49 protein-coding genes and 1 tRNA gene (2 of these 50 cut by a window edge) are annotated in these 57,671 nt (G+C 30.6%); 24 read left to right on the forward strand and 26 right to left on the reverse strand.

Annotated elements, in window-relative coordinates; translation table 11 throughout:
• From D1817_14060 to D1817_14075, 4 genes are all read right to left on the reverse strand, one after another.
• Positions 1-1,741, reverse strand: the 5' portion of a protein-coding gene (locus D1817_14060; protein ID AXT20950.1) for a hypothetical protein. The gene continues 149 nt to the left of window position 1, outside the view; only the first 1,741 of its 1,890 coding nucleotides appear in the window; its start codon is at positions 1,739-1,741; the stop codon falls past the left edge of the window.
• Between the two features lie 134 nt (positions 1,742-1,875).
• Positions 1,876-2,718: a hypothetical protein gene (locus D1817_14065; GenBank protein ID AXT20951.1), complete on the reverse strand. Its 843-nt coding sequence runs from the start codon at positions 2,716-2,718 to the stop codon at positions 1,876-1,878.
• A gap of 23 nt (positions 2,719-2,741) precedes the next feature.
• Positions 2,742-4,196 carry a RagB/SusD family nutrient uptake outer membrane protein gene (locus D1817_14070; GenBank protein AXT20952.1) on the reverse strand — a complete coding sequence of 485 codons (1,455 nt, stop codon included), beginning with the start codon at positions 4,194-4,196 and terminating at the stop codon, positions 2,742-2,744.
• A 27-nt stretch (positions 4,197-4,223) separates the two neighbouring features.
• Positions 4,224-7,208, reverse strand: a complete 2,985-nt coding sequence (locus D1817_14075) for a SusC/RagA family TonB-linked outer membrane protein (GenBank protein AXT20953.1) — start codon at positions 7,206-7,208, stop codon at positions 4,224-4,226.
• Positions 7,209-7,365: 157 nt separating this feature from the next.
• On the opposite strand from D1817_14075, the gene D1817_14080 reads away from it, so the two are divergent.
• The 3 genes from D1817_14080 to D1817_14090 all read left to right on the forward strand — a co-directional run bounded on the left by D1817_14080 (position 7,366) and on the right by D1817_14090 (position 11,679).
• Positions 7,366-7,965 (forward strand): ribonuclease HII, encoded by a 600-nt coding sequence (locus D1817_14080; GenBank protein AXT20954.1) that lies wholly within the window; start codon positions 7,366-7,368, stop codon positions 7,963-7,965.
• A gap of 38 nt (positions 7,966-8,003) precedes the next feature.
• Positions 8,004-10,361 (forward strand): ribonuclease HII, encoded by a 2,358-nt coding sequence (locus tag D1817_14085; protein AXT20955.1) that lies wholly within the window; start codon positions 8,004-8,006, stop codon positions 10,359-10,361.
• A gap of 268 nt (positions 10,362-10,629) precedes the next feature.
• Positions 10,630-11,679, forward strand: a complete 1,050-nt coding sequence (locus tag D1817_14090; protein AXT20956.1) for a nucleoid-associated protein — start codon at positions 10,630-10,632, stop codon at positions 11,677-11,679.
• On the opposite strand, the gene lipB is transcribed toward D1817_14090, so the two are convergent.
• The gene (gene lipB, locus D1817_14095; GenBank protein ID AXT20957.1) at positions 11,663-12,376 is read right to left on the reverse strand and encodes a lipoyl(octanoyl) transferase LipB; all 714 of its coding nucleotides are present in this window, start codon (positions 12,374-12,376) and stop codon (positions 11,663-11,665) included. The genes D1817_14090 and lipB overlap by 17 nt on opposite strands.
• Before the next feature lie 19 nt (positions 12,377-12,395).
• Positions 12,396-12,554, reverse strand: a complete 159-nt coding sequence (locus D1817_14100; protein ID AXT20958.1) for a YqaE/Pmp3 family membrane protein — start codon at positions 12,552-12,554, stop codon at positions 12,396-12,398.
• A 166-nt stretch (positions 12,555-12,720) separates the two neighbouring features.
• On the opposite strand from D1817_14100, the gene lysS reads away from it, so the two are divergent.
• Complete coding sequence (gene lysS / locus D1817_14105; protein ID AXT20959.1) at positions 12,721-14,415, forward strand: lysine--tRNA ligase; 1,695 nt, start codon at positions 12,721-12,723, stop codon at positions 14,413-14,415.
• 80 nt (positions 14,416-14,495) lie between these two features.
• Here the strand turns inward: lysS and D1817_14110 are convergent, their stop codons facing one another.
• On the reverse strand, positions 14,496-14,969 hold the full coding sequence (locus D1817_14110) for a hypothetical protein (GenBank protein ID AXT20960.1): 474 nt from the start codon (positions 14,967-14,969) through the stop codon (positions 14,496-14,498).
• Positions 14,970-15,101: 132 nt separating this feature from the next.
• Here D1817_14110 and D1817_14115 point away from each other — a divergent pair, with 132 nt between their 5' ends.
• Positions 15,102-16,634, forward strand: coding sequence for an amidase (locus tag D1817_14115; GenBank protein ID AXT20961.1), 1,533 nt, complete (start codon positions 15,102-15,104; stop codon positions 16,632-16,634).
• A 67-nt stretch (positions 16,635-16,701) separates the two neighbouring features.
• Here the strand turns inward: D1817_14115 and D1817_14120 are convergent, their stop codons facing one another.
• Together D1817_14120 and D1817_14125 are read right to left on the reverse strand one after the other, a co-directional pair.
• Positions 16,702-17,145, reverse strand: a complete 444-nt coding sequence (locus D1817_14120) for a hypothetical protein (protein AXT20962.1) — start codon at positions 17,143-17,145, stop codon at positions 16,702-16,704.
• A 163-nt stretch (positions 17,146-17,308) separates the two neighbouring features.
• Positions 17,309-18,265 carry an alpha/beta hydrolase gene (locus D1817_14125; protein ID AXT20963.1) on the reverse strand — a complete coding sequence of 319 codons (957 nt, stop codon included), beginning with the start codon at positions 18,263-18,265 and terminating at the stop codon, positions 17,309-17,311.
• A gap of 208 nt (positions 18,266-18,473) precedes the next feature.
• Here D1817_14125 and D1817_14130 point away from each other — a divergent pair, with 208 nt between their 5' ends.
• Together D1817_14130 and D1817_14135 are read left to right on the forward strand one after the other, a co-directional pair.
• A complete protein-coding gene (locus D1817_14130) occupies positions 18,474-20,948 on the forward strand; it encodes a DUF5117 domain-containing protein (protein ID AXT21300.1) in 2,475 nt (824 codons plus the stop codon).
• A 170-nt stretch (positions 20,949-21,118) separates the two neighbouring features.
• On the forward strand, positions 21,119-21,583 hold the full coding sequence (locus tag D1817_14135) for a hypothetical protein (protein AXT20964.1): 465 nt from the start codon (positions 21,119-21,121) through the stop codon (positions 21,581-21,583).
• 196 nt (positions 21,584-21,779) lie between these two features.
• Here the strand turns inward: D1817_14135 and hemL are convergent, their stop codons facing one another.
• The 3 genes from hemL to D1817_14150 are packed head-to-tail and all read right to left on the reverse strand — an operon-like array spanning position 21,780 to position 24,803.
• Positions 21,780-23,066 carry a glutamate-1-semialdehyde-2,1-aminomutase gene (gene hemL, locus D1817_14140; protein AXT20965.1) on the reverse strand — a complete coding sequence of 429 codons (1,287 nt, stop codon included), beginning with the start codon at positions 23,064-23,066 and terminating at the stop codon, positions 21,780-21,782.
• A 22-nt stretch (positions 23,067-23,088) separates the two neighbouring features.
• Positions 23,089-23,886 carry a LysM peptidoglycan-binding domain-containing protein gene (locus D1817_14145; GenBank protein ID AXT20966.1) on the reverse strand — a complete coding sequence of 266 codons (798 nt, stop codon included), beginning with the start codon at positions 23,884-23,886 and terminating at the stop codon, positions 23,089-23,091.
• Positions 23,883-24,803: a 1-aminocyclopropane-1-carboxylate deaminase/D-cysteine desulfhydrase gene (locus tag D1817_14150; protein ID AXT20967.1), complete on the reverse strand. Its 921-nt coding sequence runs from the start codon at positions 24,801-24,803 to the stop codon at positions 23,883-23,885. The genes D1817_14145 and D1817_14150 overlap by 4 nt, the downstream gene beginning before the upstream one ends.
• 393 nt (positions 24,804-25,196) lie before the next feature.
• On the opposite strand from D1817_14150, the gene D1817_14155 reads away from it, so the two are divergent.
• Positions 25,197-25,772 (forward strand): DUF4136 domain-containing protein, encoded by a 576-nt coding sequence (locus D1817_14155; protein ID AXT20968.1) that lies wholly within the window; start codon positions 25,197-25,199, stop codon positions 25,770-25,772.
• A 56-nt stretch (positions 25,773-25,828) separates the two neighbouring features.
• Here the strand turns inward: D1817_14155 and D1817_14160 are convergent, their stop codons facing one another.
• The 3 genes from D1817_14160 to D1817_14170 are packed head-to-tail and all read right to left on the reverse strand — an operon-like array spanning position 25,829 to position 29,863.
• Positions 25,829-26,638, reverse strand: coding sequence for a DNA/RNA non-specific endonuclease (locus D1817_14160; protein ID AXT20969.1), 810 nt, complete (start codon positions 26,636-26,638; stop codon positions 25,829-25,831).
• A gap of 3 nt (positions 26,639-26,641) precedes the next feature.
• Positions 26,642-27,733 carry an ABC transporter permease gene (locus tag D1817_14165; GenBank protein ID AXT20970.1) on the reverse strand — a complete coding sequence of 364 codons (1,092 nt, stop codon included), beginning with the start codon at positions 27,731-27,733 and terminating at the stop codon, positions 26,642-26,644.
• 3 nt (positions 27,734-27,736) lie between these two features.
• Positions 27,737-29,863: a tail-specific protease gene (locus D1817_14170; GenBank protein ID AXT20971.1), complete on the reverse strand. Its 2,127-nt coding sequence runs from the start codon at positions 29,861-29,863 to the stop codon at positions 27,737-27,739.
• Positions 29,864-30,024: 161 nt separating this feature from the next.
• On the opposite strand from D1817_14170, the gene surE reads away from it, so the two are divergent.
• From surE to D1817_14195, 5 genes are read left to right on the forward strand one after another with little or no spacing between them, the layout of a single operon-like run.
• Entirely contained in the window at positions 30,025-30,798 is a 774-nt protein-coding gene (gene surE, locus D1817_14175; GenBank protein ID AXT20972.1) for a 5'/3'-nucleotidase SurE, read from the forward strand.
• Positions 30,791-31,072, forward strand: coding sequence for a hypothetical protein (locus D1817_14180; protein ID AXT20973.1), 282 nt, complete (start codon positions 30,791-30,793; stop codon positions 31,070-31,072). Before surE ends, D1817_14180 begins: the two co-directional genes overlap by 8 nt.
• Before the next feature lie 8 nt (positions 31,073-31,080).
• A complete protein-coding gene (locus D1817_14185) occupies positions 31,081-32,196 on the forward strand; it encodes a lipid-A-disaccharide synthase (GenBank protein AXT20974.1) in 1,116 nt (371 codons plus the stop codon).
• A gap of 3 nt (positions 32,197-32,199) precedes the next feature.
• Positions 32,200-32,706, forward strand: coding sequence for an NlpC/P60 family protein (locus D1817_14190; GenBank protein AXT20975.1), 507 nt, complete (start codon positions 32,200-32,202; stop codon positions 32,704-32,706).
• A gap of 21 nt (positions 32,707-32,727) precedes the next feature.
• Positions 32,728-34,776, forward strand: coding sequence for a ComEC family competence protein (locus D1817_14195; protein AXT20976.1), 2,049 nt, complete (start codon positions 32,728-32,730; stop codon positions 34,774-34,776).
• Here the strand turns inward: D1817_14195 and D1817_14200 are convergent.
• From D1817_14200 to D1817_14215, 4 genes are all read right to left on the reverse strand, one after another.
• The gene (locus D1817_14200) at positions 34,773-35,324 is read right to left on the reverse strand and encodes a DUF255 domain-containing protein (GenBank protein AXT20977.1); all 552 of its coding nucleotides are present in this window, start codon (positions 35,322-35,324) and stop codon (positions 34,773-34,775) included. The genes D1817_14195 and D1817_14200 overlap by 4 nt on opposite strands.
• A gap of 83 nt (positions 35,325-35,407) precedes the next feature.
• Positions 35,408-37,156: an MFS transporter gene (locus tag D1817_14205; GenBank protein AXT20978.1), complete on the reverse strand. Its 1,749-nt coding sequence runs from the start codon at positions 37,154-37,156 to the stop codon at positions 35,408-35,410.
• A gap of 18 nt (positions 37,157-37,174) precedes the next feature.
• Positions 37,175-38,707 carry an MFS transporter gene (locus D1817_14210; GenBank protein AXT20979.1) on the reverse strand — a complete coding sequence of 511 codons (1,533 nt, stop codon included), beginning with the start codon at positions 38,705-38,707 and terminating at the stop codon, positions 37,175-37,177.
• Positions 38,708-38,736: 29 nt separating this feature from the next.
• Positions 38,737-40,968 (reverse strand): S9 family peptidase, encoded by a 2,232-nt coding sequence (locus D1817_14215; protein ID AXT20980.1) that lies wholly within the window; start codon positions 40,966-40,968, stop codon positions 38,737-38,739.
• A 149-nt stretch (positions 40,969-41,117) separates the two neighbouring features.
• On the opposite strand from D1817_14215, the gene D1817_14220 reads away from it, so the two are divergent.
• Positions 41,118-42,440, forward strand: a complete 1,323-nt coding sequence (locus D1817_14220; protein ID AXT20981.1) for a hydroxymethylglutaryl-CoA reductase, degradative — start codon at positions 41,118-41,120, stop codon at positions 42,438-42,440.
• Positions 42,441-42,443: 3 nt separating this feature from the next.
• Positions 42,444-43,337 carry a GHMP kinase gene (locus D1817_14225; protein ID AXT20982.1) on the forward strand — a complete coding sequence of 298 codons (894 nt, stop codon included), beginning with the start codon at positions 42,444-42,446 and terminating at the stop codon, positions 43,335-43,337.
• A gap of 52 nt (positions 43,338-43,389) precedes the next feature.
• On the opposite strand, the gene D1817_14230 is transcribed toward D1817_14225, so the two are convergent.
• The 7 genes from D1817_14230 to D1817_14260 all read right to left on the reverse strand — a co-directional run bounded on the left by D1817_14230 (position 43,390) and on the right by D1817_14260 (position 51,162).
• On the reverse strand, positions 43,390-45,516 hold the full coding sequence (locus D1817_14230; GenBank protein ID AXT20983.1) for a peptidylprolyl isomerase: 2,127 nt from the start codon (positions 45,514-45,516) through the stop codon (positions 43,390-43,392).
• Positions 45,517-45,617: 101 nt separating this feature from the next.
• Positions 45,618-46,907 (reverse strand): HlyC/CorC family transporter, encoded by a 1,290-nt coding sequence (locus D1817_14235; protein AXT20984.1) that lies wholly within the window; start codon positions 46,905-46,907, stop codon positions 45,618-45,620.
• 2 nt (positions 46,908-46,909) lie between these two features.
• Positions 46,910-47,101 (reverse strand): hypothetical protein, encoded by a 192-nt coding sequence (locus tag D1817_14240; GenBank protein ID AXT20985.1) that lies wholly within the window; start codon positions 47,099-47,101, stop codon positions 46,910-46,912.
• Positions 47,102-47,132: 31 nt separating this feature from the next.
• On the reverse strand, positions 47,133-47,687 hold the full coding sequence (gene lptC / locus D1817_14245) for an LPS export ABC transporter periplasmic protein LptC (GenBank protein ID AXT20986.1): 555 nt from the start codon (positions 47,685-47,687) through the stop codon (positions 47,133-47,135).
• Positions 47,688-49,094: a hypothetical protein gene (locus D1817_14250; GenBank protein AXT20987.1), complete on the reverse strand. Its 1,407-nt coding sequence runs from the start codon at positions 49,092-49,094 to the stop codon at positions 47,688-47,690. It lies immediately after the preceding gene.
• A gap of 32 nt (positions 49,095-49,126) precedes the next feature.
• Entirely contained in the window at positions 49,127-50,434 is a 1,308-nt protein-coding gene (locus D1817_14255; protein AXT20988.1) for a hypothetical protein, read from the reverse strand.
• Positions 50,431-51,162, reverse strand: coding sequence for a type III pantothenate kinase (locus tag D1817_14260; protein AXT20989.1), 732 nt, complete (start codon positions 51,160-51,162; stop codon positions 50,431-50,433). Before D1817_14260 ends, D1817_14255 begins: the two co-directional genes overlap by 4 nt.
• A 97-nt stretch (positions 51,163-51,259) precedes the next feature.
• On the opposite strand from D1817_14260, the gene D1817_14265 reads away from it, so the two are divergent.
• The 9 genes from D1817_14265 to D1817_14305 form a co-directional block, all read left to right on the forward strand.
• Positions 51,260-51,332 (forward strand) — tRNA-Phe (locus D1817_14265).
• A 509-nt stretch (positions 51,333-51,841) separates the two neighbouring features.
• The gene (locus D1817_14270; protein AXT20990.1) at positions 51,842-52,522 is read left to right on the forward strand and encodes a hypothetical protein; all 681 of its coding nucleotides are present in this window, start codon (positions 51,842-51,844) and stop codon (positions 52,520-52,522) included.
• Positions 52,500-52,913: a hypothetical protein gene (locus tag D1817_14275; GenBank protein AXT20991.1), complete on the forward strand. Its 414-nt coding sequence runs from the start codon at positions 52,500-52,502 to the stop codon at positions 52,911-52,913. Before D1817_14270 ends, D1817_14275 begins: the two co-directional genes overlap by 23 nt.
• A 43-nt stretch (positions 52,914-52,956) precedes the next feature.
• Complete coding sequence (locus D1817_14280) at positions 52,957-53,373, forward strand: hypothetical protein (GenBank protein ID AXT20992.1); 417 nt, start codon at positions 52,957-52,959, stop codon at positions 53,371-53,373.
• A gap of 293 nt (positions 53,374-53,666) precedes the next feature.
• Complete coding sequence (locus D1817_14285; GenBank protein ID AXT20993.1) at positions 53,667-54,323, forward strand: hypothetical protein; 657 nt, start codon at positions 53,667-53,669, stop codon at positions 54,321-54,323.
• Entirely contained in the window at positions 54,324-55,166 is an 843-nt protein-coding gene (locus D1817_14290) for a GIY-YIG nuclease family protein (protein ID AXT20994.1), read from the forward strand.
• A gap of 144 nt (positions 55,167-55,310) precedes the next feature.
• Entirely contained in the window at positions 55,311-55,511 is a 201-nt protein-coding gene (locus D1817_14295; GenBank protein ID AXT20995.1) for an XRE family transcriptional regulator, read from the forward strand.
• Positions 55,508-57,547 (forward strand): SAM-dependent DNA methyltransferase, encoded by a 2,040-nt coding sequence (locus tag D1817_14300; GenBank protein ID AXT20996.1) that lies wholly within the window; start codon positions 55,508-55,510, stop codon positions 57,545-57,547. The genes D1817_14295 and D1817_14300 overlap by 4 nt, the downstream gene beginning before the upstream one ends.
• A protein-coding gene (locus D1817_14305; protein ID AXT20997.1) for a restriction endonuclease crosses the window boundary here: on the forward strand, positions 57,496-57,671 show its 5' end (the start). 1,012 nt of this gene lie beyond the right edge of the window; the window shows 176 of its 1,188 coding nt (coding positions 1-176); it begins with the start codon at positions 57,496-57,498; the stop codon falls past the right edge of the window. The genes D1817_14300 and D1817_14305 overlap by 52 nt, the downstream gene beginning before the upstream one ends.

Consider the following 57,671-nt stretch of genomic DNA (forward strand, 5'->3'; position numbering starts at 1 on the left):
TAAAGAAATCCAATCTTGGAAAATCTCCTATTTCAACATCATTTTGCGTATAAAATTCTGCCAAAAGTGGGTCGTAAGCATCTGCATTATATTTAGTAAAATAGTTTAATGTGATTCCCGTTTGTATAAACAACGCTTTTTTAAATAATTTATCTGTAAAATACAAAGTACTACGAACATTAAAATCTGGCACATTTAATATTCCTTCTCCATCTAATACATTTTGATAACGCACTGTATTATTTAGAGCAAATTTTTTGTATTTAAACTCTCTAGCAAGTTTTACTCTAAAATAGTTAATGGTTTCGTTAGTTTGACTTGGGCTAACTAAATTATTTGCTCCTTGTCTTTCAAAATAAGCATAATTATTAATTGTAGTATAATCTAATTCTAAATTGACAAGTTTATTAGAATTAAGGTTAAATGCAAACTGTTTTGTTTCGACATTATCAAAATTGTTTTGCCAATTGTAGTTTATATAATCACTTTGATAAAGCAATAGGTTATAATTGGCACTATTAGAATTAATATTAATTCCAGCTGATACTGATGTATCTTCGTTTAAATTATATCCTGCATTTGCATTCAGGAAATTTCCATCTAAATCTCCTGCCACATTAATTCCAAATTTACCATCAAGCAAAAAGCCTCCTATTTTGTTTTTATATGCGCCTCCAACAGATGTTACATTTCCCTCTAAACGATTAGTAATACTACTACCATTTATATTTACTAAAGCATCATACCCATAATTAAATGTAGCATATCCTAAATTAAATTTTAAATCTCCTAGTGTAGTATTAGAATAATTAACATTTGCTTCTGCATAAAAATCTTCATTAGTAACTCTGTCACTAAGATTTGAGTTGATAAATGCATCTCCAAAAAAATCGTTTTGTGATGTTTGATCAAACTCATATGATTTTTCTTCAAAAGAAATTATATTACCGATACTCAATCTGTTATTATTTAAAGAATCTTGTAGCTTATAAAAGTGTTCAAAATGAATTCGAGTTCCTTCTAAATCATTTTCAGCATCTTCAAATCTAGGGCTAAAAACAGATCTATCTAAAAACTCTTCAACTCCTGATTCAAAATTAGGGATATCCTCATCCCTTAAACCACCATTTTCTTGACTAGACAACCCTTGAGATGTTATATGTATACGTGCATAATATTTATCGTTACTAGTTTTATAATTGGTTGTAAATCTAAAATTACGTGTACTGGTTCTTATATTTTGATATTTCCCTAAAGATCGTAAACCTTTAAATGCTATTGAGAAATTTAAATTAGGAGATGTATTTACTGTAAAAAAAGAATCGAGTAACTGTCCTTGCTCAAAAGCAGTTTTAAACATTAATTCTGTTAGAGGTGTGGCTACATTATAATAGTTAATATCTTCTATTTCTATATAATTAAAATGTCGTCCTCGAGCTCCAAAAAGAGGTCGTAAATTATTACTATAAAAATTATGACTAAGAGAATTATATGCTTGCCCTATGTTTGAAAATTCTATTAAATCAAAATTATCTTTTCTTAAATAATTGAATTTATATTCTTTATAAATACTAAGAGTAGTATCTACAAATGTTGTATCGTTAATATGAGAAATAATTTTATAATCTTCATTTTTTGCTTTTTGTTGTTTTACTTCTACACCTACTTCATCTTCTTCTTGAGCTAATAAACTCATTGGGCAGTAAAAAGTAATCAAAAATAACAACCAGTAATATTTCATTCAAAATTTATTTGATAACAAAAGTATGTTTTTTGAACGAAAAAAATTACTATTAATTGTTAAACAAAAAACGCTGCTCATTGAGCAGCGTTTTTATATTAATATTATAATATAATTTATATTTCTAATATTATTTATGGGAATACAATAGTCATTGCATTTGAATTAAATGGTGCTGCAAAAAATGTATTATTTAGTACAATATCTATTGTATTTATACATGTTAATGCTAAACCTGTTACGCTTGAATGATTAACTGGTCCTCCATTAAAAATTACTAGTACAGCATCAGCTGGACCACCATAACTCACTGCTCCTGAATCTGGGTCTACATTTATAATTACATCTTCAGAAGCACGTCCTGCAACATTTACACCTCCAACAATAGTAAGTTGATTTTCTCCAGGTCCAGCAAGAACATCTACTGGATCACCAGTTGTAGGAGCTCCAAAGGCAGCTGCCAATACATTTAATGTATAAGTACCTGTACCTGTAACATTTGCTAAATCAACACTTGGGCATTGAACTTGAAAACCAACATCAACTGTAAGTGTACTACTTGGAAGCAATGCAGCTCCTTCAAACGAATCTAACGTAAATGTTACTGAGCTTCCGGCATTAGGAAAAGTAGTTGTAGCAAAAGTAGTTAGAGTAATACTTCCTTCAAACTCTCCAGCTGGAACTACACCTGTTAGAGATGGTATGTTATAAAATGAAGCATCTAAAGTACTCGTTGGATCTACTGACAAAGTAAAAGCTCTATCAACATTAGAAAGAGTAGAAACGCCAACTGTGATATTATTATTTGTATCAGCTGTAGGGTCTATCAATATCAAATTAGTAGTTTGTACTTGTGCAATTGCATTAGCAGGATCATTTACATCCAACAATATCCTATCACTATCATCTGATTCACATGAGTAAATACTAACCATTAAACCTACTAATGCTAGTATTAATATTTTATGTTTTTTCATAATAAATTATTTTTTTTAAAAAATTAGTATCCAGGATTCTGATCTGCATCAGATATTCCATCATTAGCAAAAATTTCTGCGGTTGGTATTGGTAATGTATATCTAAAGCTTCCTGCTGGTAAAGACTCTGTTGTTGCAGCTCTACCTACTCCTGCAAAATCATTAGTAGTTCTAGTTATTCCCAATCCAAAACGCTTTAAATCGTACGCTCTATGGCCTTCAAAAGCTAATTCTATTCTACGTTCGAAAAGAATATCTGTTAAAGCTGTATCTAAATCACCATACGTTGGTGTTGCAGATCCACTATTTCTAATGGTTCTTATTGCTTCGATATCAGCTTGAGCCGCAGGTAAATCACCTAATCTAGCATTTGCTTCTGCTCTAATTAATAGCATTTCACTTGATCTAAAAATAGGAATATTATTTAAACTAGGTAAGTTTGGAACTCCAATATACTTCCCAACGACAACATCTCCAGTTGGTCCAAAGTTAGTTGTTTGAGTAGTTGTTATTTCCGTTTCTAAATCAATTAAAACATCATTTCTAGCGTCTGTTGGAGCAAATTGACCAAGAAGTCCTAACGACATTGAAAATCCTACTTGACCATTATTATCATTAAATACTTGTCCAACTCTTCCGTCTCCATTATCTCTATCAACTACAAAAATATATTCTGATGGATCAGCAGAAAAATTATCTCTAAATTGAGTAAGATAATTTGCTGCATTTACTAACGGTGTTGCAGCAATTACATTTGTTGCTAAATCTCTAGAAGTAGCTAATCTAGTTGGAGTATTCAAATACAATCCTATTCTAGCTTCTAAAGCGTCTAAACTGGTTAATGTAAAACGTGTATTAGCAACACCAGAGTTAGCTGGGATTAAAAGTCTTGCAGCTGCAAGATCTTGATCTATTTGTGCGATAACTTCTCCTACATTATTTCTCGGAAAGCTTGTTCCTGCTTCTGGAAACCTTAATACTTGAGTAATTAAAGGAACTGCTGGTGAGTTTGCATCGAAAGAAGGTGCAAAAGCTCTTAATAATTCGAAATAATTGTATGCTCTCATTACCAATGCTTCTCCTCTTACTTGGTCCGCTAATGCCTGATCATCTATTTCAAAAGTATCTAATCTTTCAATAACTCTGTTTGCTTGGTCAATTACATTATAATATCCAAAATAAAGTCCATTTGCTATTCCAGCTCCTGGGACAATTTGAAATGAATGTGTTTGTAAACCTTGTCCTCTATTTCCTCCTCCAATTCTTACTTCATCAGAGTGATACGCATTAAAAGTTATTACATTAACTTGCTGACCTTGACTATCATAAGCTCCTAATAATGTACGCTCTATGTCTGCTACCGTTGTTAATGACTCCTCTGGTATAAGGAAGTCTGGGTCTATGTCTATTGATCCCTCACAAGAAAACATAAGGGCAATCAATAAGATTTGTGTTATTCTATAAAAATGTTTTTTCATAACTTATATATCTAAGTTTATTTATTATTAAAAGTTAAATTCTACACCTGCTGTGAATTGTACAGGGTTAGGGAACTCAAACTGTGCGATGTTATTACCATCTTCAGGATCAAGTCCTCTAAATCTTGTGAAAGTAGCTAAGTTGATTCCTCTTACATATATTCTTGCACCACTTATACCTGAATTACCCAAAAACGTATCAGGAATATTATAAGCTACAGTAACATTTCTTAACCTTAAGAATGCTGCATCTTCAATATCTTGAGATGAGAATTGTCTCTGGAAATTTGGAGCTGCAATATCTGTAATGTCACCAGGGTTTTGGAATACATCTAAAACTCTAACATCTTGATTTAATGCTGGGAAGAAATTAAAGTTTTCTGTAAAGAACGATACATTATTGAATCTTGAGAAACCTCCAGCTATATAATTAAATAAACTTGATATTTCTAATCCTTTCCAGTTAAAATTAAATCCAAATCCTCCAGTCCATCTTGGTTCTGAACTACCAAATCCAGTTCTAGAATCTGCTCCATCATTAAATACATTTGTAATATTACCATTTATATCTCTATATAATGGTTCACCATTACTTGGATTAACTCCAGCAAATTCAACTACAAATTGAGATCCTAAACGTTCTCCAACTCTAATAATACTAGTTCCTTGCTCAAACTCATTTACCTGACCTAAATCTGTAACTTCATTATCATTATACGCAGCATTAGCAAAAATGTTTAACGTAACATCGTTATTTCTTACTACATCCACAGAGAATGAACCTTCAAAACCTTTATTAGTTAACTCTCCTGTATTTACATTTACAGCACCATCACCAAAAGCAGCTGCTAAAGTAAAAGGTATAATTAGATCTGATGTATCTCTCTGATATATTTCTGCACTACCAGTAATTCTATTATTAAAGAATCCAAAATCAAGTCCTAAATTAACTTGTTCTGTAAATTCAAAATCTATCGCTGGATTTGCAATCCCTCCTTGGAATAATACGCGATTCCCTTCAAAATTAGTTAATCCTAATTGATTTATGAACGCAAATTGACCTGAAGATGTATCATTACCTGTTGTTCCATAATTAGCTCTTAATTTTAAAGAACTAATCCAACTTACATCTTGTAACCATTTCTCTTGGTCAAGATTCCATCTACCAGCAACAGAGTAAAATACTGCATCATTGTTACCTTGCAATAATCTTGATGATTCATCTCTTCTTACAGAAACATCAACACCATATTTGTTATCATAATCATAACTAGCAGATGCAAATAATGAGAATAATGCATTTTGAGCAACTGCCCCACCAACTGTTGGAATTAATCCATTTCCATTTCCGTTAGCGCCACCAACATTTGTTCCTGGTGTAACTGAACCTGCAAATCCAAATAAAGTTGGTTCTATACCAAATCCTGTAAAATTACTAGATCTAAAATTTCTGTTTGTAAATTCCACAAAACCAGAAACAGATAGACTATGTTTTTCTGCAAATGTATTTTGATATCTTAATTGTGTCGTGTTTGTAAATCTTACATCTCTATCACTACTTTCAAATTGTGATCCAGCGCCTCCAATTGCCTGAACCAAACCAACTTGTGATGTAGGGTCTACTGAACGTACAAAAAAGTTGTCAATAAAATCAACTCCTATACGCTCTATAAGAGATATATTATCAGTAAATGCATATTCTGCAGTTCCTGAAATATTAAGTCTAAACCCTTCATTCTCTTCTATTGATGTTCTTTGTGCTTCAAGTGACCTTGGAGCAACATTCGCAAGCGCACCTCCTGTATTTAAAGTTCCATCAGGATTTGTTAATGGTACTGTTGGATTTCCTAAAAATGGAATTAAGATTGGGTTATTTAAGTTAACCGCCCCTTCTACTAATGAAGTATTTGTTCTTGTAAACGTCAATAATGTATTAATACCAAATTTAAGTTTATCTGTTGCTTTAACATCTAAATTTAAACGAGATGAAAGTCTTTGTAAATCTGTATTATCAAGAATACCTTCTTGATCAAAGTAGTTTAAAGATGTGAAAAAGTTAATATTTTCACTTCCACCACTAGCACTTAACTCATGAGTTTGAGAATTAGCAGTTCTAAAAGCAGCATCTCTTAAATCACCAGGATTCTCTGCAAAAGCAGCAGCTTGAGTTGCTATTTCTTCATCTGTTAAGTTATTACCTCCTATTGTTCTGTTTAATCCTAAAAATTGTGCTGCATTTAACACCTCAAAATTTTGATCAGGAGCTTCAGAAAAACCTACTTGAGATCTATATGTAAAACGTGCTTTTCCTTCTTTACCTCTTTTACTTGTAATTACAATAACTCCCGCAGCAGCTCTAGATCCATATAATGATGATGCTTGAGCATCTTTTAAAACAGAAACGCTATCAAAGTCATTTGCGTTAAGACTAGAAAGGTCAAAGTTATCAATTGGAATTCCATCAAGTACTACTAAAGGTTGATTATTACCATTAATTGATACTGTACCTCTAATACGAATTCTAGCTTGAGATCCAGGTTGTCCACTTCCTGAACGAATTTCTAAACCTGGTGCTCTACCTTGAAGTATTTGTTCAAAAGATGCTAAAGGTACTTGCTCTAAATCTTTTGATTGCACTGTAGCAACTGACCCGGACACTTTTGCTATTGATTTAGATGCATATCCTGTAACCACTACTTCATCTAAAGCTGCAGCATCTGGTTCCATAACAATATCAATAACATTAGAAGCTCCTACTACAGATCTAACAGTTTTATTTCCTAAATAAGAAAATACTATTGTTTCTCCTGCATTAGCTCTAAGCGAATATTTACCATCAAAATCTGTTTGAACACCTCTTGTTGTTCCTTCAATAATAACACTAGCTCCTGGCACAGGTAACCCATCTTCTGAAGATGTTACTGTTCCAGTAATTGTCTTCTCTTGTGCGAAAGAGAATTGGATCATCAACGCCATAAAAAGCGTCAACAACCAAGATAATTTTAATTTCATAAAATAATTATTTGAATTAGTCTGTCACAAACATCTTAATAATAAATTAAATTAGCAAAATATTAACTAAAAAAAATACGTTAAAGTGCCGTTTTATGTACGAACGGATTAAAATAACGTTAAAGAACATAAATAATGTGAAAGAAAAAACTTACTTATGCTTAAATTAAAATATTCTCATTATAAATTAGAATGTGGGACTGATGAAGCTGGAAGAGGGTGCTTAGCTGGTCCAGTTACTGCGGCAGCTGTAATCTTACCTATAGGTTTTACAAGTGATGTATTAAATGACTCAAAACGACTTACTCACAATAAACGTAATTTTTTGCGATCTATAATTGAAAATGAAGCAGTAACTTACTGTGTATCTCATATTTTTGAAAAAGAAATTGATGTTATTAATATATTGAATGCATCTATTCTGGCTATGCATAAAGCAATAGAAGGTTTAGATATTTCTCCAAATTTTATTAGCGTTGATGGCAATAAATTTAAGCCCTATAAAAATATACTTCATCAAACCATTATAAAAGGGGATGGAAAATATTTAAATATAGCTGCAGCTTCTGTTTTGGCTAAAACTTATCGCGATACTTATATGAATGAACTACACAATGAATTCCCGATGTACAATTGGAAACAAAATAAAGGGTACCCAACTGTAGAACATAGAGAAGCTATTAAAAAGTATGGGGTTACTAAATATCATCGCAAATCTTTTAAACTACTTCCAGAACAACTGTCTTTAGAATTATAAATATATCTTTGTTTAATATTTGTACATATCACCCTCAGATGAAACATATTCTTTTCTTCTTTATTTTATTCTCCTTAATATATAGTTGTAATACCTCAAATAAAAATAAAATCAATGCCGAATATCTAATTCCTGAAACTTCGCAATTAATTTTAAAAGTAAATGATTTTGAAAACTTTAAGAGTGATATAAAAAATAGCAGTTTTGTGACAACTTTGTCTAATTCTGAATTTAATAATAATTTAAATCGAGTAATAAATAATATAGATTCGCTAAGCATAAATTCTGAATTATTTATTTGTTTTGAAAACATTGATAATGAGGTAAATTATTCAATAGTTGGGGTGCTAAAAGATTCTATAAACAGTTTGAAAATAGATGATAGTTTACACCTTAATATAAAGGACAGTGTTTTTATTGCTTCAACTTCAAAAACAATCATTGATAATTTAAAACCTAATAAATCTATTTTAAATCGTTTTAACATTGTTTCAAATGAAGATGTTTCTTTTTCTATTTTTTTAACTGATGAAAAATCAAGGCTATTTGGAGAATCTTTAATTAAAAAAGATATCACTACATTTTCTAATTGGATAGCTTTAGATGTTGAATTATCTCCTGATCAAATGCTACTTAGTGGTGTAACTTTTAATAATGATTCTCTTCCTAAACTATTAAGTGTTTTTAAGCAAACAATTCCACAAGAAAACACCATACATAAAATTACCCCAATAGAGAGTGATGGCTTTTTAAGTATAACGTTTGAAAATTTTAAAACGCTTCAACAAAATTTAATAGCATATAATACAACTTCAACAGATTCAATTATAAATAATGATCTATTTTTAACTATAGATGAAATTGGCGAAGTTTATATTAATAATCAAACAGCAATTATATTAAGATCGATAGATGCAGAAACTACAAAAGATGCTCTTTTAGAATATCAAAATATAATCTCGACTTATAGAAACGTGCCTATCTTAGAGTTTAGAGATTCAGAATTATTACATTCAACATTTCGTCCGTTAATTTCTAATACTTCTCCATCAAAATATATTATGTTAGATAACTTTTTTGCATTTTCAGATTCTGAAAAAGTGCTTCAGCAATTAATTTCTAATTATCAAAATGGAACAGTACTATCTAAATCTAATAGATTTAAAGAGGTAATGTTTTCATTAAGCGATGAAGCTTCATTATTGATTTTCGCAAATTCTAAACGATTAGAGCAAATTTCAGAAACTATTTTTAATGAGGATTTTAAATCTTCCGTTTTTAAAGATTATGGATTTAATGCTTTTCAGTTTATAAACGACGATGGGTTTATTCATATAAATGCTAATATTAAAAAAGAAAAGATAAGGTCAACTCGAAAAGGTATTACAGAAGAGTTTAATATTTTTATAGATAATGATATTTTAATGCATCCTCATTTTGTTATTAATCATCGCACAAAACAAAAAGAAATAGTTGTACAGGATATAAATAACAATTTATATTTAATCTCTAACAAAGGGAACGTGCTTTGGAAAAAACAACTTAACGGCAATATTCTTGGGAAAATACAACAAGTAGATTTATACAAAAATGGACGATTGCAGTTAGCTTTTGCAACTCCTAATCGCATTTATATTTTAGATAGAAATGGTAAAGATGTATCTCCATTTCCTTTACGATTTAATAGTAAAATCACACAACCTTTATCTGTTTTTGATTATGATAACAAAAGAGAATATCGTTTTCTCGTTACACAAAGTAATTCTCTTTTAATGTATAATAAAAATGGTAAACTTATAAATGGTTTTAAACACAGGCCTTCTGGAGTTATAAAAACTCAACCTCAACATTTCAGGATAAGCAATAAAGATTACATTGTTTTTGCTGCAAATAATACCATGAAAATTTTAAATCGACAGGGCAATGATAGAATTGTTGTTAGAGATGCAATTAACTTTTCTGGAAACCCTATTTTCAAATACAATAATAGATTTACTACGACCTCCACAAATGGTGAGCTTATTCAAGTAAATACAAAAGGATCAGTGAGTAAGCAATCTTTAAATCTCGAAAACAATCATTTTTTAGAGACTACCAATAAAACTCTAGCCACTTTATCAGAAAATATTTTAACTATCAAACAAAAATCTGTTGAGCTCGATTTCGGTAATTATACTTCTCCAAAAATATTTTACCTCAACGATAAAATTTACATTACCGTTACGGATTTACAATCCAAAAAAATCTTTTTATTTGATAGTCAAGCAAAATTACTCAGCAATTTTCCTGTATATGGAAATTCTAAAATAGATTTTGATAATATTGACAATGATGGTGCTCTTGAATTTGTTGTTAAAGGTGATTCCAATTCCATAATTCTTTACAAGAAAAACTAAATATAGTTTTTTAATTTAAAATTAATTAGTACTTTTAAATGTGCTATTAATCAATTTATTACAATATCAATTTCCTTATTTAAATCACACATTTGTATATACAACAAATCCATTGATTACATTTTGTTGCAAAAAAATTAAAACATAAAGATAACCAAATCTGGCCCCAATCTTTTCCGAAACGTCAAAGTTTACTTTGGCGTTTCTTTATTTTATTCTGTCAATTTTATTACTATTGCAACATATAAATTCATATTAAATTTTATAAATGATTAATCGTAATAAAGCTTCCATTTCTAAATTTATAATTCATAAAGTCGGCAATAAATTTAATGATACTAAAAATGCATTTTCTGAACAATTGGTGAATTTTGACGAAGCTAGTTATGAGCTCATGCTACCGTTTTTACTACGCCCATTTACAAGCGTGACCCAAAGCTATCGTTTTAATCATCATTCAGATGCCAATTTAAACGAAATAAACAATTACAGTTCTCAATTATTTAATGATGACGATGTTTTTATAGAGGTTTCCAAACATATTGTCACTCATTTATTCGAACAATCAAATTCTTCGCAAATAAAGACTGGAGATGTTTTAATTGTACAATTTGAAAGTGTTGAATTTAATGAAATAACTACTAATGCCATTGGCATTTTTAAGATTGAAAATCGCTCAAATTTCTTTCAAACTTATTTAGAGAATAAAAGTTACGATATTCTGGTTCAAAAAGGAATTAGCTCAAAAAAAGTTGATAAAGGGTGTTTAATTTTAAATCAATCTGACGCTGAAGGAAATATCATTTTAAGCGTCGATAATAATAGTTATGATGCACAGTATTGGATTAATCATTTTTTAAATATTAAATATGCTGATGATGCTAACCAGCACACTCAAAATTATATCGAACTCTGCAAAGAGTTTTCTACTGAAATTATAAAAACTACTTATGGTGAACAAGAACGCAATACATTTTTAGCCAAAACGGTAGACTATTTTAAAGAAAACGAAATCGTAAATATAGAGCGTTTTAAAGAAGATGTTTTTGAAGAAGACAAACACAAAAGTTTATTTGATGATTATAAAAAAGAATTTGAAGGTGAAAAAAATGTTTTAATTCGCAATCAATTTGATGTTTCTGAACGTGTTGTTAACAAAGAAAAGCGAAAAATTAAAACTGAAATAAAATTAGATACCAACATTCAAATAAAATTAGATATTGATACTCCAGAAGCTTCAAGTGAATATTTAGAGCGTGGTTATGATAATGAAAAGAAAATGCACTATTATAAAGTATTCTTTAATGCTGAAGGGTAGTTAGCAAATCAGCTTCAAAAAGGATTTTAAAATGTTTTAATAATTTTTCTTTTACCTCAGCTTGATCTATTGTTTTTTTACCCAGTTCAACATTTAAAGATGTTACTGCTTTACCACGAATTCCACAAGGAATGATATTATCGAAATAACCCAAATCTGCATTCACATTTAATGCAAATCCATGCATCGTAACCCATCTACTTGCTCTTACTCCCATAGCACAAATTTTACGAGCAAAAGGCGTTCCCACATCTAACCATACACCTGTTTCTCCATCACTACGTTCAGCTTTTAATCCATATTCGGCTAACGTAAGGATAATCATTTCTTCTAGTAGGCGAAGGTATTTATGTATATCTGTGAAAAAGTTTTCTAAATCTAAAATAGGGTAACCTACAATTTGCCCTGGACCATGATAAGTAATATCTCCTCCTCTATTTATTTTATAAAATGTAGCTCCTTTTTTTTCTAATTGAGTTTCATTTAAAAGTAAGTTGGACAAATCTCCACTCTTCCCTAAAGTATAGACATGAGGGTGCTCAACAAATAAAAAATGATTAGGAGTTTGCAAATTTAATTCTTCTCTTCTATTTTTTATTTTAAGGTCCAAAATTGTTTTAAAAAGCTCTTCTTGATAATCCCAAGTCGCTTTATAATCTTTTAATCCTAAATCTTGAATGTATATGGCTTTATTCATAAAGCGCAAAGATACGTTTTTATCGCTCTGGATTATTTAAAATAACAAGTGCAGCAATAACTCCTGGTACCCAACCACAAAGCCATAATAAAAACACAATAACTATAGATCCACATCCTTTATCTAAGACGGCTAAGGGTGGACACAAAATAGAAAGTAATACTCTCCAGAAACTCATTGTAATTATTTTTTAATTGATGAATACATCTATTTGACGTGTACATACTTTTTTTGTTACACTTTTTATTTTTCATTTTTCGGTGATTTAAAATCATCTACTCACATTTTATATTTGATGGTTTAATGGTATCTTTGTACGCTTAAATTCTCATATAGATTATACTATGTCGCAATTATCGGAGCAAGAACTTGTAAGGCGTGAAAAATTAAACAGCCTTAGGGCATTAGGAATCAATCCTTATCCAGCTGATTTATATCCTGTAAATCATAATTCAAAACAAATTAAATCTGATTTCGAAGAAAACAAAAAAGTTATTATTGCTGGGCGTTTAATGTCTCGTCGTATTCAAGGCAAAGCATCATTTGCAGAGTTACAAGATGCTGAAGGTAGAATACAAGTATATTTTAATCGTGACGAAATCTGTACTGGAGAAGATAAAACACTTTATAACGAAGTTTATAAAAAATTACTTGACATTGGAGATTTTATAGGTATCGAAGGAATTTTATTTACTACTAAAGTAGGTGAAAAAAGCATTAGAGTGGAGAAATTTACATTATTAAGTAAAGCTTTAAAACCTTTACCATTACCTAAAACTGATTCTGAAGGTAATACATTTGATGAATTTAATGACCCTGAAACACGTTACCGACAACGCTATGCTGATTTAGCAGTTAATTCGCATGTAAAAGAAGTTTTTGTTAAGCGCACTAAACTTTTTAATGCCATGCGTGATTTTTTTAATACTGCTGGATATTTTGAAGTAGAAACACCAATTTTACAACCAATTCCTGGTGGAGCTGCCGCTAGACCTTTTATAACACATCACAACTCTTTAGATATCCCATTATACATGAGAATTGCTAACGAGTTATATTTAAAACGACTCATAGTAGGTGGTTTTGATGGTGTTTACGAGTTTTCTAAAAACTTTCGTAATGAAGGTATGGACAGAACTCATAATCCTGAGTTTACAGCAATGGAGATTTATGTAGCTTATAAAGATTATAATTGGATGATGGAATTTTGTGAGCAATTGCTTGAACATTGTGCTACTGCTGTTAACGGAACGACAAAAGCTACTTTTGGAGATCATAATATTGATTTTAAAGCACCTTATGCTCGTGTAACTATGGCTGATGCAATAAAAGAGTTTACTGGGTTTGATATTGTTGGTAAAACCGAAGATGAAATTCGTGCAGCTGCTACTAAATTAGGTATAGAGGTTGACGAAACTATGGGTAAAGGAAAGTTGATCGATGAAATTTTTGGTGAAAAATGTGAAGGTAATTATATACAACCAACTTTTATAATAGATTACCCAAAGGAGATGAGTCCTTTATGTAAAGAACATAGAGAAAACCCTGAATTAACAGAGCGTTTTGAATTAATGGTTTGTGGTAAAGAAATTGCTAATGCTTACTCAGAATTAAATGACCCAATAGATCAACGTGAACGTTTCGAGCATCAATTAAAGTTGGCTGAAAAAGGAGACGACGAAGCTACTGAGTTTATAGATTATGATTTTTTACGTGCTTTAGAATATGGAATGCCGCCTACAGCTGGAATGGGCATTGGTATGGATCGATTAATTATGTTTTTAACTAACAATCCATCTATACAAGAAGTATTGTTTTTCCCACAAATGAAACCTGAACGAAAGCAAGTAGAACTAAATGATAATGAAAAAGCAATTTTCGACATTTTAAAAACTCAAAAGAATATGAATCTTAATGATTTAAAAGCACAAACTGGATTGAGTAACAAAGGTTGGGATAAAGGTATTAAAGGGCTTACTAAACACGGACTTACTAAAGTTACAAAAACAAACGATTCTTTAATAGTTGAGCTTAAATAACTCGAAGGATCATTTTTAAAATATAAAAAAAAGCATTGTGAAATTTCACAATGCTTTTTTTTATATTAATAAATCTATAATTATTTTTTCTTCTTTTTCGCTCCTATAAAAATATCGTTCTCCCATTTACCTTCTTTAACAAGTTTACCTTCTTTGTCATAAACTTTTCCTTTTCCATGTCTTTTATTATTTTTCCATTTACCATGATGCTTTGTTCCATCAGAATAATACATTACACCCCAACCATGCCTTTTATTTTCTCTAAAAGATCCTTCATAACGTCTTCCGTCAACCCAAATATATGTGCCTTTTCCAGAGATATCATGTCCAGAAAATGACCCTGAATATTTAGTTTGATCAAACCAAGTAACATTGCCTTGGACTAAATTCCCTCCTAATACTTCAACATCAAAAGCAGCTCCTTGCTCTATAAACTTAAACCATCCATTAGGGTATTCTGTTCCAGCACTAGGTGGTATTCTTTTTAAATCTTGTGCATTACTAGAAAAACTTATTGTAATTAAAAACAATAATGATAGATTAATTATTTTCATTTTTACTTTTCTTTATTTGTTTTAAAATATGTCGTTACAATAATACTTTTACTTACAATAGCATATCAAACTTCATCATTAACTAACTATTTTTAATGTACTTTTATAAGATAATTAAATGCAAATCACATTATGACAAAAATCAAACATATTACTCTCTATTTAATTTTAGGCTTTATAATGCATAGCTGTCAAAAGCAAAATCTAACAATAGATCTTAATGAGTTAACTATATCTGATATTCATGAAGCTTATAAAAATGGTAATTATACAAGTGAGCAATTAACTAATGCATATTTAACTCGTATTACCAAGTACGATGATTCAATTAATGCAATTACTATCATTAATCATAATGCAATAAAAATAGCTCAAGCTTTAGACAAAGAATATAAAAAAACAGGAGTATTAAAGCCTCTACATGGAATTCCTTTAATTGTAAAAGACAATTTTAACACCAAAGGATTATTAACAACGGGAGGTTCTTTAGCCTTAAAAGATTTTATTCCTAAAGATAACGCTTTTATGATTTCCAAATTAGTTGATGCTGGTGCTATTATTATAGCTAAATCTAATATGGCTGAATGGGCATTTAGCCCTATGCATAGTGAAAGTTCAACTTTTGGTACAACTCGAAATCCATATAATTTAAATTATGTTCCAGCTGGGTCTAGTGGTGGAACTGGAGCTTCAATTGCTTCAAATTTTGGAACTATCGGTTTAGGAACTGATACAGGAAACTCTATTAGAGGACCATCTTCTCATAATGCTTTAGTGGGGTTTCGATCTACATTAGGGCTTACTAGTAGAAGCGGAATAATACCTCTTTATTTAAGAAATGATGTTGCTGGGCCAATGTGTCGTACTGTTGAGGATGCTACTAAAGTTTTAGAAGTCATCGCCGGTTATGATTCTAGTGATCCAGTAACAAAATATTCTAAAGGAAAGATCCCAAAAAATTACACTCAATTTCTTCAAAAAGATGGGCTAAAAGGATCTAGAATAGGTGTTTTACGAATTTTAAGTAACAACAATCCTGATTCAGAAATTACTACGTTATTTAATACAGCTATTAACGATTTACAAAAATTAGGTGCTACTATAGTTGATACTTTAGATATTCCTAATTTCTCAATGTTAAGGCAAAATCAATGGTGTTCTGACTTTAGAAAAGACATAGAAGCTTATTTAGCTACTTATGTAAAAAATGATACTATAAAAACTCTAGAAGATATAGCTAGAATAGGAAGTAAATCACAATATGCTATAGATGGCGTTACAAACTTTTTAGAAAATAGTAGTCATCCAGAACATCCTGAAATTGAATGTACCGATCCTTATAATGATTTAAGACGAATTGCTTATAGAGAAGCTATTGAACAACAAATGGATTCTTTAAACTTGGATGCAATTATTTATCCATCTTGGAATAATAGGCCTGCAAAGATCTATTTGTTTTCAGAAGAATATAAAGGAGATAATAGTCAGGTTATTGCTCCTCATACTGGGCAACCAGCATTTACTGTTCCTATGGGTTTTACTGATGGCAATTTACCTGCTGGACTTCAGTTTTTAGGGAGAATGTATAGCGAACCAACTCTAATAAAATTAACTTATGCGTATGAACAAGGAACAAAACACAGATCTCCTCCTTCATTGCATTAATGTCGTTATTAATAAAAAACCCAGTGATTATATAATCACTGGGTTTTATTTTTCTTTTCTTGAAATTTTAAATATGTACATAAGTATTATATTTTTCACATTTTTTCACTTTACTATTTAATCTCCCATAATTCATAGGTATTTCTTCTTCAATTTCATAAATAATAATGTCATTTACATCTACACTTTCATCTTCAAAAGTTTTAAAATTTCCAAATAATTTTTCTTCAATTTCATATTTTTCAACATCAAGGGATGCATATTCCATATTAGGATTTGAATATTGAATGAAATTCAATTCTTCTTCAATTTCATAAACCACTACATCGCTTACTTTTACTGGTTCTCCTTTAAATCCTTTAAAATTGCCAAATAAAAGTTTTTCTAATTCACGTTTTTCAGTGTCGAGATCTGTATATTCAATATTGGAAATTGAATATTCGTTGAGATTTGTTTTGTTAGCAATACTCAAAGTAAAGAATATGCTAAATACTAAAGCTAATTGATACATAATAATTTTCGTTTTTTGATTTAATTGATTTGATGTTTATATAATAGACTTCTAAATGTCAATACTGTTACAACATTTAGAACTATTTAACATAAAATATTTTCTATTAACACTATTTTAAATAGAGATCTAATAGAGTATAAAAGTTATTATGAACAAAGTATTAGTTATTGAAACGCTCAATAAATGCACTAAAAGCTTTAATAAATTGTGGTCTAGGTGTCTCCATAAAAGCAGCGTGATCACCACCAGAAATTACAGTCCAGGTTTTATCTGCCGTTTTCAAACGTGTAAATAGTTTAGTTTGTCGCTCTGTAGGAGCTATTGGATCTAATTCTCCTTGTATAATAAGTACTGGAATTTCAATTTTTAAAGGATCTATTTGTTTAAAATCGTTCATGTTTCTCCAATCTACACGAATAGGATCTGCTTTTAATGCTGCTTTCACATAAGTATCAATAGCATTCTGACTAATAGTTCCAGGAACAATAAAATCACTAGCAGCTGCAGCTACCGTATTAATTGTTTTATCTAAAGATTTATCTATTGGGTCTTCTGGAATATTAGCATCTAAATCCATCCAAAATCCAAATAAGTTTAGACTAGCAATATGAGAACTTTCTTGTTGTGATGCCAAAAGTGAGACTGTAGACCCCATAGACCAACCAAATAAATGTATTTTTTGATTATCATTTTGTTCTGAAACCCATTTTAAAACGTTTAGCACATCTTTAGCTGCTTTATTTGGTGTAAGCCACTCTGTCTCATCTCTTGGAGTGTCTCCATAGCCTCTCAAATCTACTGCATAAGTAGTATAACCTTCTTCGATCATTCCATCCATAAGTGATAAATTTTCACCTTCCACTTGTAAATCAAAATCTGGAACACTACTCCAAGTACGCCCATGTACAAAAAGTATAACCCCTTTAGCATTGTCTATTTTCTTTTCCCAAACAGCCATAGGGTGTTCATCAGATAACACAACATTCTTTTTAAGTTCTATTTTATTTGAAAAAGGACTAGTATTAATAGTAACTTCTTCTTTTTCATTAGTTTTACAGGATATATTTATTAAAAATAGTATAAAGAATAGTAGTTGTGTTCTAAAAAGATATTTCATAATATTATTTTTATTAATAGTTAGATAAAAACCTTATCGCTTATCTTTTCAAAGATATTAGAAAAACACAATACATGATTTACAATAGTAAGTTAATTAGTTAAAATAATATTAAAATACTCTTTTAAAACTCGCTTAAATAGAGGTTATTATTACTTTCGGGCGATAAACCAAAAAATCAAGTACATTGAAACATTTTTCCATCAAGATTTTACTATTTGCTTTAGCTTTAATAGTAACATCATGCAACACAGCTCAAAAAGCTGCTAAAACTAAAGCAACTGCTACTGCTAAGCCAAAACCAAAGGCGCCAAAAAAAGGAGCGATTCAACCTTATGATAAGGTAATTACCAAAGAAGCTAAAAGTGATAAAGGGCTTTTTACAGTTCATAAAATAGATGATAAATTCTTTTATGAAATTCCAGATTCTCTTTTTGAAAGAGAAATGTTAATGGTAACTCGTATTGCTAAAACCGCAAATGGCATTGGATTTGGAGGAGGCAAACAAAATGAGCAAATGTTACGCTGGCAAAAAAGAGATAAAAAAGTATTACTACGTGTAGTATCTAGCTCTGTTGTAGCTGCAGATTCTCTTCCTGTGCATGAAGCTGTTGTAAATTCTAATTTTGAGCCAATACTATATAGTTTTCCTATTAAAACAATTAGTAAAGATTCGTTAAATACCGTAATTGATGTTACAGATTTATTTAATAAAGATGTAAAAGCATTAGGATTACCTCAGAGAAGCAGAACTCAATATAGAGTAACGCGATTAGATGCTGCAAAATCTTTTATAGAAAGTGTAAAGAGTTATCCTGAAAATATAGAAGCTAGACATGTAAAAACTTATGCTGCTGGTAATGCTCCATCTAATGGAAGTTTAGGAACAATTTCTTTAGAGATTAATAATTCTATGATTTTACTTCCTAAAGTACCAATGAAGCGTCGTAACTTTGATCAACGTGTTGGTTGGTTTGCTCGAGGGCAGGTAGATTATGGTTTAGATGCTCAAGAAAGTAAAACTGTTCGTTATTTAGATCGTTGGAGATTAGAAGTAAAAGATGAAGACATAGCTAAATTCAAACGCGGAGAATTAGTAGAACCTAAAAAACAAATTGTTTATTATATTGATAGAGCAACTCCAAAACAATGGGTGAAATATATAAAACAAGGTATTGAAGATTGGCAAGTTGCTTTTGAAGCAGCAGGATTTAAAAATGCTATCATTGCAAAAATACCTCCAACTCCTGAAGAAGATCCTGAATGGAGTGCTGAAGATGCACGTTATTCTGTAGTACGTTATTTAGCATCTCCAATTCCTAATGCTAATGGTCCTCACGTAAGTGATCCACGTTCTGGAGAAATTTTAGAAAGTGATATTAACTGGTATCACAATGTAATGACATTATTACGTAATTGGTTCTTTGTACAAACAGCAGCTATTAATCCTGATGCTAGAGGGGTTGCTTTTAAAGATGAAGTCATGGGACGTTTAATACGTTTTGTATCTGCTCACGAAGTAGGGCACACTTTAGGCTTACCTCATAATATGGGTAGTAGTGTTGCTTATCCAGTTGAAAAATTACGCGACCCTGAATTTACTAAGAAAAATGGAACGGCTCCATCTATAATGGATTATGCACGTTTTAACTATGTTGCACAACCTGGAGATGGAGATGTAGCATTAATGCCTAATATTGGTATTTACGATAAGCATTCTATTAGATGGGGATATCGTCCAATTTTAGATGCTAAAACTGCTGAAGATGAAAAGAAAACTTTAGATAGTTGGATTTTAGAGCATGCCGGAGATCCTTATTATCGTTTTGGAGCACAACAAGGTGGAGGTGCTGGGATTATAGATCCTACTTCTCAAACTGAAGATTTAGGAGATGATTCTATGTTAGCAAGCCATTATGGTATTTTAAACCTTAAACGTATTGTTCCAAATTTAATTGAATGGACTGCTGAAGATGGTAAAAACTATAGTGATTTACAAACTTTATATGGTCAAGTTTTAGGGCAGTATAATAGATATATGGGGCACGTAGCACCAAATATTGGTGGTGTTATTCAAATCAATAAAACGTTTGATCAAGAAGGAGCTGTATTTACACATGTTGATAAAGCAACACAAAAAAGGGCTATGGATTTCCTTCAAAAAGAATTATTTACTACTCCTGAGTGGTTATTAGATAATAATATTTTCAACAAAGTAGAAAGTGCTGGTGTTGTTGATCGTGTAAGAGGATTTCAATCTAGAACTCTTAATACACTTCTTGATTTTGGAAGAATGCAACGTATGATTGAAAATGAAACTGTAAATGGTAAAGATGCATATAGCTTCTTAAACATGATGCAAGATTTAAGAAAAGGTATTTTTAGTGAGTTAGCTAGAGGTCGTTCAATAGATACTTATAGAAGAAACTTACAACGTGTCTATATTGATAGAATGTCGTTTTTAATGACAGGTAATCAAGCGGTAATTCCAGCAAGGTTCAGAGCATTTGTTAGACGTACTAATGTAAATGTAAACCAGTCTGATATTAGAGCAGTTGTAAGAGCTGAATTAAAGACGTTACAACGTTCTGTTAGAAGTGCTATTGGGCGTTCTAATGGATTAACTAGAATACACTTACAAGATGCTTTAGAGCGTATTAATGATATTTTAGATCCTAAATAGTCTAAATAAATTACAACTTATTTTTTAAAAGAGCTTCAATTAAATTTTGAAGCTCTTTTTTTTATATGAACTTTAAAAGAAAAACAGTTAATAACTAGTTAAAGCCTATTTTCAAATTAAACCTTTTTAATTTTCGTTGGTCTTAAAATAGAATCATAAAAAGAAAGTTAATGAAAAAATTAGTATTTATTGCTCTAGCTTTTATAACATTACAAGTTACTGCTCAAGAGCACAGAAGAGGGCACAGAGATGGGCAAAGAAGAGGTGTACAAAAAGCACGTGCTTTACAACAACTATCACCTGAACAAATTGCTGAAGTACAAGCAAAACGAATGACGTTACATTTAGATTTAACAGAAGTACAGCAAAAAGAAATTCAAGAATTACTATTACAACAAACTAAAGCCCGAAAAGAAAAAATAGAAGCATTTAAAAAATCTAGAGCTGATAAAAATATCGAACGCCCTTCTAAAGAAAAACGTTTAGATTTATTAAATGAACGTTTAGATAATCAGATTGCAATGAAACAAAAAATGAAAAACATTCTAAACGAAGAACAATATCAAAAGTGGCAAAAAAGTAATGGGTTACGAAAAAGGCATATCGCAAAAACACGTCGCTCAAAAAGGCATTAAATTGTGGTTAGTTATAAATAAATTGGTTAGTTATAAGTAGCTTTATTAAGAGTATTGTTAAAATTAACAATACTCTTTTCTTTTTATAAGATAAATTTTACTACATTAGTAATACCTTATTTAAAAAAATAAAAACTTATTACTAACCAACCACTTATAAAAAGGGTATTTAATATATTAATACCCTTTTTGTTTTTCACATCGTTTCACATACTAACTTACAGGCAGCAATAGTTTTATCCAAGTCTTTATAAGTTAAAGCATCTGTTATAAACCAAGTTTCAAAAGCACTTGGTGCTATATAAATACCTTGCTTAAGCATCCCGTGAAAGAACTTTTTAAATTTATCATTATTTCCATTTGTAGAAGTCTCAAAATCTATAACAGCTTCTTTTGCAAAATGTACAGAAACCATTGATCCAACTCTATTTATCGTATATTCGAATTTTAAATTTGTTAGCACTTCATCCAAACCATTATGCAAATATTTTGTTTTTGCTTCCAGACGCTCAAACAATGTTTCATCTTCATTTATAAACTTTAACATAGCTAACCCTGCAGCCATTGCTAGAGGGTTCCCACTTAATGTTCCAGCTTGATAAACAGGTCCAAGTGGAGCTAAACAATTCATTATTTCATTACGAGCAGCAAAAGCACCAACTGGCAGACCTCCTCCTATAACTTTACCAAAACAAACAATATCTGCTTTTATATTTAAAAGCTCTTGTGCACCCCCTCTGGCCAAACGAAACCCTGTCATTACCTCATCAAAAATTAACAATATCTGATGTTGATCGCAAAGTGCTCTTAAGGCTTCTAAAAATCCTTTTTGAGGAGGAATACATCCCATGTTTCCTGCAACAGGTTCTATAATAATACATGCAATTTCTTCTGTATTTGCTTTTATAAGTGCTTTTACACTTTCAATATCGTTATAGCGAGCTAAAAGTGTATCCTGAGCCGTTCCTTTTGTTACCCCTGGACTATTTGGTGTCCCAAATGTAATAGCACCACTTCCTGCTTGTATCAAAAACGAGTCACTATGTCCATGATAACATCCAGCGAATTTTATAATCTTGTCTTTACCTGTAAACCCTCTCGCTAACCTAATTGCGCTCATACAAGCTTCTGTTCCGGAATTCACAAAACGGATTTTATCAATATTTGGTACCATTGATACTGCTAATTCTGCAATTTTAGTTTCAATTTCTGTAGGCATTCCAAATGATGTTCCTTTTTTTGCTTTATCTACAACTGCATTAACTACTGGTTCAAAAGCATGCCCTAATAACATTGGTCCCCATGAGTTAATATAATCAATAAGTTGATTATTATCTTCATCATATAAATACGCTCCTTTAGCTTTTTTTACAAAAATAGGAGTTCCTCCTACAGCTTTAAACGCTCTTACTGGTGAATTTACACCTCCTGGAATTACGCTCTCTGCTTGCGCAAAAAGTGCGCTACTTCGCTTATAAATCATAAAACTATATCTATCTTATTTTTTACTTTAAATTAAGTATTTGTCCAATACTAATTTCTGTTCCTTTAATACTATTTATTCGTTGTAATTCTTTTACCGTCAAATTATAGCGTTTAGATATGGAGTATAGTGTATCTCCTTTCACAACTATATGCTTAACTATCTCTTCTGCTACTTTTTCTTTTTTGTTTTTTCTTTTCTTTCCTATAACAATTTCATCATATTGAGTTAAATTATAGCGTTCAACTAAAGCAATTAATTTTTGAGGATATCTTTTATCCGTAGCATATCCTGCTCTTCTTAACTCTCTTGCCCACCCTTTATAATCATCTATCTCTAATTTAAATAAATTCGCATATCGCTTGCGTTTTAAAAATTCAGAATGATCTCTAAATGAATATTTAGCATTATCATACTTTCTAAAACACTCTTGTCTTGCATCATCATCATGATAGATTTTTGCTCCTGTCCACCCATGACATTTGATTCCAAAGTGATTATTTGCTTTAACAGCCAACCTCCCTTTTCCCGAACCTGACTCTAAAATTCCTTGCGCAAGTGTTATGCTTGCTGGTATATTATAAGTACGCATTTCATGAATTGCGATATCTTTAAAAACATCAATATAATCTGTTGTGCTATTAATTATTCTGGAGGTGTTTGTAGTTTTAATTGGCTTTGCTTTTACAGAGTTAGAATCTTTTATCTCAACAACACGTTCCTTTATATTTTCTGCTTTTTTTCTAGTTATAGTTCTTTTTCTAGAACCACAGCTTAAAAAAATTATACCAATCAACACTATCAAAAAAATCTTCTTCATACTTTATAATTAATTAACGGTAATTTCTTTTGTTTTAATTTAAAATTCATCCCTTCTATACCCTGTAATCCTCCTGTATGAATTGCTAAAATTCTCGAGCCTTTAGGAAATTTTTTATTTTTAATCATATCTAAAATTCCAAACATCATTTTACCCGTATATATTGGGTCTAAAGGAATATTAAAATCAATTTTAAAACTGTTTAAAAACTGAATTAACTCTATATTTATTTTTGCATAACCTCCAAAATGATAATCTGTTATTAATTCCCAATTTTCGCTCCTTGCAAATTTACTAATATTGTCTTTTAAAAAATCACCTTTTAAAGCCGAAAACCCTAAAACTTTCTGATTTGAATTTATAGAATTTATTAATCCTGTAACAGTCCCACCTGTTCCTACTGGAGAACATATAATATCAAAATCTTCATCGGCTTTCTTTAAAATTTCCTCACAACCTTTTATAGCTAAATTATTGGTTCCCCCTTCTGGAATCATGTAAAATTCTCCAAATTCATTTTTTAATGATTGTAAAAAAGAACTTGTAGTTTTCTTTCGATAATCTTCTCTAGATATAAATTTAAATTTCATCCCTTCTTTGTAAGCAAAGTTTAAAGTAGCATTATCCTTAATTTTATCAAACAACTCCTCTCCTCTTATAACTCCTATTGCCTTGTATCCCTTTAGTTTTCCTATTGCAGCCACAGCAGCAATATGATTAGAAAACGCACCACCAAAGGTTAATAGTGTTTTCAGGTCAGAAAATTTAGCTTCTTCTAAGTTATATTTTAACTTTCTATATTTATTCCCGGATATAAAAGAATGTAGTCTATCTTCTCTTTTTATATAAAGCTCGACACCGTTTGAGTCCTGTATTTTCACTTCTTGATTTACGCTTTTATCTAAATTTATTGCCATCGTTGCGAATATACTTTAAAATTAAATTTGTTTTGCATTATCTTTGACATGATGAAATCAATTCCTAAAGCCGAAGATGGCGATTTTTATTTAACTCCAGAAGGTTATCGTTGTTTTACTGAACAGTATCATATAAAACGTGGTTACTGTTGTGAAAGCGGGTGCAGGCACTGCCCTTATGGTTATAACAAGGCTACCAATTCAAAAAAAGCCTAGCAGGTATTTCTTAATCTTCCTTATCATGCATTAATTAACATTATTTGGTATGATTATTGTTTAATTTATTTATATAAAAAACGCTCTGCCATAGAGTTTTAATGTTAATAACCCTCTCTAATTAAGAACATTAATGATTATTTAGTAAATTCGTTTTAACCATTAAAAAAAGAAGCAATGAAAAGATTATTAAAAATAATACCATTAGCAATACTCCTAATGGTAGTAATTACATCTTGCAGCTCAATAAGAGTTGCTGCAGATTATGACACAAATGCAAGTTTTGAGGGATACAAAACCTTTGCGTTTTTTAAAACAGGCATAGATAATGCTAAAATAAGTGATCTTGATAAACGTAGAATTTTACGTGCTATTGAAGCAGAATTACTAGCTAAAGGATTTATAAAGTCTGAAAACCCAGATATACTCGTAAGTATATTCACAAAATCTAGAGAACGTGTAAATGTTTACAATGGTGGATTCGGATTTGGTGGTTTTGGTTTTGGTGGATTCGGATTTGGTGGTTTTGGCTATGGTTATCCATTTTACGGTGGAAGATTTGGAAATTCTGTAACTACTTCTACCGAAGGGTTACTGTATATAGACTTTATAGATGCCGACAAAAAAGAATTAATTTGGCAAGGTTCTGGTTCTGGCTATTTAACACAAAATGTTGCTAAAAAAGAAGAACGCATTAAAGAGTTTGTTTCTAAAATTATTGAAGCATATCCTCCAGGTATAGCATCAAAATAAATGGCTTTTAAGCTTATAATAAAATAAAAAAGCACTCATTATGAGTGCTTTTTTATTTAGAAAATCCAATTATTGTAATTTGAAGAAGATTCTAAGCTCTCTTCTAGTATATCATCTAATTGCGGAAAGAAATCTATACCTGTTAAATTTTCGATTTTATCTACAGATACTACAAAACTAGATAAGGGTTTATTAGAATTCTGATGTTTTAATAAAAATGCTATCATCTTAGGTTTTTTATTATTATAATCTAAGAGCACTTTATAAAAATAATCTGGTACTGCCACATTCTCATTTCCTATGGTTTTAAGGCTTTCATTTAGCACACCACCAGTAACAACAAATACACCATCATATTTTCTCGCCCAATATCTCACTTTTTGTTCTAATCTATTCCAAATACCAGAATTAAATTCATGAGTCTGTGGAGAAATATTACTTGTTAAAAAAGTTTTATCATGAACAATTTTATTATATTTTCTATCTGCTGCTGGACATAAATGACCTCGATCGTAACCAGAGTTTTTGTAATTGTTCCAATGAGCCGCTTTTGTAGAAATTGCTTTATCTATCTCAAAATATGGGCGTTTAAAACTTCTATTAGATAAATGAGATTTCTTTAATTCATAAGCAACCCATTCTGCTTGCTCATAAGCTTCATTATAAGATAACGAATACCCATTATGATGAACGATTTCTTTTGTAGTACTCTTAGGTAAAAAGTAGTTGTTTGTAATTTCTTTTTGAGAAGAGGTTTCTTCTTCTATTTCCTTACTTACAGGTTGACTATCTAAATAAAAATCGTATAGATAAACTCCAATAAGTAATAGTAATGCTATTAAATAATAAATAGAACGCTTTTTCACAAATTAATTTTTAACATCTAAGGCATCCCTTAATGTATTACCCATAAGCATAAACGCCATAACCAAACTCATAATACACAACCCAGGTATTAATGCTAAATACGGTTTACCAAGAATAATATAATTATAATGATCTTTAATCATTGCACCCCAACTTGCCATTGGTGGTTGCGCTCCAATTCCTAAAAAACTTAGTCCGCTTTCTATTAAAATAGCTGCTGCAAAATTAGCAGCAGAAATTACAATTACTGGCGCCATAATATTAGGTAAAATATGCTTTATAATGATTCTAAAATCTGTAAAGCCCAACGCTCTGGCTGCAGTAACATATTGCATTTCTTTTACACTTATAATCTGCCCTCTTACTACTCTAGCAACCTCAACCCACATAGTTAATCCTACAGCGATAAATACTTGCCAAAATCCTTTCCCAAGAGCAAGTGTAATTGCTATTACCAAAAGTAATGTAGGTATAGACCAAGTTACATTAATAACCCACATAATAATTGCGTCTACTTTCCCTCCATAATATCCTGCAATACTTCCAAAAAAAATGCCAATAATCAATGAAATAAAAACAGCTATAAAGCCTATAAAAAACGAAATTCTCGCACCTATTAAAACACGACTTAATAAATCGCGTCCATATTTATCAGTTCCAAAAATAAATTTCCTTTCAGAAATATAATTCTCAATCTCATAAGGGAAACGGTTTAAAGAAATTGTTTTTATAATTCCTTCTAAACCATCTGATGCATATTCTTTATAAGATAAGGATTCATCAATTATTTTATATTCTGTTATTGGAACTTCTTCATTATTATCCCGTTTTCCAAAAAATATCTTGCTAAAAAACTTATCATCTACTCTTTGTTGTGATGGAATAGTTAACATCGTCACTTTAAAACCGGGTTCTTTAGAATGAATAGATAAATGCATTTGATTCGCATTTTGAGAATTATCTGGAGCTATTACATATGCAAATATTGAGATAAGGCCAACAAGTATAATAAACCAAAAACTTAAAACGCCCCAAAAGTTTTTTTTAAACTTTTGGAGCGCTAATTGAGATAATGAGTTATAATCTCTACTCACTTACTAATCTTTTACTGTTGTTGCTAGTTTTTTAATCCTAAACGATGTTTTTAAATCATTAAGCACATTAAGCGCTTCTTCCATATATACATCTTTGCTAAGACTATTGTGCCAACGTTTCCTTTTTTCTTTTAAAACAGTATCTTTTTCTATTAGCGCAACTTCGTAAGGTAGAGATTTGAAGGTTAGATCAGTTTTATAATCTGCTAGTTTTTCAAATTTCTTAGCTTCTTTTTCGTTATTATTTAATGCTTGTTTGTATTCTTTATAATTTAAAGAATACATATTTCTGTCTCTAATTTTTTTAATCCATTTTGCATTTTCGTCAATTAATTGCAATTGCTCACTCTTTTGCATTCTTTCATTACTCTTTTTAACAGTAGCTTCGTAATCAAAATAATTATCCCAAATATTATATTCTGCTGGTTGAATCTCATCCCAAGGTAATGGATTATCTTGATCTCTTTCTCCTATATCAATATAACTGTAACGGTCTGGAACAACTACATCACTTTTAACACCTTCTAATTGAGTAGATCCACCGTTAATTCTATAATACTTTTGTGTTGTAAACTTAAACCCTCCTAAATCATCATCATTTCCTCTAACCATACGGTTTAAATCAATAAGTTGTTGTACAGTTCCTTTACCATAAGTTTGTTTACTTCCTATAACAATAGCTCTCTTATAATCTTGCATAGCAGCTGCCAAAATTTCTGAAGCTGAGGCAGACAGTTCGTTTACTAAAATTACTAACGGCCCATCCCATGAGATTGATTTATCTTTATCCCTAAGCACTTCTTTTGGTTCGCCTGTAGATCGCACTTGTACAACTGGCCCATCTTTAATAAATAATCCGGCCATCTCTACTACAGTTTTTAAAGATCCACCTCCATTATTTCTTAAGTCTAATACAAGGCCTTCCATTCCTTGCTCTTTTAAGCGCTCTATCTCTACTTTTATATCTGCAGCTGCATTACGTTTATTATAATCTTTAAAGTCTGCATAAAACCCAGGTAAATTAATTACTCCAAAGTTTCTTCCTTCTTTTTTAACAATAGATGTTTTAGCATAAGTTTCTTCTTGTTCTACAACATCTCTTGTAATAGTTATATCTTCAATGCCACCATCAACTTTTTTGAGTGTTAATGTAACTTTAGTTCCTTTAGGGCCTTTAATTAGTTTTATAGCATCATCAATACGCATCCCTACAATACTTACTGCTTCATCTTCATCTTCTTGTTTTACTTTTAAAATTACATCTCCTACTTGTAATTCGTTTTGTCTCCAAGCTGGACCTCCCGATACAATTGTATTTACTGTTATTTTATCTATTTTTTTCTGAAGAACTGCTCCTATTCCTTCCAATTTTCCTGACATTTGAAAATCAAAGCGATCTCTATCTGTAGGTGCTAAATAAGCTGTATGTGGGTCAAACTCTTCTACTACCGCATTAATATATACGGAAAACCAATCTTCACGACGTCTATCATCGATAAAAGAAAAAAGTTCATCTAAAGACGTTAATGTAATTTGCCTTGCTTCTTTTTCGATTTCTATTATTGATTTTTGCTCCGTTTTTTCTTCACTTTTCTCTTGTTCATCAATAATATCATGATAATTTGCTATTGCAGAGAATTTTAATTGTTGTCTCCAGCGTTCTTTTAAATCTTTTTTAGATTTTGCATAATCTAATGCCTCATAATCTGCACTATAGCTTTCTTTCTTATCAAAATCAAAAGGTGTTTCTAGTATTTCTTTATAAATTGCTTTAGACTCTTCTTTACGTTGTAAAAGACGTTCGTGAGTAAGATTAAAAAAAGACAAGTCCCTATCCTTAATTTGGTCATCTATTTTAGTTTCATACGCCTTAAATTCTTTTATATCTGACTTGAGAAAATAGCGTTTAAAAGGATCAATTTGGTTTAAGTAATCTTTATAGACGTTTTTAGAAAAATCATCATTTATATCTTTAGGGCTAAAATGACCTTGATCAATCACATAAGTAATTAATTGTATTAAAAGTTTATCTTTATCGTCTCCATCTGCATCAATCTTTTTTGTTGTAAAGCTACATGATGCAAAAGCTAATAATAATGTAAGTAATAAAATGTTATAATTCCTTTTCATATATCTAAGTACTTGATTCGGTTTTTTAATTATTCAACTAAAATAAAGAAAAAACTATGCCAACATCACAGTTTCTCTACTAATTTTTTGTTAAACGCTGTAAAATAAGAATTTCAAGATGAATTTCCTTACTTTTGTTATGAATTAATTTGGAAGCATAAATGCATAAAAAACCTTTAATTTTAATTACAAATGATGATGGTATCACTGCTCCAGGTATTCGCACACTTATAAAAATAATGATCTCTTTTGGAGATGTTGTTGTTGTTGCTCCAGATAGTCCACAAAGTGGTATGGGGCATGCTATAACTGTAAATGACACTTTATATTGTAAGCAAGAACATATAGATGATGGACCCCAAAAAGAATATAGTACTTCTGGCACACCTGCTGATTGTGTAAAACTTGCTATTCATGAATTATTAGACAGAAGACCTAGTTTATGTGTTTCTGGTATTAATCATGGGTCTAACTCATCCATAAATGTAATCTATTCTGGCACAATGAGCGCAGCTATTGAAGCTGGTATAGAAGGCATTCCAGCTATTGGTTTTTCTGTTTCTGATTATAATTGGGATGCAGATTTCTCCAAAACAGGGCCTTATATTAAAACCATTGTTAAAAACGTTTTAAATAATGGGATTCCAAATGGAATGGTGCTTAATGTAAATTTTCCAAAAACAGAAGGAAACTACAAAGGAATAAAAGTTTGTAGGCAAGCTAAGGGTAATTGGCACGAAAAATTTGATCGTCGAAAAAGCCCACAAGGGCGTGATTATTATTGGTTAGCTGGGAAATTTGTTAACTTAGATAGAGGTGAAGATACTGATGAATGGGCTCTAGACAATGGCTTTGTTTCTTTAGTCCCTGTACAATTTGATCTGACTGCACATTATTATATTCAACAATTAAACTCTTGGAATTTAAATGATTAAAAAAGAACTTAGTATTGGAATGTTAATAGGCCTTATTGCAAATGCTATTGGGTTATTGGTGACTGCAACAATTTTTGGAAATGGCGATGGATTTATGAAGGTAATAAAGGCAGCTATCGCTGAAGATTTTATTGGGAAACTTATAAGTTTAGGTGCCATATTAAATTTAATTGCATTTTTTGTTTTCATAAAAAAGAAACAAGATTATAGAGCCAAAGGAGTATTGCTAATTACTATTTTTATTGCTGTTTTCACCTTTATTGTTAAGTTATAGTTTATTAAATGAAGTATTACATTATTGCAGGAGAAGCCTCTGGAGATTTACACGGCGCCAACTTAATGAAAGCATTACAGAGTTTTGATTCTGATGCTGAATTTCGTTTTTGGGGTGGTGACCTTATGCATAAAGTAGACAAAAACTTAATAAAACATTATAAAGATTTAGCTTTTATGGGGTTTTTAGAGGTGATTTTAAATTTAAAAACCATCACTAAAAACTTAGGTTTTTGTAAAAATGATATTAAAGCATATAATCCTGATGTGATTATTTTTATAGATTATCCAGGGTTTAATCTCCGTATAGCTAAATGGGCAAAAGAAAACAACTTTAAAACTCATTATTACATTTCTCCTCAAATTTGGGCTTGGAAAGAAAACAGAATTAAAAGTATAAAACGTGATGTCGATAAAATGTACGTGATTTTACCTTTCGAAAAAACATTTTATGAAGACAAGCACAATTATCCTGTTGAGTTTGTCGGTCACCCTTTAATAGATGCCATTTCTGATCGTGTGCAAGTAGATGAACAAAGCTTTAGATCAGAACATAAATTAAACGATAAACCAATAGTTGCATTACTTCCAGGTAGTCGTAAACAGGAAATAAAAAAAATGCTATCTGTGATGTTAAGTATTGTTCCTGATTTCTCAGATTACCAATTTGTTATTGCAGGTGCACCAAGTCAAGATTATGATTTTTATAAGCAGTTCATAGATAATGCAACAGTACATTTTGTAAGTAATAAAACATACGATCTATTAAGTGTATCTTCTGCTGCTCTTGTAACTTCCGGTACTGCTACTCTAGAGACTGCTCTTTTTAAAGTACCCGAAGTTGTTTGCTATAAAGGAAGTTGGCTATCTTATGAAATCGGGAAACGCTTGGTAAAACATATTAAGTACATTTCGTTAGTAAATTTAATTATGGATAAAGAAGTTGTTACAGAATTGATTCAAAACGATTTTAATACATCTCAATTAAAACAAGAATTATCATCAATTTTAGAAAGCACAAAACGAGAGGCTTTATTTTCAAGTTATTTTGAGTTAGAAGAAAAATTAGGTGGCAAAGGCGCTAGTAATAAAGTTGCACAATTAATTTATAATTCTATAAATTAGTAAATGCGTCAACTCTTACTCATCTTAGTACTTTTAACAAGCTGTTTTACCTCGTGTAAATCTTCAAAACGAGCAATAACTAAAAGTGCAACTACAGGAGTAATTATTAAACCTAAAACTACCTATGCAATAGCAGATAGTATTATTAAATATTCTAAAACATTTAAGGGTGTTAAATACAAGTATGGAGGAACCGATAGAAAAGGGCTAGATTGCTCAGGGCTAATTTATTTAGCTTTTAAAAGTGAGAATATTTTTATCCCTAGAGTTTCTTATATAATGGCTAAAGAAGGAAAACCTATTTCTTTAAGTGATGTTATTAAAGGCGATTTATTGTTCTTTAAAACTACTAAAAGCACAAAACGTATTAATCATGTTGGATTAGTAATAGAATCAAAGCAAGATACTATTACGTTTATTCATTCTACTACAAGTAAAGGTGTTATAACTTCAACTTTATCAGAACTTTATTGGAATAATACATTTATAGAGGCACGTCGTATTTTATAGGATTTTTCTTATCTTCCAACAATGAAGTTGATAAATTCTATTCTTATTAAGCTTACTTTATGTCTCATTTTCGGTATTATACTAGAGTATTTTTTCTTTATTGATTATAGTTCGATCTTATATATCAGTTCTTTTTTAGTAATTCTTTTTGGTATTGCATATTTTATTTCAAGAAACAAACATATTCAACACATTGGGTTTGGAATCATAATTTATTCTACAACAATTTCAGTGGGAATATTAACCGCTACATTACATCAACAATCTAATTTCAAAAATCATTATAGTAAAAATATCGTTAAAGAAAATGATACTACAAATACGATTAGTTTCAAGATTAGAGAAACCTTAAAACCTACTAATTATCAAAACAAGTATATTATAGATATTCTAAGAATAGATGATCGTGTTACTTCTGGGAAGGCTTTATTAAATACTTCTATAGATTCTACAGTTTTAAAATTGAATATCGATGATATTTTTATAACAACATCTAATTTTAAAGCTATTAATTCACCTTTAAATCCACATCAATTTGATTATAAAAACTATTTAGAAAAGCAATATATTTATCACCAACTATCTCTTAACAATAATGAATTACTTTTAGTTAACTCTAAAGTACATACTCTTTTTGGATTTGCTTCAAGGTTAAGATCTACTATAAATTTAAAGCTTAAACAGCATAGTTTTAAAGCAAGTGAACTTGCCATAATTAATGCTTTATTATTAGGGCAACGACAGGATATTTCAAAAGAAATTTATAGTACTTATGCTGATGCTGGAGCAATACACATTCTTGCAGTTTCTGGTTTACATATTGGTATATTATTATTTTTATTCAACTTTCTATTAAAGCCTTTAGAGCGATTTAAATATGATAAAAATATTAAAGCACTGCTTATTGTTATTTTGCTATGGTCTTTTGCTATTATCGCTGGTTTGTCTGCTTCGGTTGTACGAGCTGTAACAATGTTTAGCATCATCGCAATTGCTATGAATTTAAAGAGGCCTACTAATATTTATAACACTCTAGCATTTTCAATATTCATTTTATTACTAATAAAACCAGAATTTCTTTTTGATGTTGGTTTTCAGCTCAGTTATTTAGCTGTATTTTCTATTGTGATACTTCAGCCTATGCTATATAATCTTGTCCACATTAAATACAAGTTTTTTGATTTTTTTTGGAAAATTTTCACAGTAACTGTAGCAGCTCAAATTGGGGTTATCCCAATAAGTTTATACTATTTCCATCAATTTCCTAGCTTATTCTTTCTATCCAATTTAATTATTGTGCCTTGTCTTGGATTTTTATTAGGATTAGGGATATTTATAATTATTTTATCTTTATTAAATGGTCTTCCTGATTTTTTAGCTTCGTTTTATGGTAGTTTAATAAGCTTAATGAATGATTTTGTTAGCTGGGTATCACTCCAAGAAGCTTTCTTATTTAAAAACATTTCTTTTAGCTTAAGTAATGTTATTTTAAGTTATCTATTAATTTCTACTCTTATTTACACGTTTAAAAGGAAAAACTATCGAAGTATTATCTCAGTGCTCAGTGTTATCTTAATAATTCAAGTATCAGCGCTTATAAACAAGCAAAAAGATATTGATTCTCGATTTATTATATTTCAAAAAAGTAAGTTTAGTATGATTGGTTTACAAAAAGGAAAATCACTTATTATTCATCATAATTTAAATGACTCTATTCTTATTAAAGATAACATACTTACAAACTATAAAGTAGGGGAACATATAAAAAATATGATGTTTGATTCGATACAATCGGTATACATTTTAAACAAGAAAAAGTTATTAATTGTCGATAGTTTAGGGATTTATAATATTACTGAATTTAAACCAGATATTGTATTATTAAGGAATTCACCAAAAGTAAATTTAAATCGTTTAATCGATAGCTTAACCCCTGATTTAATTATTAGTGACGGTAGTAATTTTAAAATCTATGAGCGGCGTTGGAAAAGAACAGCACATAAGAAAAAGCGCCTTTTTCATCAAACTAATGAAAAAGGCGCTTATATATTTAATTCTAACTCTTATTAAATCTCTTTAAACTCTGCTTTAAAAGAAGCATAGTATTTGTCAAATGCTTCTTGACTTGTTAATGTTTTATAAGCGTCCGTTTTAAATAATTTTAAATATAATTCTAATTCTTGTGGTTGTTTAAATCCTACAATTGGAGCTAATAAATTTCCTTGCTCATCCATAAAAACTATAGTTGGATATGCTCTTATTCCTAAATATATAGAAAATTCGTGTGGGCTATTTCTGCGATTAGCCAATTCTGCCTTATAACCTGGGTTTTTATATACTTTATTTTTAAAATTAATTTCAGAATTCCCCTCTGCATTAAATTTTACTGCATAGTAGTTTTCATTTACATATTTCACAACGTCAGGATTATGAAATGTTTTGCTATCTAGTATTTTACAAGGACCACACCAATTAGTATATGCATCCATTATAATCTTTTTTGGATTCTCTTTTTGAAGTGCAACTGCCTCTTCTAAGGTCATCCAGTTTATCTCTTGTGCTATAATATTAACAGATGTAAATAGGGTTAATATTATTAGAATCGTTACTTTTTTCATAATCGATTTGTTGTGATTCAGGGCTCAAACTTACTAAATATTACACTTTATTTTTAATGTTTAACTCAAAATTATGACTCTAACTACTTAATTCCGTGCATTAATTTCCTTAAACGTTTGTTTAGCAAAACCAGTAATAATGCAGAACCAAATGAGCTATATACAAAAATAGAGAAAAATCCAGACATGGAAATTGACTTTGAAATTTCATCAATATAACTCCCTATGATTCCTCCTGTGAAGTTAGCTACAAAATTAGCTAGATAAAATACACCAAACATCAATGCCATAATACGCTTAGGAGAAAGCTTATTTACATACGATAATCCTACTGGTGATATCGCAAGCTCTCCAACTGTATGAAAAAAATAAGCCAATATTAACCATATCATACTTACAGAAGCAGTTTTTGCTCCTATCGGAATTGTACTTGCTCCTATTGCTAACATTATAAACCCTATTCCCAGTAAAGAGAGGCCCATAGCAAATTTAATTGGTCCTGAAGGCTCAATTTTCTTCTTGTTTAATGTTTTCCACATTTTGGAAAATAAGGGCGCCAAAGAAATAATAAAAAAAGCATTTAAAGTTCCAAACCATGCTGTCGGAATTTCTAATGTTTCATTATTAAAATTCTTATAATTTATAACACCCATTGCTAACCAAATAATTATAAAACAAGCTCCAAGAAATATAATAGATAACGAATATGTTTTACCTATTTTTTTGCTTAAAAGCACAAATACATATGTAAGAATTAACATTGGAATAATAGTTAATATTAAGCTTACAATTCTAAATGTATTTATAGAAGTACTCGTAGTAAGTGATCTTTGAGTATAATCTTGAGCAAAGATGGTCATCGTACCTCCAGCTTGTTCAAATGCCAGCCAGAAAAACACTATAAAAAATGATAATATGGCTACAACAGTTAATCGATCACGTTCTATTTTAGGATACTTGCGTAATCGTAATACAATAAATAATATAATAGAAGTAAGAAAAGGTAGAATTATTCCTATTTTCTTCCAAATAGTATTCAATTCCAACACATTCCAACCAATAGTAGTAATTATTATTAGTATTACGTTTATCACCAATAATAAAGTGTCATTTGAAGTAAACTTAACTTCAACTTCTCCATATTTTTTTGCAGGTGATACTCCTTCTTTATTTCTAATTGGTTTCGTACCAATATCTCCAAATATTTTTTGTGCAAAATAAAATTGAAACATCCCTAAGAACATAAATAGTCCTGCAGCTCCAAAGCCCCAGCTCCAGCCAAAATCTGGATGTGTTCCTAGCCAACCGCAAATAATTATCCCTACAAAATAACCTGCATTAACGCCCATATAAAAAATGGTATAAGCCGCATCTTTTAGCACTAAATTTTTATCAGGATACATTTCTCCTAAAATTGGAGTCATGCTAGGTTTAAAAAAACCTGTGCCAATAATTAAAAAAGCAATTCCAGTATACAAGGTCATTTCTGTTTCAAAAGTCAACACAGCATGTCCAATAGTCATTAAAAGGGCTCCTATAAACACAGAATTTCTACTTCCTAGATATTGATCAGCTATCCAACCTCCAATTATTGGTGTTAAATAAACTGCTCCTGTATAAATTGCATATAAAACCAAGGCATCAGATCTACTCCATGCAAACCCTCCTGTAGTAGTTTCACTAATAAGAAACAACACTAAAATGGCACGCATACCTGTATAACTGAAACGTTCCCACATTTCAGTAAAAAATAAAACAAATAAACCTACAGGATGGCCTAAAAGTGTTTTTTGATTTTCTTCGGAACCTCCAAAGATTATAGGTGATGACATATACTTTGTTTAAAGACACTAATGTACTTTACCCATTAGCTTTTTCATTAATGGAGAAAACACTAATACTATTAAACCAGCTCCTAACGCATATTTAGCTATCAAGTTAAAGCCATCTGTATAAATCCCTAAAGTTTCTAAACCTCCAACATTTACATCTGTACTTTCAACAGCTAATTGTTTAGAGATAAAACCAACAATTTGAAATGCATAAGCTGAAGATAAGAACCAAATTCCCATCATAAAAGCCACAATACGTTTTGGAGATAAATCTGTAATTTTTGATAATCCCACTGGAGACATAAACAATTCTCCTATAGAAATAACTAAATACATTACTATTAGGTAAGCAAATGGTACTAAACCTTCTTCATTAGCACTTGCTCCACTCATTCCTAAAATATAGAAGCTTAAACCAGCTAAAAGTAAACCGAAACCAAATTTATAAGGTGTTCTTGGGTTTAAATTCTTTTTTGACAAATAAGCCCAGAGTAAAGAAATTGGAATTGCCAGAATAATAATAAACATTGAATTTAAAGAATTTGTTTGACTTGCATTCATAAATGTTAAATCAACATTTCTTGAAGCAAATAAGGTAATTACACTTCCCGATAATTCATGGAACCCCCAGAACATTGTCATGAAAAAAGTAATTAAAACTGCCATTATTAATTTCTTACGCTCCTCAACTGTAGCTTTAAATAAGATAGTTCCCAAATAAATAAGTACCGCGACGCCAATAAATTTGAAAATTAAACTTACTAATGTTTGATCTCCTAAAAAAGATTCTCCTCCTGCTATTGCTTTGTATGACGATAAAACATATGCGATTAAAGGCACTACAATTACAGCTATAATTGGAATTAAGTTTTTTTGAGGAATTCCTAATACTCTTTTCTCGTAAACTTCTTGGCTTGGCGGCAACCCTTCTTTACCAAAAACATTTTTCTTGATACCGCTCCAAAAGAAAATCAAACCCGTTAACATTCCTATTCCTGCCAATCCAAAGCCATAATGCCATCCATAAGTAGCTGCCAACCAACCACACAATAGCGGAGCAACCCAACCTCCTATGTTTATTCCCATATAAAAAATCGTAAAGCCAGAATCTTTTCGAACATCACCTTCTTTGTATAGTGCTCCGACAAAGGTTGAAATGTTAGGCTTAAAAAATCCATTACCGACGACAATAAATGCTAGTGCTAAAAAGAAAGCAATATCATTTTGAATAGCTAATACAAAATGCCCCAAGGCCATTAAAATACCTCCAAGAAAAATTGAACTTCGCATTCCTAATATTTTATCAGAAATTTGCCCACCTATAACAGTAGAAGCATAAACTAAAGAACCATAAGAAGCGTAAACCACTGCTGTAGCAGCATCTCGTTCTACTATTGCTTTAAAAATTTCTTGCACCATATAAAGCGTTAATAACGCTCTCATCCCATAGAAACTAAATCGTTCCCATAATTCTGCAAAAAACAAATAAAACAACCCTCTTGGGTGTCCAAATAAATCTTTCTGTTCAGGTGTATCTATAATATCTGCCATAAAATATAGTATTACTTAATAATAGTTAGTTATCCTTTAATATTGCTATTCACTTTTTCTTGCTTCTCAAGTTTTTCAATCTTATCACCTAATTTTTGTTCTATAAAACCTGTCATTTTTTTGTAGAGATGTAATCTTGTGTTTCCACCACTAATTCCATGATTTTTATCTGGATATAACATCCATTCAAATTGCTTATCTGCTTGGATTAAAGCATCTACCATACGCATCGTATTTTGTACATGTACATTATCATCTCCTGTACCGTGAATTAACAAGAAATCTCCTTCTAATTTGTTGACATGATTAATTGGTGAATTTTCATCATAACCACTAGGGTTTTCCTGTGGTGTTGTCATATAACGTTCTGTATAAATTGTATCGTAAAAACGCCAGCTTGTTACTGGTGCTACAGCTATTGCCATAGAAAATGTTCCTTCTCCTTTAAACAAAGCATTGCTACTCATAAAGCCTCCAAAACTCCATCCCCAAATACCTATTCTCTCTTCGTCTACATATGGTAATTCTCCTAATTTCTTTGCTGCAGCGATTTGATCTTCAACTTCATATTTACCTAGTTCATTTTGAGTCACTTTTTTAAAAGCAGCTCCTTTAAACCCTGTTCCTCTCCCATCTACACAAGCTATAATATATCCTTTTTGTGCTAAATGCTGGTACCAATAATCATTAGCCGCATTCCAACGGTTTGCTACTTGTTGTGATCCTGGTCCTGAATATTGATACATAAATAATGGATATTGTTTGTTTGGATCAAAATCTGCAGGTTTAATCACCCACATATTAAGATCATTCCCATTAATATTAATCGTACTAAATTCTTTTGCAGAAGTTTTATATTCGGTTAATTTACTCGCTAGCCTATCGTTATCGATAATACTTTTTACAATATTTCCATTTTTAGAGTTATTTAGCGTGTATTCCGGAGGTGTAGTTGCGCTAGAAAATGTATTGATAAAATATGTGAAATCTGCACTAAATGCAGCACTATTTGTTCCTTCACTTTTGGTTAAGCGTGTTTTATTTTTCCCATTTAGGTTAATAGAATACACATCTCGATTAATCGAACCATTTTCAACAGATTGATAGTATATTTTATTATTTTTCTTATTGTAACCATAATAATTAGTTACTTCCCAATCACCTTTAGTAACTTGATTAATTAATTCTCCTTTATCTGTATAATGATAAATGTGATTATAACCATCTTTTTCACTAGTCCATATAAAGCTATAATCTTCTAAAAACGTTAAATTAAAAGTAACATCAACATATGCATCATCTTTTTCGGCCAAAGCTAAGTTAGCTGTATTATTACTTGCATCAATCATCCATAAATCTAATTCATTTTGATGTCTATTCATGTATTGAGCACTTAAAACATTTGGTTTATTGGTCCATTTTATACGAGGGATATAAAAGTCGTTATATGACTTATTAACCTTTACAGGTTTAGTTGTATTACTTTCTAAATCATAAATATGTAGTGATACTACAGAATTATCTTCTCCTGCTTTAGGGTATTTAAATACTTGTTGTTGTTGGTATAAAGCTTGCCCGTAAATATCCATTGAGAACTCAGGAACATTTGCTTCGTCAAAACGTAAAAAAGCAATTTTGTTATTTGTTTTATTCCATTCAAAAGCACGAACAAAACCAAATTCCTCTTCATATACCCAATCGGTAATTCCGTTTATAATTTTATTTTTTTCGCCATCAAAAGTAACCTGTGTTGTTTTTCCAGATTGTAAATCTTTTACATATAAATTATTATTTAATCCAAAAGCAATTTTATTACCATCAGGAGATAACGTAGGCTCTTGAATTAAATCATCTGAAATAGAAGTTAAAGTACCACTTACTGTATCATAAACATAATAATTACCTAGTCTTGAACGACGAAATACAGGGCGAACATTAGTCGCTAAAATTATTTTGCTTTCGTCTGCACTAAATGTATAATTTGAAAAATTTTGAATAGCATCGATAGAGGCCGAACTAACTAATGTTTTTACTTTACTTAGTGTTTTATAATCATAAATATCGATAGTAGTTGTATTATTAGTCCTATCTCTATTTAAAACCGAATATTGTTTTCCGTTATTCATAGAATGAAGCGATGCCATCCCTTCTGTTCTAAATGAACCGTTCCAAATTTCTTCTAATGTTATATCTTTATTTTGAGCTGAAGTAAAAGCCGCTATAGAGAAAAATACGACTATTAGTAATTTTATACGTTGCATTAAAAAGTATTTATTTTATAAAGTGATGCCAAGTTTACTAAAAAATAAGCAAAAAACCCTAACTATTAACAGTAAAATCCTGTTTATAGTGACAAGTTTCTCAATATTCATACCAAGAATAGTATCTTTGTTAATCTAAACAAAATTTAATGCGTAACTCAATTTCTGGTTTTTCTAAGTTATCTAAATCCGAAAAAATTGATTGGATTGTTAACTCTTATTTTTCTGATAAAGAACAAGCAAAACATATTTTAAAACAGTATTGGAATTCTGATAAAGGATTACAACAACTTCATGATGAATTTATAGAAAATACGGTTTCAAACTTCTACCTTCCTTTAGGAGTAGCTCCTAATTTTTTAATTAATAATTCTCTTTTTACGATACCAATGGCTATCGAAGAAAGTTCTGTAGTAGCGGCTGCAAGTAAAGCTGCTAAATTTTGGTTAGACAGAGGGGGGTTTAAAGCTTCTGTGCTTTCTACTTCAAAAATAGGGCAAGTGCATTTTATATATAATGGTGATTTTGAAATACTAAATTCTTATTTTAATTATATAAAACCCCAATTAATCAAGGATACAAAATCCATCACTAAAAACATGGAACAACGTGGTGGTGGTATTACAGATATTGTTCTGAAAAACAAAACAGAATCTTTAAAAGGTTACTATCAATTGCATGCTACTTTTGAAACTTTAGACGCAATGGGAGCGAATTTTATAAATTCGTGTTTAGAACAATTTGCTAAAACCTTTAAAACCGGAGTAAAAAATTTTAAAGAATTCTCTGAAACTGAAAGTGATATTAAAATAATAATGAGTATCCTTTCTAATTATGTTCCAGAATGTATAGTAAGAGCAGAAGTAAGCTGCCCTGTTGAAGAGTTAAATGAAGATAAAAATGTAGCTCCTGAAATCTTTGCCGAAACATTTGTGCAGGCTGTAACCATAGCCGAAGTAGAGCCTTACCGGGCTGTTACACATAACAAAGGCATTATGAATGGTGTAGATGCTGTTGTTTTAGCCACTGGAAACGATTTTAGAGCTGTTGAAGCTTGCATCCATGCTTATGCCTCTAGAAATGGTAATTATTCAAGTTTAACTCATGCTACAATCGACAATGGTATTTTTAGGTTTTGGATTGAAATTCCGTTAGCATTGGGAACCGTTGGCGGCCTCACCAATTTACATCCCTTAGTTAAGCTATCGATGGAAATGCTTGGTAATCCAACAGCTAAAGAATTAATGGAAATTATAGCTGTATCTGGTCTAGCACAAAATTTTGCAGCTTTACGTTCTTTAACAACAACAGGTATTCAAGAAGGGCATATGAAAATGCATTTAATGAATATATTAAATCAATACAAAGCTACAGCTTCTGAAAAACTAACTCTAATAGAACATTTTAAAACTAACATTGTAACACACAATGCTGTTGTTGAAACTTTAGAGGAACTAAGAATTAAGAACTAATATATGCCTACTTATAAAAGTAACGGGAAATTATTACTTACAGGAGAATATGTTGTTTTAGATGGTGCTTTATCTTTAGCATTGCCAACCAAGTTCGGGCAATCTTTAACAGTAAATCCTTCAGTTAAAAATAGTATAACCTGGCAAAGTATTGATCATAACAATAAAGTTTGGTTTGAAGATATTATAACAGCCGGCATTTCTAAGTCTAAAAACGATATTTCTAAGCGTTTAATTCAAATATTAAATGTCGTTAACGATCTTAATCCAGAATTTTTCAACCTTAAAAAAGGGTATCATATCACAACACGATTAGATTTCCCTAAAAATTGGGGCTTAGGTACTTCTTCAACATTGATTAACAATATTGCCAGTTGGTTAAATTTAGACCCCTATAAGTTACTTGAATCTACTTTTGGAGGTAGTGGTTACGATATTGCTTGTGCTCAATACGATAGTCCTATTACATACCAATTAAACAACAACTTAAAAGAAATAAATACTGTTAATTTTAATCCAGAATTTAAAGCTCATTTGTTTTTTGTTTTTTTAAATAAAAAACAGAATAGCAGAGATAGCATCATTCAGTACAACAAAAACAAGTTTAATATAAAACCTGTTGTTTCTGAAATCAATGCAATTACTAATCAAATTATACACTGTAAAAATTTAGTAGATTTTGAAACTTTAATTGAAAAACATGAGCAGATTATTTCAAAAATCATTAATCTAAAACCTATAAAAGAAAATCTATTTTCAGATTTTAACGGTGCGATAAAAAGCCTTGGTGGCTGGGGTGGTGATTTTATTTTAGCAATTTCAAAAAAAGATCCTTCATCTTATTTTAAAAGTAAAGGGTTTCATACTATACTTAAATATTCTGATATGATTTTATAAAAAAAGCTTCACCAAAGTGAAGCTTTTAAATATATTTTTATCTTACTATTTGTTAGTAAAATGTTGCTCTGTTGTCTTCAATATCAGCAGCTTTTTTCAAAGCTTCATATAATGCTGTTACAGATTGGTTAGATTTAGCAACTCCTATTCTGTTTGCAGCTGCTTGATAGTTTGGTAATTCTGCTGCTGGAGTTATTTTAGTTACTTGCACAATAAATACTCCTGAGTTTCCATCGATTAATTGAGATGTTTCTCCTTCTTCCAAACCAAAAGCAGTTCCTATTACTTTAGGCTCAAAACCAGCACCAGTAAGCGTTGTATTTTTCATATTTAAAGCCAATGCTGTTTTAACTGTTTGGCCTTCTGCAGCAGCGATCTGCTCCATAGTTCCAGCCACAATTCTATTTTTAATAATTTCAGCCTTTTTTTGTTTTCTTATTTCTGGGATCGCTGTAATTGATGCATTTTCGACACTCATCAATCCTTTAGGCTTTTTTGCATTTAATATTGCTATGGCATAACCTCCTCCAGGAATATTAAAACGTTTAATATCTCCTACTTCTGTTTCTTTTTCAAAACTCCATCTTACCATTGCTCTTTGAATCCCTATTCCAGGAATATTTTCATCTAATTCTTTTATTCCATTCACAGGACGTACAGTATATTTATTTGCTTCTGCTTCATCATTAAAATCTTTATTTGCAACAGCAATTTCAAATTTAGAAGTCGCTTTAAACACTTCATCAATTGTTTCTTCAGATGGGTCTATTCTCTTTGCTAATGTTGCTACCTTAAGAACTTTTTGTTGGTTTTTCTGTTCTAATATTTCAGTAATGTGGAATCCATAAGTAGTTTTTACAACTTCTAAATCTCCTCTTTTATTTTCAAAAGAAAACTTACTCATTTCTGGGCCTACAATTCCAGAATTATACGCTAACTCTATCTCTCCATTAGTATTTTTTCCAGGAATTAGATCTGAAGATAACTCTAATAGGTCATTAAATTTAGAACGATTTCTTTTTAAAATAGTTAAAATACTATCTGCAGTTGTTTTTGCTTGATCTTCTGTTTTAACAGTAGCTGGATCTTGACCATTTCCAGGTACAAAAGGAATTAAAATGTGTCTTACCTTTACAGAATCTGGTAACTGTCTTGCTTCGACTACCTTTGTGATTTTAAACATATTACCTTCTCTATATGGTCCGTAAGTATCTCCTTTTTGAAGGTTAAATAAGCTATCTGAAGCAATTCCTAATTGATTTTTATATTGAAAATTATCATTATACTGTATTGCAGATTCTTCACTAATTAAAAATCCAGCGTTGTCTTCTGTATTTTTAAACCCTACTCTCCCATCTTTGTTATCTAAAGATGTTATTAAACTTTGCTTAATAGCGTTTTCATCTTCTAATGAAGCTGTTTCTCTAAAAACAACATAAGATAAATCTCTAGAATTTTCAATTTCATATTTAGATGGGTTATCATTAATATATTTAGTAATATCTGATCTTGTAACTGTTATTGTGCTATCTGGAATTAGTACATATGGAATTTGAACAAAATTCACATCTACATTATCATTAGTTAATTTATGATCTAACTCTCCTTCTGTAAGCGTTCCTGTTAGACCAGCTCTAATCATATTAAAATAACTTTCTTCTATACCTCTAGTTGCAATCTGAGATTCATATAATTCAACCCAAGTTTGATAGTTTATAGGTGATCCATTTAAAAACCCTTGTTCTGGAGATATTTCTTTTAAATTCGCTATGAACTCATTTAATTTACCTTCATCAAATAAACCTGCTTCATTTTGAAATTCAGGAAACGTACCTAAATTTCGTTCTAATAAACTTCTCATTTGATCTCTTTCTACAGAAATTCCGAGTGCATCATATTGCTCTTGTAAAATCACTCGTCTCAATTCTTGATCCCAAACAAAATTCATTGCTTGAGAAGTAGATCCTCCTCTAAATTGTCTCTGTGCATTCTCTACTTTAGACATGAACTCTTCACGTCCTATATCTGTACCATTAACTGTAGCGACAATATTTTGTGACTTACTAGAAAAATTAGTACTTCCGTCAAAAAGACCTGAAAGTATAAAAGCAAATAACGCTAATGCAATTACTAGTATTAAAACTAAAGATTGTTGTCTAATTTTATTTAAAATTGCCATTTTATTAAAATTTATTTTTTTGTAAATATAGTGGGCGAAAATACCATTTTAAACGTAATAATAAAAGTAGTTTGATAGATTAATTATGCAATTACCAAATTTTATTCTTCTTCTAATATTTCTAAAGAAACCACATCTATTTTAGTTGTAGATGCCTCAATAATAGTAAATAAGAAATTTTCAATTCTTACTTTTTCATTTTTCTCAGGGATTTCTTCAGTAGTATTTACTATTAATCCACTTAGTGTTTCATAATTTTCGTTTTCAGGTAAGTTAAGTTTATAAGTTTCATTCAAGTAATCAACTTCTAATCTTCCTGAAAAATTATATTCCGTATCGTTTATTTTTTCATCTAATAGCTCAATGGTATCATGTTCGTCCTCAATCTCTCCAAATAACTCTTCCACTATATCTTCTACAGTCATAATACCCGAGGTTCCTCCATATTCGTCTAATACGACAGCAACGCTTTTACGTTTTTTAATTAAAACATTAAGTACATCTTTTGCTAACATTGTTTCCGGAATCAACTCAGTAGGTTTAATTATAGATTTTATAGTTTTTGGTTTTTTAAATAGATCGAAAGAATGCACATAACCTAAAATATCATCGATTGTATTTTTATATACCATTATTTTAGAATAACCAGAGGTTGTAAATAATTCTTTTAATTCTTTAAGAGAATCATGAATTTCTACTGCCACTAATTCTGTTCTAGGAATCATCACTTCTCTTGATTTTACATCTGAAAACTCTAATGCATTCTGAAAAATTTGAATTTCACTATCGACTTCAGCGTCTTCTTCAACAGATTTCATCTGCTCATTAATATAATTACCTAATTCGACTTTTGTAAACGCCAGTTGCACTTTATCTCCTTCTGTTTTAAAGCAATATTTTAAAACAATATCTGAAACCCATATTACAAAATTAGAAATAAGCGAGAATAGCATATAAAACAGATAAGCCGGAAACGCAAATATTTTGAGGAATGTATTAGCATAAATCTGAAAGAATACTTTGGGCAGGAATTCTGCAGTAAAAAGTATAATTAAAGTTGAGATTATTGTCTGTGTTAACAAACTCAAATCCGTAAGTATATAATTTAAAAAGTTATTATTTGTTGGAAGAAATAACTGAAACCAATTAACTAATACTTCTCCCATATAAAACCCGTAAATAACCAATGCTATATTATTTCCAATTAACATTGTTGCTATAAACTTAGAAGGTTTCCTTGTTAGTTTTTCAAATATTCTTGCTAGAAACCCTTGTCGCTTTTTTTCAATCTCTATGTGTATTTTATTAGATGACACATAAGCAATTTCCATTCCTGAAAAAAAAGCTGAAAATAATAAGGATATAATTATAATGATACTATAGGAGCTCATTTTTAAAGTTTGCCTCTATCGCTAAACCTCTTGGCATATTTTTTTCTAAAGAAAAACATAGAGACAGCCAAAGCTGCAAAAACTAAAGAGATATAAGCTTTATTTCTATCAGAGCTCCATTTATTAATTGCATCAAACAAAAATAAGGCTCCAAAAACTAGATAAGCGTACTGTAAAACTTTTAGTAATTTCATTTTATATTTTTAATGTAAGCAAAGATAAGAATTATTCTTCTATATCAAATTCACTTGAGCCACCAAGAACTATAGGGCTTTCAAAATCTTTATCTGAATCAAAAATATCGCCAAAACCAATTCTATCTTTAGATCTGAAATTTGTTGAAAAATTAGTAAATACCCATTCTCTATTTTTATCGTAAAAAAGTTGATCTGTAATAATTGTATCATTAGTATGAGTTACAAGAACTACATTACCTCTTAAATCAATTATACCCGTTCTTTCATACACAATTGCATAATCTGCAGTTATATTGCTTTTGTTATTATTTTCATCATACAGGTATAGATTAACTTTTTGTGGAAACTCATAAAAAGGAAAATCTCGATTAGAATAATTTATTATTCTTTCACTAATAAGATTAGCTTTTAAAATGCCAGAATCTATATATCTCACATTAGCATCTTCATTAATAGTTATGGGTTCGTTAGCTTTTAAACCTATATTTTGAATCTCTTTAATATTGTTTTGGCAAGAAAAAAATATGGTCATAGTAAAGACTATGACCATATTTTTAATTACATATTTATAATTATATTTCATTTATAAATTAGGCACTTTAACACTTGCTCCAATCCAACATTTCAAGTTAATAGTAGTTCCTTGTTTATTTTGAGAAAAAATATCTCCTCTAGCCGGTGCTAATGCACTCCAGTTTGCTATACTCCTATTAATGAGAGACCTCATATTTGCATCAACTCTAGCTCCTTTTCTAGCTTCTTGTACTGCATACCAATACGTTGCCCTTTTATCAAAACTATTATCTCCACAACTATTTGCACTTGCAGCATACATTTGAGCTATTGCTAAATATGCTCTTCCTAATGATGGATTTTCTTTTAATGCTTCTCTATAATATTTTCTTGCTTGACTATACTTTTTTGCTTTCTTTAATTTACCAGCTAAACGCTCTAAAATCTTAGCTTTTTCAAAGCTATCAGTTTCCAACTCTATTGCTTGTTTGTAATATACAAGTGCTCCTTCTGCATCTCCAATTTTATCTTTAAGTATTCCTAAATAATATGCAGTATTTGCATCGGGCTCTATTGTGTTTTTTTGTTCTACAATTTTAACAAACAACTCACTATCTGTACATTCTTTTGCATATAATCTATTCATTGCTCTTTGTAACCAAACCCCGTCATCTTTATTTTCATCATAGTTTCTTTCGTAAAGTGGTATCAGGTTTTCGCAATTAGCTCTTATCCCTAAATCGCTATCCATTCCTTTTACAATCTGAGCGTATCCTCTTAAATAACTATTATAAGAGTTTAATTTACTTTTATCTCTTCTAGATAATTTTTCATCTTCATTATCTTCGTTTCCTGTAAGGCCTTTTTCAGAGTTGAATTTATTTAATTCATTCGTATAATTTTTAACTTCAGATTCAACTTTTTCTGAAACCTCATCATATTTTGTAAATAAATTCTCAGCAGAATAACTTCCTTTATCATAAAGCTTTACAGCTAGTTTAAAATAAGTATATATACTTTGAGGGTTTTTAAATGTTTTTAAATCTGTTTTATATGCACTATCAAACTTATCATATAATTCTTGATCAGTTTTGTTTAATATCTTTCTATTATCATAAAGCAATTGTGCTATTTTAGCCATATACTGCCCCTTAGGTGTTCTACTAGCATAATGCATACTTCTTTGCTCATATAATTTTATTAAATCGTTAACAAGAGTAGCTTTATCTGTACCAGATGATTTTTTAATTAATGCTTTAAGAACTTTATCTCCATTAGTATAAATAGCTAAACTATACTTTGGGTTTCTATTTCTTATCTCATTTAAATATTTATAAGCTTCATCAAAATTTTTATTTTTTGTACTCTGATCAAGTTGCGATAATGTTAATATATCTTCTTCGCCTGGTTCTTGAGCAGCTACAAAATTAAAAGCTAAAAAAAGAGCAGCTACTAAAAATGTAATTTTCGTCTTCATGATTTCTCTGTTATTATGTGTTTTATTCTCTATTATTTAAATTTCCTTTTTCTAAACCACCTATCATTTAAGGATAGACTTAATTGGACGTTCACAAAATTTTCTTGAACTAAATTTTGATTTGTTGTCCCTCTTTGACCTAGCTCTACTGAAATATTAGCATTAGAAAAAGCTGGGCCTACTGGTAATCCTAAACCAAAAGATATGCCAAACTCCTCAATAGATTCATTATTTATTATCAATCCTGTTTTCTCATAGTTTAATCCTGCTCTAAAAACAATCCTTTTCCAGTAACCAAATGAGTTATATTGTGGGATAAAAAAACCTCCTATAGCAAATTTAGATGCATCTTCAAACGATGTATTATCAATTTCAAATGTCCTATTTGAAAATTCACTAGCTTTAAGAAATGTATACTCTGCACCTACAAACCACTTTCTTTGCTTGCCTATCCCCAAACCAAAAGTTGCTTTAGTAGGTATTGTTAAATCTGTTTCTCTTAACCCAAGAGCATCTAGATCTGCTTCAATTTGATTGATAACGACTTGAGCACCTGAAGTTTGATTAAAAACAATCGTAGCAAAAGTTCTTTCATTATCCGATTTTAAATCTGATTTTGGAGAAAAAGTCGCTGCTGTAGTTAATTGTAAATTTTCAGTAAGCATTGGCTTGTAAGTTAACCCTATATTATAACTAAAGCCTGTTAAGTCTGATTCATTTATTTCTCTACTTTGGTTTTGCAAAAGAGTTCCATCTTCAGCAAATAAAAATTCTACAGAGTTATTAGTTATTCTTCCAAAATTATAATTAAAATCTATTCCTAAACTTAAGTTTTTGGTTATTTGATATCCCAGGCCTAAAAAAGCTCTATTCACACCTCCATCTCCAGAAAATTGATTATTCAATCTATTTTGGTCGTCTAAAGCTTCTAGTTCATATCCAACAGAAGTAAAAGGTAACAAACCGAAGCCTATTCCTAGTTTCCCTATGGGAAAGGAAAAACCTAAATAATCGAAAGTAGCTGTATTTGTTTTATCGGACCCTGTACTACTTTCCAGGTTAATACTAGAGCTAGAGCCTCCAACAGTAAATTTTACAGGCCTACTTTCTCCATTAAGAGATCGCAATTTATTACCTCCATAAGAAGCAGGGTTACGAAAGTTAAAATGAATACTATCTGTATAAATGCTCAACCCACCCATGCCTCTATTTTCGGCAGTGCCTTCAAATATAAAGTTTCCTATCCCAAAAAAAGAATAAGGTGAAGCTGTACCTCGCTGTTGCGCATATACATTTAACGTTAAAAGCGTTATTAAAACTAAACAGTTTTTTTTTATCATTGAATTAAATTATATTCCAAAATATGGTTTAGGCCTTGCAAAAGAAAATTGGAATCCGCAAATATGGTATTTTTTAATCGCTTTGACAAGAAATCCGTATCTCCACCTGTTAAAATAACTGTTAAATCTTTGTGATTCTTTTTGTATTTCTTAACAATTCCTTCTATTTCCGCAATAATGCCATTTATTACACCCGAATGAATAGATTCTTCTGTTGATTTTCCAACAATACCTCTTGGATGCTTAGGTTTTAATAACGGTAAATTAGCCGTTAAATTATTTAATGATTTATACCTCAAATCAATTCCAGGAGATATAGCACCTCCTAAATAAACGTTTTTATTATTTATAAAATCAAAAGTGATGCATGTTCCAGCGTCAATTATAAGCACATTTTTAACTGGATATCTATTTACAGCCGCACAAACTAGAGCTATTCGATCAACTCCTAAAGTTTTAGGAGTTTCGTATTTGTTATTAAAAGGGATCTTAAGATCAGAAGTTAAAACAAGTAAATCAATCTTTTTTTTTATTGACTCCAAAACAGTTATATCTATTCTAGCAACAGATGAAATAATTCCTCTACTAATATTTTTAAATTCAACTATCAGGTTCTCAAATTCATTTAAAAGATTATTTAAATTAGTAATATTTTTTTTTAAAAGCTTTCCTTCTTGAAAAACAGCTAGTTTCGCATTTGTATTTCCTACATCAATTACTAAATTCATCTCTTAATTTAAGGCTGTAAATTTACAAAATCATTTTTTATAAATTTTCTTTTGGCGAATCGTAAAAATGAATATATATTTGCATCCGCTTTAGCGAGGTACCTTAGCTCAGTTGGTAGAGCAACGGACTGAAAATCCGTGTGTCCCTGGTTCGATTCCTGGAGGTACCACTTAAATTAACCCTTAACTATTTGAAAATCAAATTTTTAAGGGTTTTTTAGTTTATAGAAGAGACAACATTAGGGACAACAATGGTGAATTTAACCAAAAATTAACCCAACTTAATCTATCTGAATTCAATCTATCCTCGTTCACTATATATAATATACTCACCTACTAACATATTACAAAGAACATATCCTTAAAAAACTTTAAAGCTTTTTTATCCAGTTCAAAAAAAGTCTGTGGTTTCAAAGGTCATTTTTTTCGAGAGGGGGCATCCAGAGATATTACTTAGCCCCAACCCTTCAAACGGGGGTACCTCAAGAATCCGACACATGAAAACAAAAATGAGACAACCTCAAAAAAAATCTTAGTATACTTTTTTTCAATCCTAGAAATATTGCCTACCTCCATATTTTTCATTAATTATGTAGTAGTAAAATATTGATTAGCGTTAGCTATTTATTCTTGTCAAGGAAAACTGGTAATTTTTAGATGCACAAGGTAGATAGACTTAATGCTCATGCTATGGCGTGGGCTTAGTTTATTTGTGCATTGGGTATACCAGTACCTCCTTGACGGTAAGCTACAGTTCCACGCTTATTTGTTTAATAATCTTCACTTTGGGACTGGGTGGTTTAAATTTTACCCAATGAAAACCAATTCGTTAAAAACATTGCTGTTTTATTTCTTAGTATTATTGTCATTTGTTTCATGTAGTAGCAATGATGATAACTCTCACCAATCTAGCCTTTCAGAGTCTTTAGCAAATACTCAATGGGTCTTTAATCATTACGAATTCATTCAGGAGACAACAACATCAGAAGACTTACAAAATCCAATCTATGGCGAGATTGGAGTTGATTTTTCAGTAGACGAAGTTGAAAACAGAACGGAAGTATATTGGAAAGATTTTGTAATTACTTTCAATGATGACAATACTGGTACAACACAAGATTTTACTCATTTAAGTGATAACCAGATGCACCCAATGGAATGGAGCTTGATTGATGGTAGTAAAATTAGAATCATCTATCAAATTTTTGACCAACTAGACCCAGATACAGCTGATACACACATTATAATTCTTGAGAATGTAAACTTAGTAGTTAACACTTTTACATATGAACAAGAATATTTAACCCATGTAGGCGGTGGTCTCTATTCTAAGCATTATGGAAGATATATTTTCGATTGATAGTATTACATATCAGAAGCAACTTCGGGAGGTTTTTAAAGCTTTAGAAGTGAAAGTGAAAACGCAGACCTCTAAACAGATTAAACTCGGTTATCAGCAGCGTAATGAGCTTATATCTCATGTTTTATCTGGATATAAAAATGATGAGAGACTACTAGCTAAAAAACTAGAATGGGAAGGTACTGGAAGAGAACTACGTGTCGTAAAATGGGTATATGAGTTAATGAGGAGTAAGAGAGACTTATATGGGTATTTTCAGAACCCAAAAGAAATAACAATGAAACTAGAGAGCTTAATAAAACTTTCAGAAGAGAAAGAGCTCTATGAAATTTCTAAATTATTAAACCATTGGTACTCTAAATTAATAGTTAATGTATTAACTGAAATTTAATGACTCCATTCAAAACAATATTAATTAAACATTTCCAATTATCATGAAAAAGAAAGAAATAGTGCTTAACAAAAACATAGTTCAATTCGTTTTGTTAGCAATAATTGCTCCTTTGATACTAACTTTTATATTAGAGCACTTCGGAGAGTTCAAAGCATCATCTTTAGGAGAAACCAGCTATAATGTTCACAAGGGGAGTAACTACAAAAAAATTAGATTACATACGAGAACGTTTCATACAGTTTTCGGAAACAAGATTGAAGAAAACCTTTATAAAAAGAATATTCCTGCATATAGAGAAACCAAAAAAGGGACTCTGCTTGTATCTCCAAATTATGGTAAACAAATACGCTATTATGCAAAAGCAGTGGTTGCGGATATAGCATATCCAATTTCTTTTAGTCTAATTATTATAGCAATTTTTATGTTTAGGAGAAAGTTTGCCTTAAAACTGAATTAGACGGATTTAGTAATACGCATATACATTAGGGCATTTTTTTAGTAAAAATGAGTCAAAAATGTGAGGTTGAAGGGTAGGTTGACTCTGGGTTGAACATAATAATGTATAAAACAAGTAGTAATACTTAGAATAAGGAGTTAGGTTATGGAAGAGAAGAAACTAAGCGTGTTTGCCTAATCTAATAAATATTGAAAGTCCTTTCGGAAAAAATAGGAAAATTCGCTACATTTACAAATAGAAAATAGACGCAATAAAATACGTTTATTAAATAGTTGTACTGCATTTGAAAAACTATGTTCGAACTTTTAGAAGGACTTATTACCAAACCATTTAATACATTTTTAGGAATAATTATTCTCTGGGGAGTCTTCTATTTAGTTTTTGTTAAACTACTAAAATTAAAGGGTTCTATTTGGCATTGGTTTGAGTATTCTTGGATTTTTGTAGGAGTTTTTGGTGTTTTATTCTTGGTCGCCGAAAACAGAAAAAACAGAAGTGTAAATCGACTAGAAATTATTAATACTCGATTAAAGAATGATGTAAAAGATTTGAAAAATTATTCTGAAATTTCAAATCATTGTTTTAAATACAATAATAGTGGGTTGCTATCTCAAGAAGTGTTTGATAAAAGGCAAGCAGAACAAGATTCTGTTTGTTCATGGATGAAAAAAGTAACGGCTATGGCAGAAAAATCAATTAATAACAATTACATCATACTTGATAAAATCCCTGTAATAAACATAGAGAATTATCAAGCACTTACAGAATATAAACATGTGCTTATTGACCATCAAAGAATAAACGAGCAAATTAAAAATCGTGAGGAACTAATTAAAATAATAAATGATGACTTCTGGGAAGGTTATAAATATACTTTTGGAATTCTATTTCTAATTATTGCTTTCGCCTTAAGACTAACAATTGCTAGTAAAAAAATATCTGAAAAATAAATGAATAGACCGCAAACAATACAAATCTTTTTACCTGATGGTTCACCAAGGAGTGTGAAAATTGCTGAAATAACTAACAGAGTTGTAAAGGCTGTTTTAGTCCCACGAAATAAGCTTGAGTACATTTCAACAAGAAATGAATTGAATAATGTTGGTATTTATTTCCTTTTTGGTGAATCTGCTGAAAAAGCAAAACCTATAGTATACATTGGAGAGGCTGAAGATTGCCTTGATAGACTTAAGCAACATAATAGAACTAAAGAATTTTGGAATTATGCCGTAGTTATGATTTCTAAAATAAATGCTTTTACTAAGTCACACGCTAAATACCTAGAGCACATAGCTATCAAACAAGCTAAAGAATCTAACAGATATGAGACTGAAAATATATCAGCTCCTAGTAAACCTTTCGTAACGGAATCTATGGATGCTGACTTGCTTGATAGCTTCGATACAATAAAAATACTTCTTTCTACACTCGGTTTTCCAGTTTATGATAAAGTAGGCAAAGAGCAAATTACATCTAAAGGGCTATTAATACTAAAAGGACGCAATATAAAAGCAGAAGGAGACTTAATAGACGACGGTTTTGTTGTATTCAAAGCTTCACAGGTAAAAAAAGACACCGTTCCATCTTGTCATGAATATTTAATTAATTTAAGACAAAAGCTTCTCCAGAATGAAATTTTAATTGAAAAAAATGATGTATATGAATTTACTCAAGATTATGTGTTTAATTCGCCAAGTACTGCTGGAGGAGTTGTTTTAGGACGCTCAACAAATGGATGGACTAAATGGAAAAATAAAGATGGAAAAACATTGGATGAATTAAAAAGGAAATAAAAACACAATTCAACAATGACTATATTTCAAGAGCTTTCTCCTACCCACCGCCGCTCAATAACTCATTTGAATTAAATGAATATTTTCATTAAATATTAATGAGTAATTATTAAGTTTACATAGGGATAAAATCCGTTCAGAAGTATGAACCGAATTAAAGAAGTTCTAAAAGATAAAGGAATTAGTCAGACTTGGCTTGCTAAAAAATCAGGAAAGAGTTATCCCGCTATCAATGACTACGCAAGAAACAAAAGACAACCGAGTCTTGAAGATTTATACAAAATCGCTGAAATTTTGGATGTGAGTATTATGCAACTTTTAATAGACAATAAGAAAGATAAATAATGGCAAAAAAGGTACAATCAATAGAACCAAATATAGCCGATTTAGCTAATGGTTGGCTTAAATCATATAAACTTGACTATAAGTTAGAACAAGAATCATTAAATACTGAAATTGACAAAGCTCTTTCAGACTACTTTACAAAAAATGGTGGAACAGGAGCAAATAGACCAGATGCCAAACTTTTAATTCAAGATAAAAATTTGGAAGACTTCCCAATTCTTATTGAATACAAAGGCTATAAGGACAAACTTGTAAAACTTGATAAGGAAGAGCAAGTAGAAAACAGAACTTCAAAAAATGAACCTCATTTCAAAAACATAAACTCTTATGCCGTAAATGGTGCAGTACATTATGCAAATGCGATACTTCATCATACAAGTTACACTGATATTATTGCCATTGGAATGACTGGGTATAAAGGTGAAACAGGTAAAATTCATCACGAAATTGGAGTTTACTATGTTTCAAAAAGTAACTTAGGAGCAGGACAAAAAGTTGATGATTACACCGACTTTTCGTTTTTGTCACCTAAAAACTTTGATGTTTTTATTGAAAAAGTCAAAAATCTTCAATTATCGGAATCAGAACTTGACAAACTAAAAGAAAAGCGAGAAAAAGAAATAGACCAAACCTTAACGCAGCTCAATCAGCACATTTTTGACAATGAAAAAGGAATAAGTGAAAAAGACCGTGTATACTTAGTAGCTGCATCTATTATGGCTACTATTGGGGTTCCTAACAAAGTTACTGCATTAGATAAATCTGATTTAAAATCTTCAGCAGAAAAAGGGAATAAAGATGGCGATATAATTCTAAGAAAAATAAAAGCTTTCTTAGATGTAAAAGAAATACCCAACGAGAAAAAGCTATTTGTTACTAGAGCCTTGGATAATACGCTAACAACAGCAAATATCAACAAAGTTGAGAATGGAGAAAGCCAACTTAAAAGAGTTTTTACGAAAATAGTTGATGATTTAGGTATTTATTATAAAATTGGTCTAACTACTGATTTCACAGGAAAGTTATTCAACGAAATGTATGGTTGGCTAGGTTTTTCTCAGGACAAATTGAATGATGTTGTACTGACACCTTCCTATGTAGCCTCTCTCTTGGTTAGACTATGTCGGGTAAATAAAGATTCTTATGTATGGGATTTTGCTACAGGTTCGGCAGGTTTGTTAGTAGCAGCAATGAATGAAATGCTTAATGATGCAAAAAACACCATTACTTCACCAGATGAACTGACTCAAAAAGAACTCAAAATAAAAGCAGAACAATTGCTTGGTTTAGAGTTGTTGCCAGATATTTATATGCTAGCAATTCTTAATATGATTTTAATGGGTGACGGTAGTTCAAATATTCTAAACACAGATTCATTAAAAGATTTTGATGGTAAATATGGTTTTGGTAAACCAGATACTAAATTTCCTGCTGATGTTTTTATATTAAATCCACCTTATTCTGCTTTAGGAAATGGGATGAACTTTGTAGAAAAAGCTTTGGATATGATGAATAAAGGTTATGCGGCAATAATTATTCAAAATTCTGCTGGTTCTGGTAAAGCAATTGACTACAATAAAAGGATTTTAGCAAAACATACTCTAATAGCTAGTATCAGAATGCCAATTGACGTGTTTATCGGTAAGTCAAGTGTACAAACAAATATTTATGTTTTTAAAGTAAATGAAAAACACCATACAGATGAAATGGTCAAATTTATTGATTTTAGCAATGATGGTTATGCAAGGTCAAATCGGAAAAAAGCCAATACCAATTTAAAAGATGCCGACCAAGCTAAAGAACGCTATCAAGAAGTTGTAGACTTAGTTCGTTTTGGGAAAAGTAAACTCAATATTTTTACTGAAAAAGAATTTTATGAAAACACCATTGACCCTAAAAATGGTGCAGACTGGAACCAATCGGCACCAATTGACACTAAACCAACATTACAAGATTTTAAGAAAACCGTAACTGATTATTTGGCTTGGGAAGTAAGCAGTCTATTAAAAAATCAAGACGACAGCCTGGGAAAGTAATTTCCCCACTTAGCAATAGGTTAAGTGAAGTTGAGTGGGGTGAATTTAAAATTGATGATTTATTTGAGGTGCTTACCTATAAGAAAAGGTTTGATGCAAATAAAGTTACTGTATTAAAAAAAGG

Source organism: Flavobacteriaceae bacterium, assembly GCA_003443635.1.
Classification (GTDB): Bacteria; Bacteroidota; Bacteroidia; order Flavobacteriales; family Flavobacteriaceae; genus AU392.

Bases quoted from the DNA above. Each gene is read 5' to 3' on its own strand.
- D1817_14275 (AXT20991.1), top strand. From the start codon at position 52,500: ATGGAAGATATATTTTCGATTGATAGTATTACATATCAGAAGCAACTT.
- D1817_14125 (AXT20963.1), bottom strand. From the start codon at position 18,265: ATGAAATATCTTTTTAGAACACAACTACTATTCTTTATACTATTTTTA.
- D1817_14170 (AXT20971.1), bottom strand. From the start codon at position 29,863: ATGAAAAGGAATTATAACATTTTATTACTTACATTATTATTAGCTTTT.
- D1817_14280 (AXT20992.1), top strand. From the start codon at position 52,957: ATGAAAAAGAAAGAAATAGTGCTTAACAAAAACATAGTTCAATTCGTT.
- D1817_14070 (AXT20952.1), bottom strand. From the start codon at position 4,196: ATGAAAAAACATTTTTATAGAATAACACAAATCTTATTGATTGCCCTT.
- hemL (AXT20965.1), bottom strand. From the start codon at position 23,066: ATGATTTATAAGCGAAGTAGCGCACTTTTTGCGCAAGCAGAGAGCGTA.
- D1817_14090 (AXT20956.1), top strand. From the start codon at position 10,630: ATGATTAATCGTAATAAAGCTTCCATTTCTAAATTTATAATTCATAAA.
- D1817_14195 (AXT20976.1), top strand. From the start codon at position 32,728: ATGAAGTTGATAAATTCTATTCTTATTAAGCTTACTTTATGTCTCATT.
- D1817_14120 (AXT20962.1), bottom strand. From the start codon at position 17,145: ATGTATCAATTAGCTTTAGTATTTAGCATATTCTTTACTTTGAGTATT.
- D1817_14180 (AXT20973.1), top strand. From the start codon at position 30,791: ATGATTAAAAAAGAACTTAGTATTGGAATGTTAATAGGCCTTATTGCA.
- surE (AXT20972.1), top strand. From the start codon at position 30,025: ATGCATAAAAAACCTTTAATTTTAATTACAAATGATGATGGTATCACT.
- D1817_14215 (AXT20980.1), bottom strand. From the start codon at position 40,968: ATGCAACGTATAAAATTACTAATAGTCGTATTTTTCTCTATAGCGGCT.
- D1817_14260 (AXT20989.1), bottom strand. From the start codon at position 51,162: ATGAATTTAGTAATTGATGTAGGAAATACAAATGCGAAACTAGCTGTT.
- lptC (AXT20986.1), bottom strand. From the start codon at position 47,687: ATGAAATATAATTATAAATATGTAATTAAAAATATGGTCATAGTCTTT.
- D1817_14190 (AXT20975.1), top strand. From the start codon at position 32,200: ATGCGTCAACTCTTACTCATCTTAGTACTTTTAACAAGCTGTTTTACC.
- D1817_14290 (AXT20994.1), top strand. From the start codon at position 54,324: ATGAATAGACCGCAAACAATACAAATCTTTTTACCTGATGGTTCACCA.
- D1817_14205 (AXT20978.1), bottom strand. From the start codon at position 37,156: ATGTCATCACCTATAATCTTTGGAGGTTCCGAAGAAAATCAAAAAACA.
- D1817_14200 (AXT20977.1), bottom strand. From the start codon at position 35,324: ATGAAAAAAGTAACGATTCTAATAATATTAACCCTATTTACATCTGTT.
- D1817_14065 (AXT20951.1), bottom strand. From the start codon at position 2,718: ATGAAAAAACATAAAATATTAATACTAGCATTAGTAGGTTTAATGGTT.
- D1817_14250 (AXT20987.1), bottom strand. From the start codon at position 49,094: ATGAAGACGAAAATTACATTTTTAGTAGCTGCTCTTTTTTTAGCTTTT.
- D1817_14115 (AXT20961.1), top strand. From the start codon at position 15,102: ATGACAAAAATCAAACATATTACTCTCTATTTAATTTTAGGCTTTATA.
- D1817_14240 (AXT20985.1), bottom strand. From the start codon at position 47,101: ATGAAATTACTAAAAGTTTTACAGTACGCTTATCTAGTTTTTGGAGCC.
- D1817_14135 (AXT20964.1), top strand. From the start codon at position 21,119: ATGAAAAAATTAGTATTTATTGCTCTAGCTTTTATAACATTACAAGTT.
- D1817_14155 (AXT20968.1), top strand. From the start codon at position 25,197: ATGAAAAGATTATTAAAAATAATACCATTAGCAATACTCCTAATGGTA.
- D1817_14085 (AXT20955.1), top strand. From the start codon at position 8,004: ATGAAACATATTCTTTTCTTCTTTATTTTATTCTCCTTAATATATAGT.
- D1817_14080 (AXT20954.1), top strand. From the start codon at position 7,366: ATGCTTAAATTAAAATATTCTCATTATAAATTAGAATGTGGGACTGAT.
- D1817_14075 (AXT20953.1), bottom strand. From the start codon at position 7,208: ATGAAATTAAAATTATCTTGGTTGTTGACGCTTTTTATGGCGTTGATG.
- D1817_14220 (AXT20981.1), top strand. From the start codon at position 41,118: ATGCGTAACTCAATTTCTGGTTTTTCTAAGTTATCTAAATCCGAAAAA.
- D1817_14185 (AXT20974.1), top strand. From the start codon at position 31,081: ATGAAGTATTACATTATTGCAGGAGAAGCCTCTGGAGATTTACACGGC.
- D1817_14210 (AXT20979.1), bottom strand. From the start codon at position 38,707: ATGGCAGATATTATAGATACACCTGAACAGAAAGATTTATTTGGACAC.
- lipB (AXT20957.1), bottom strand. From the start codon at position 12,376: ATGAATAAAGCCATATACATTCAAGATTTAGGATTAAAAGATTATAAA.
- D1817_14150 (AXT20967.1), bottom strand. From the start codon at position 24,803: ATGGCAATAAATTTAGATAAAAGCGTAAATCAAGAAGTGAAAATACAG.
- D1817_14295 (AXT20995.1), top strand. From the start codon at position 55,311: ATGAACCGAATTAAAGAAGTTCTAAAAGATAAAGGAATTAGTCAGACT.
- D1817_14145 (AXT20966.1), bottom strand. From the start codon at position 23,886: ATGAAGAAGATTTTTTTGATAGTGTTGATTGGTATAATTTTTTTAAGC.
- D1817_14255 (AXT20988.1), bottom strand. From the start codon at position 50,434: ATGATAAAAAAAAACTGTTTAGTTTTAATAACGCTTTTAACGTTAAAT.
- D1817_14110 (AXT20960.1), bottom strand. From the start codon at position 14,969: ATGAAAATAATTAATCTATCATTATTGTTTTTAATTACAATAAGTTTT.
- lysS (AXT20959.1), top strand. From the start codon at position 12,721: ATGTCGCAATTATCGGAGCAAGAACTTGTAAGGCGTGAAAAATTAAAC.
- D1817_14270 (AXT20990.1), top strand. From the start codon at position 51,842: ATGCTCATGCTATGGCGTGGGCTTAGTTTATTTGTGCATTGGGTATAC.
- D1817_14230 (AXT20983.1), bottom strand. From the start codon at position 45,516: ATGGCAATTTTAAATAAAATTAGACAACAATCTTTAGTTTTAATACTA.
- D1817_14285 (AXT20993.1), top strand. From the start codon at position 53,667: ATGTTCGAACTTTTAGAAGGACTTATTACCAAACCATTTAATACATTT.
- D1817_14225 (AXT20982.1), top strand. From the start codon at position 42,444: ATGCCTACTTATAAAAGTAACGGGAAATTATTACTTACAGGAGAATAT.
- D1817_14100 (AXT20958.1), bottom strand. From the start codon at position 12,554: ATGAGTTTCTGGAGAGTATTACTTTCTATTTTGTGTCCACCCTTAGCC.
- D1817_14235 (AXT20984.1), bottom strand. From the start codon at position 46,907: ATGAGCTCCTATAGTATCATTATAATTATATCCTTATTATTTTCAGCT.